Here is a 56,345-nt window from a genome sequence, read left to right as displayed (position 1 = left end):
CCGCCGGCAGCTACGCCGGCCGCTCCCGGGTGCTGCTGCTGCGTTCGGCCACCGCGTCCCGGCGCACCTGGCTGGCCTTCGTCTCCGGGTTCTTCGAACCGGTGTTCTACCTGATCGCGATGGGCCGGGGTCTCGGCTCGCTGGTGGGGCAGCTGCCCGGACCGGGTGGGGCGATGATCAGTTACGCGGCGTTCATCGCACCCGGGCTGCTCGCGGCGTCGGCGATGAACGGCGCGGTGTTCGACTCGACCTACAACGTGTTCTTCAAGCTCAAGTACGCCCGGCTCTACGACGCGATGCTGGCCACCCCGCTGGGGCCGGTGGACATCGCGCTCGGCGAGATCGGGTGGGCGTTGCTGCGCGGCGGTCTCTACGCCACCGGATTCCTGTCGGTGATGGCGGTGTTCGGGCTGCTCACCTCGCCGTGGGCGGTGCTCGCGCTGCCCGCGGCGCTGGTCGTGGCGTTCGCGTTCGCCGCGATCGGGATGGCCGCGACGTCGTTCATGCGCTCGTGGCAGGACTTCGACCTGGTGACGCTGGCGATCCTGCCGATGTTCCTGTTCGCCACCACGTTCTACCCGCTGTCGGTGTACCCGCGGTGGCTGCAGCTGGTGGTGGAGTGCCTGCCGCTGTTCCACGCCGTCGAGCTGATGCGGGGGCTCACCACCGGCGCGGTGCACCTCGGCCTGCTCGGGCACCTGGCCTACTTCGCGGTGATGATCGCGGCGGGGGTGACGGTCGCGGCCCGCCGGCTCGACGTGCTGCTGCTGAAATAGGTCATCGGCTGGCCGCGACGGGCGTGCAGCGCGAGGATGGGCGCATGACCGTCGTGGCGCCGCGCTCCACCGCCTTCGACCTCCTGCGCGCGGTTCTGGTCGCGGTGCTCGCGGTGGTGCAGATCGTCGTGTCCGGGCTGGCCGGGAGCGGCGCGGTGGGTGAGCCGATCGCAGTGGTGGCGAACTCTCACCGGACGCCGCTGCTGGCCGCGGGCTGGACATTCTCCGTCTGGACTCTGATCTACCTCGGCTTCGGAGCCTATGCGGTGTTCCAGCTGTTGCCCGCCCAGCGCGGCCGGGCCGTGCACCGGCGCACCGGCTGGTGGCTCGCGGCGACGGCCGTGTTCAACCCGCTGTGGATCCTCGCGTTCGGTTCCCGGCACCTCCTGCTGGCCGAACTGCTCATCGTGGCGCTACTGGTGAGCCTCGCGTGCGTGTTCGGCCGGCTCAGCCACGAGCCCGTTGCGAGCGTCGTCGAGCGCGCCGTGTTCCGGGTGCCGATCGCGATCTACACCGGGTGGGTATCGCTGGCCGTCGTCATCGGCACCGCCGCCACCGGGGCGTGGATCGGCCTGCCCGGCGGTGGCGCGCTGGCCGCCGCGGCGGCGGTGGCCGTGCTGCTCGCGGCGGCCGCGATCGTCAGCTCGGTGGTGGGTACCGGGACGAGCGTCGTCGGCTACGCGGCCGCGGCGGTGTGGGCGCTGGTGGGCATCGCGCTGAACGGGCCGCCGGCCGCCGTCGCGGTGGCCGCGTGGCTGGCCGTCGTGGTGGTCGTCGCGACGACCACCCGCCGTGTCGCCCGTTCGGTGCAGCCCGCCCGGCTCGCCTGGGGCTGAGTCGTCCCGCCCTGCCGTTGCCGGTCCGCCCGGCCGGGCGGGTACCGTGCCGGATCGGCGGACCCGCCTGCGGCGTGGAGGACGAACATCATGATCACCGGCAGTATCGTCGCCCTGGTCACCCCGATGCGGGTCGACGGCGCCGTCGACCACGAAGCGCTCGCGAAACTGGTCGACCGCACGATCGAGGCCGGGACGTCGGCCATCGTGTCGGTGGGCACGACGGGCGAGTCGGCGACGCTCACCGTCCCCGAGCACACCGAGGTCATCCGGCACACCATCGACGTGGCGGCCGGACGGGTGCCCGTGATCGCCGGCACCGGCGCGAACAGCACCACCGAGGCCATCCACCTCACGGAGTCGGCGAAGGCGGCCGGGGCGGACGCCGCCCTGCTCGTCACGCCGTACTACAACAAGCCCCCGCAGGAGGGCCTGTACCGGCACTTCCGTGCCGTCGCCGAGGCCGTGGACATCCCGCAGATCCTCTACAACGTCCCGGGCCGCACTGCCTGCGACATGCTGCCCTCGACCGTGGAGCGGCTGGCCGCGGTGCCGAACATCATCGGGCTCAAGGAGGCGAAGGGCGACCTCGACCGGGTCCGTGACCTGGTCGCGCTGGAGTTGGCGGACTTCGCGCTCTACTCCGGCGACGACGCCACCGCCCGGGCCAGCATGCTCGCCGGGTTCCACGGCGACATCTCCGTCACGGCCAACGTCGCGCCGGAGGCCATGGCCCGGATGTGCGCCGCGGCCATCGCGGGCGACGCCGAGACCGCCGCGACGATCGACGCCGACCTCGCCGGGCTGCACCGTGCGCTGTTCGCCGAACCGAACCCGATCCCGGTGAAGTGGGCGCTCGCGGAGATGGGCCTGATGGAACCCGGCATCCGGCTGCCCCTGGTGCCGCTGGACGAGATGCACCACGAGGACGTCCGCGCCGCACTCCGGATGGCCGGCCTGCTGCCCTGACGCCGGACCTCGCGTTGTGCAGCCATAACGCCGCCAGGTGCGTTCGCATCGCTGCGCTGTGTCTCCCCGACACGGGTGGAAGGCCGGGCGGGGGGTGCGGCTGCGGAGCGCGCGTCTACCCTGGGGCAGCGTGAGCGTCCAGTCCGTCTTCCCTGCCCTCGAATCGCTGCTGCCGCGGGTCTCGAAGCCGGTGCAGTACGTCGGCGGCGAGCTGAACGCGCAGCTCAAGGACTGGGAGTCCGCCGCCGTGCGGTGGGCCCTGATGTACCCCGACGCGTACGAGGTCGGGCTGCCCAACCAGGGCGTCATGATCCTCTACGAGGTGCTCAACGAGCGCGACGACGCCCTCGCCGAGCGCTGCTACGCCGTCTGGCCGGACCTCGAGAAGCTGATGCGCGAGAACGGCGTGCCGGCCTTCACCGTCGACGGGCACCGTCCGCTCGGCGCGTTCGACCTGATCGGCGTCAGCTTCTCCACCGAGCTGGGCTACACGAACCTGCTCACCGCGCTCGACCTGGCCGGGATCCCGTTGCACGCGTCCGGCCGCGACGAGACGCACCCGGTCGTCGTCGCCGGTGGGCACGCGGCGTTCAACCCCGAGCCCATCGCCGACTTCATCGACGTCGCCGCCATCGGCGACGGCGAAGAGGTCGTCGGCGAGATCACCGAGGTGGTGAAGGCGTGGAAGGCCGAGGGACGCCCGGGCGGACGCCGCGAGCTGCTGCTGCGCCTCGCCGAGACCGATGGTTGCTACGTCCCGTCCCTCTACGCCGTGGAGTACGGCGCCGACGGTGCGATCATCAGGGTCGCCCCGACCGTCGAGCGCGTCCCCGGCACCGTGCAGAAGCGCACCACCGGTGACCTGGACTCCTGGCCGTACCCGCGCAAGCCGCTGGTCCCGCTGGCCGAGACGGTGCACGAGCGGGCCAGCGTCGAGATCTTCCGCGGTTGCACCCGCGGCTGCCGGTTCTGTCAGGCCGGGATGATCACCCGCCCGGTGCGGGAGCGCTCGCTGGCCGGCATCGGGGAGATGGTCGACCGCGCGGTGCGCGCGAGCGGGTTCGACGAGGTCGGGCTGCTGTCGCTGAGCTCGGCCGACCACTCCGAGATCGCCGAGATCACCAAGGGCCTGGCCGACCGCTACGAGGGCACCAACACCTCACTCAGCCTGCCGTCCACCCGGGTCGACGCGTTCAACATCGACCTGGCGAACGAGATCTCCCGCAACGGCCGCCGCTCCGGGCTGACGTTCGCCCCCGAGGGCGGTTCCGAGCGGATCCGGCGCGTGATCAACAAGATGGTCTCCGAGGAGGACCTGATCCGCACGGTCTCGGAGGCGTTCGCCCAGGGCTGGCGGCAGGTCAAGCTCTACTTCATGTGCGGCCTGCCCACCGAGGAGGACGCCGACGTCCTGGAGATCGCCGGGATGGCGCACCGCGTCATCAAGGCGGGTCGCGAGGCGTCCGGGCGCAACGACATCCGCTGCACCATCTCCATCGGCGGATTCGTACCCAAGCCGCACACCCCGTTCCAGTGGGCCGCGCAGGCGCACCCCGACGTCGTCGACGAGCGGCTGCGCAAGCTGCGCGCCGCGATCAACAGCGACCGCCGGCTGGGGCGCAACATCGGCATGCGCTACCACGACGGGCAGCCCTCGCTGATCGAGGGCCTGCTGGCCCGCGGCGACCGGCGGGTCGGGCGGGTCATCGAGCGGGTGTGGCGTGAGGGCGGACGGTTCGACGGCTGGAGCGAGCACTTCTCCTACGAGCGCTGGACCGCCGCGGCCGCGGCCGAGCTGGAGCCGCTGGGTGTCTCGCTGGCCTGGTTCACCACCCGTGACCGTGGCCGGGAGGAGATCCTGCCCTGGGACCACCTCGACTCCGGTCTCGAGCGCGACTGGCTGTGGGACGACTGGCAGGACGCCCTCGACGGCCGTGAGCAGGACGACTGCCGGTGGACGCCGTGCTTCGACTGCGGTGTCTGCGCGTCCACCGGCACCGACATCGAGGTGGGTCCGAGCGGCACCACGCTGATTCCCCTGACGGTGGTGAACCCCGTCAGCGGGAACCGGTTCGCGGGTGGCTGAACCGGGCACCGGGGCGACCCCGGAGTTCACCATCCGGGTCGCCGACGAGCGCGACCTGGACACCCTGGCCGGGTTGCGCCGGGCCTGGCTCGAGGAGCGGTCCGGGCACCCGGTGGGCGACGAGGGGTTCGAGGCCGCGTTCGCGCAGTGGTGGCGGACCGAACTACCCCGCCGGACGTTCTGGCTGGCCGAGGTCGGCTCCGAGCGGGCCGGCTGGACGGCGATCGGCTCGATCAACGTCGTGGAGATCGTGCACATGCCCCGGCCCGGGGCCCGGGGCGGCCGGATCGGGCAGGTCGGCAACGCGTTCGTGCTGAGCGCGTTCGCCGACCGGGGTGTGCCGCGCGCGCTGCTGGCCGAGGCGGTGGAGCACGCCCGGCGGCGGCGCTACCGGCGGCTGGTGCTCGCGCCGACGCCGGGCAGCGCCGCGTTCTACCGCCGGGCGGGTTTCAGCCCCGCCGGCGATTCGATGCTCGTCCTCGACCCGGCCGCGCTCGGCGAGTAGGGCGCCCCGGCGGTCTTCCGGTACTCGGGAAGGTTCGCCAGAGGTGGATCGTTACAGTATGCGTGGGCGCCGAGCCAGGCGGGCTGCCCACTGCCGGCGGGCCCGTGTCGTCGATCGCACGGAGGTGTTGATGTCCGACGCGTCGGACAACCCCGCAAGCAGAACCCCCGGCCCCGTGGCGGACCCCGCCGCGGGGCGCCCGAGCTTCCACCACGAGCAAGAGGGCTACCAGAAGGGGCTCAACACCCGGCACCTGCGCATGATCGCGATCGGCGGGGCGATCGGCACCGGCCTGTTCATGGGTGCCGGTGGCCGGCTCAACACGGCCGGTCCGGCGCTCGCGCTGGTCTACGCGGTGTGCGGGTTCTTCGCGTTCCTCATTCTGCGGGCGCTCGGCGAGCTGGTGCTGCACCGTCCCTCGTCGGGGTCGTTCGTGTCCTACGCGCGGGAGTTCTTCGGGGAGAAGGCCGCGTTCGTCGCCGGCTGGATGTACTTCCTGAACTGGGCGATGACCGCGATCGTCGACGTCACGGCCATCGCGCTGTACGTGCACTACTGGGGCAGCTTCAGCGCGATCCCGCAATGGCTGATCGCGCTGGTCGCGTTGGTCGTGGTGCTCGCCGTCAACCTGGTCTCGGTCAAGGTGTTCGGCGAGCTGGAGTTCTGGTTCGCGCTGGTCAAGGTCGTCGCGCTGGTCACGTTCCTGGTGGTCGGCACGGTCTTCCTCGCCGGCCGGTTCCCGATCGAGGGCCGGCCGACGGGCCCGAGCGTCATCCTGGACAACGGCGGCCTGCTGCCCAACGGGCTGCTCCCGGCGATCGTCATCGCCCAGGGCGTCGTCTTCGCCTACGCGGCCATGGAGCTCGTCGGCACCGCGGCGGGGGAGACCGAGGACCCCGTCAGGGTCATGCCGCGGGCCATCAACTCGGTGGTGCTGCGGATCGCGGTCTTCTACGTCGGCTCGGTCCTCCTGCTCGCGCTCCTGCTGCCCTACACCGCCTACCACGCGGGTACGAGCCCGTTCGTGACGTTCTTCGGCGCGATCGGCGTTCCGGGTGCCGGATCGCTGATGAACCTCGTCGTGCTGACCGCGGCGTTGTCGAGCCTCAACGCCGGCCTGTACTCCACCGGCCGGATCCTGCGGTCGATGGCGCTGAACGGCTCGGCGCCACGGTTCACCGCGCGGATGTCCGAGGGCGGGGTTCCCTACGGCGGCATCGGGCTCACCGCGGTGATCGCGCTGGCCGGCATCGGGCTCAACGCCGTCGTGCCGCAGCAGGCCTTCGAGATCGTGCTGAACGTCGCCGCGCTGGGCATCCTGTCCAGCTGGGGGATGATCGTGGCCTGCCAGATCCGGTTCGTCCGCTGGTCGCGGGCGGGTCTGGTCCGGCGGCCGTCGTTCCGGCTGTTCGCCTCGCCCTACAGCGGCTACCTGACGCTGGTGTTCCTACTCGGGGTGCTGGTGCTGATGGCCTTCGACTACCCGGTGGGGACGTTCACCGTCGGCTCGCTGGTGGTCGTCGTCCCGGCGCTGGTCGCGGGCTGGTTCGCCGTCCGGGGCAGGGTCCGCTCCATTGCGGCGGAGCGGTTCGGCGGCACCGCGGGACCCGAGGCCGGCGGCGGCTCGTAGACTCGCGGCATGGCTCGAGTCCGGCCCGGAGAGGCGGCGAACCCCGCTCCGCCCACGGTGCAGCGGATCCGGCTGCGGTTCGCCAGGCGCGGCCGGCTGCGTTTCCTCTCCCACCGTGACGTCGCCCGCAGCTTCGAACGGGCGGTGCGCCGTGCGGGCGTGCCGGTGTCGCACTCGCACGGGTTCAGCCCGCACCCGCGGTTGTCCTGGATCGGCGCCGCGCCGACCGGGGCGGCGAGCGAGGCCGAGTACCTGGAGATCGGCCTGACCCGCCCGGTCGATCCCGCGCAGCTCGTCGCCGAGCTCGACGCCGCGCTGCCCGACGGGCTGGACGTGCTCGAGGCGGTGGTCGCGGAGGGAACCCCGCTGGCCGAGCGGATCGACGCCAGCCGGTGGTGCGTGGAGCTGCCCGGCGTCGAGCCGGAGACGCTGCGGGCGGCGCTGTCAGCGCTGCTCGCGGCCGATTCCGTGGTCGTCGAACGGGTGACGCCGTCGGGCCGCCGGGAGATCGACGTGCGGGCCGCGCTCGTGACGGCGGAGGTCTCCGAACCGGCTCGTCCGGTGGGTGTCACACCATCGACCATGACCGGTTCGGGCGCGGTCTGTGCGATAATGACAGCGGTCGTACGGCAGACGACACCCGCCGTTCGACCCGACGACGTGTTGGGCGCACTCGACGTTGTCGCAGGCCTCAGGCCGCCGGTGCCCGCGAAGGCGACCCGGATGGCCCAGGGCCGGCTCGACAACCGAGGCCGCCTCGCCGATCCGCTCGGCGCCGACCGGGTCACCACCCAGGTCTGATCGGGCGAGTTCGGTGCGTGGCCGGCGCCCGCCGGCCTCCGGTGCGCGCCGTCGTGCACCGCAGCTGAGGATTGCTCTCCGCGCACCGCGCGGGGAGAGAACGCAAGGCCCCTGCGCGGCCGCCTTCTCCGAAAGGCGCCCGGGGGCGAAGGAGCTGAATGTCGAAGAACGATGCGCCTGCCGGTAACACCGGCGGGCCGGTCACCGTACCCACACTGGCTGATCTGCCCGAGAAATTGCGGGTTCACGCGCTGGCCAAGCTGATCGGGCGCACCAGCCGGGAGGTACTCGCCACGCTGGGGGATCTCGGCGTGGAGGTGCGCAGTGCGCAGTCCAGCGTCGCGCGCTCGGTGGCCGAGCGGGTCGTCTCCGCGCTGCTGCCCGAATCCGGGCCGGACGGGGAGACGGCGGTCGCGGACGAGGCGGTCGACGCCCCTGCGGAGACGGTCGCGGAGCCGGCCCCCGCGCCCGGTGCGGACACCACCGCCGAGGCCGGCGACACCATGAGCGGGACCACCCCCGACACCACCGACACCACCGCAGCGGCCGCCGAGGACGCCTCCGAGGCCAACGGCAAGCCGCTGACCCCGGTGTTCGCCCCGCCGACGCCGCTGTTCCAGCCGCCGGAGAAGCCGGCCCGCACCCGTCGCCGGGCCGCCTCCGCCGCCCCGGCCGAGGCCCCGGGCGAGACCGCGAGCACGACCGGTCCGGCCGCACCGGCCACCGACACCGCAGCTGCGGCCGAGGCCACCGAGGACACCACCGGCGCCGACGACACGACCGATGACGGCGGCGACGACGAGGGCGGCACCCGTCGCCGGCGCCGCCGTGGCCGCCGCGGCCGTGGCCGCGGCCGGGGCTCCGACGGCGACGACGGCGACGACGAGAGCACCGACAGCGCCGAGCACGACGACGACTCCGAGAGCGACTCCGCCGACGCGACCGGGCACACCGACGACTCCGACGACGAGTCCGACGACTCCGACGACTCCGAGGCCGACGGCGAGGCCGGCGGCACCAGGCGCCGCCGGCGGCGCCGCCGCCGCCGCGGATCCGGTGACGAGGCCGAGGACAGCGTCGAGGGCACCGACCCGCCCAACACCGTCACCAAGATCCGCCAGCCACGTGAGCGCACCGAGGACTCCGACTCCGACGGCGTGCAGAGCGTCCGCGGGTCCACCCGGCTCGAGGCCAAGCGCCAGCGCCGCCGCGACGGCCGCGACGCCGGCCGGCGCCGCCAGCCGATCCTGTCCGAGGCCGAGTTCCTGGCCCGCCGCGAGTCCGTCGACCGGTCGATGGTGGTCCGCCAGCGGGGCGACCGCACCGAGATCGGCGTGCTCGAGGACGACGTCCTCGTCGAGCACTTCGTCACCGGAGGCCCCGGCAACGGCACCGGGCCGTCCATGGTCGGCAACATCTACCTGGGCCGTGTGCAGAACGTGCTGCCCAGCATGGAGGCCGCGTTCGTCGACATCGGCCGGGGCCGCAACGCGGTGCTCTACGCCGGCGAGGTCGACTGGGACGCGGCCGGCCTCAACGGCAAGGCCCGCCGCATCGAGCAGGCCCTGTCCAGTGGCGACAGCGTGCTCGTCCAGGTCACCAAGGACCCGATCGGGCACAAGGGCGCGCGGCTGACCACGCAGATCAGCCTGGCCGGCCGGTTCCTGGTCTACGTGCCCTCGGGCGGCGCCGCCGGGATCAGCCGCAAGCTGCCCGACACCGAGCGCAAGCGGCTCAAGGACATGCTCAAGGAGATCGTCCCGAACGAGGCCGGGGTGATCATCCGGACGGCCTCGGAGGGCGTGAGCCACGAGGCGCTGGAGCGCGACGTCCGCCGGCTGCAGGCGCAGTGGGAGGTCATCAAGACCAAGTCGGAGCAGACCGGGCCGAACAAGCCCAAGGCGCCGGCGCTGCTCTACGAAGAGCCCGACATGCTGATCAAGGTCGTGCGTGATCAGTTCAACGAGGACTTCTCCCGGTTGATCGTCTCCGGGGACGATGCATGGGACACCGTGTCGAACTACGTCGGTCACGTCGCGCCCGAGCTGTCCGACCGGCTGCACCGCCATGTCGGGCCGAACGACGTCTTCGCCGACTACCGGATCGACGAGCAACTGCTCAAGGCGCTGGACCGCAAGGTCTGGTTGCCCTCGGGCGGCACGCTGGTGATCGACCGGACCGAGGCGATGACCGTCATCGACGTCAACACCGGCAAGTTCACCGGCTCCGGCGGCAACCTCGAGGAGACGGTCACCCGCAACAACCTGGAGGCGGCCGAGGAGATCGTCCGTCAGCTCCGGCTGCGCGACATCGGCGGCATCATCGTCATCGACTTCATCGACATGGTCCTCGAGGCCAACCGTGACCTGGTGCTGCGCCGGCTCACCGAGTGCCTGGCCCGGGACCGCACCCGCCACCAGGTGGCCGAGGTGACGTCGCTGGGCCTGGTGCAGATGACCCGCAAGCGGGTCGGCGGCGGGCTGCTCGAGCACTTCTCCACGCAGTGCGAGCACTGCCGCGGCCGCGGCGTGATCGTCTCGACCGAGCCGGTCGCGGAGAAGTCCGGCGGCAACGGGGACAGCGGTGGGCGGCGCTCCCGCGGCGGTCGGGGCCGGCGCGGCGAGGACGGCGACCACCGCCACGACGGTGGGCGCCACAACGGCCACAACGGGCACGACGACAAGCCCGAGGCCCGCGATGAGCACCGTGGGGACGACCGGCCCGCGCCGGCTCTGCCCGCGCCCGCTCCGGTGGCGGAGCGCGCCCCGGTGGACGCGACCCCGGCCCACGTCCCGGCGGCCGCCGCGGCGCAGAGCGCTCCGTCCCTGGCGGACATCGCGGCGGGTATCGCGGCCGCCGAGGCCGTCGCCGCCGACGCAGTGCCAGCGCCGCCAGCGGTGGCTCCGGAGGCCCCGGCCGGGACCGCCCCGGCCCCGGTCGGCAAGCCGTCGGACGCCGCCGAGGCCACCCCGGCAGCGAGCCTGCCGACGACCGAGGCCCCGGCGACCGAGGCCCCGGCGACCGAGGCCGTCGACGGGCACGTGGCCGAGCACGCCACGGCCAACGGACAGGCGCCGGCCCGGCCGCGCCGCCGCGGCCGTGTCACGCGCACCGCGGGCGCCCCGGCGACCGCGGCCGAGCCGGCGGTGATCACGACGCCGCTGCCTGCGGCGAACACCGAGCCGGAGCCCGTCCCGGTGTCCGCTGTGGTGCCGGCCCAGCCCGAGCCGTCCACGGCCTCCCGGCCGCGGCGTGCGCGCCGCGCGGCGTCGCGCCCGGCCGGCCCGCCGACCGGCGGCGACGGCGATCAGGCGACCGGCCAGACGGCCGATCACGCGGCTGGTCATGAGGCCGGGGGAGACCCGGTTTGACCCTGCCAGAACCCGTTCCGTACCCTGGGACCTCGGAGCCGCGCCGGCGAGTATGTGCGGGCGTCGGCACGCGCGCTGTGACACGCGCGCATCTGTCCCCCGATTTTCAGGAGTCGTGCGTCAACGATGTACGCGATCGTCAAGACCGGCGGTAAGCAGTACAAGGTGGCCGTCGACGACGTGCTCACCGTCGAGAAGATCGACGGCGAGCCCGGCGCCGAGATCAGCCTGCCCGCCGTCCTGCTCGTTGACGGCGACGAGCTGACCACCGACGCGGAGGCGCTGGCCAGTGCCTCGGTGACCGCCACGGTCGTCGAGCACACCAAGGGCCCGAAGATCCGCATCCACAAGTTCAAGAACAAGACCGGGTACCACAAGCGGCAGGGGCACCGTCAGCCCCTGACCAAGGTCCAGGTCACCGGCATCGCGAAGTAGGGAGACGCAGCCATGGCACACAAGAAGGGTGCGTCCAGCTCGCGCAACGGACGCGACTCCAACGCTCAGCGGCTCGGCGTCAAGCGCTTCGGCGGCCAGACCGTCAGCGCGGGCGAGATCCTGATCCGCCAGCGTGGCACCAAGTTCCACCCGGGCACGGGCGTCGGCCGCGGCGGCGACGACACGCTGTTCGCGCTGGTCGAGGGCGCCGTGGAGTTCGGCACCAAGCGCGGTCGCAAGACCGTGAACGTGGTTCCGGCGCAGGTCTGAGGCCTGCCGGCACCACTCCAGCACCGAAACGGCGGGCCGCCCTACCGGGTGGTCCGCCGTTTTCTGTTTGAGTACCACCGCCGCCCACGCCGATGATCGATGTTCGGGAGCGGGCAGCACGCGATCACGGCCGGAACCCGGCTGTGATCGAGAACAAGAGGAGATGTCGTCCGATGTCGCGGTTCGTCGATCGGGTCGTGCTGCACGCCACCGCGGGTGCGGGCGGTAACGGCTGCGCCTCGGTGCACCGGGAGAAGTTCAAGCCGCTCGGCGGGCCGGACGGCGGCAACGGGGGCCGGGGTGGCTCCATCGTGCTGGTCGTCGACCCGGGGGTGCACACGCTGCTCGACTTCCACCACCGACCGCACGCCACCGCGCGCAACGGCAAGCAGGGCCAGGGCGGGTTCCGGGCCGGCGCCAACGCCGACGACCTGGAGCTCGCCGTCCCGGACGGCACCGTCGTGTTCGACCAGCGCGGCAACATCGTCGCCGACCTGGTCGGGGCGGGCACCCGCTTCGTCGCCGCCGAGGGGGGGCGCGGCGGGCTGGGCAACGCCGCACTCGCATCGGCCAGCCGCAAGGCCCCCGGGTTCGCGCTGCTCGGCGAGCCGGGGGAGAGTCGCGACCTGGTGCTCGAGCTGCGCTCGATGGCCGACGTCGGCCTGGTCGGCTTCCCGTCGGCGGGCAAGTCCTCGCTCGTCGCGGCGCTGTCCGCGGCCCGGCCCAAGATCGCCGACTACCCGTTCACCACGCTCGTCCCGCAGCTCGGCGTGGTCACCGCCGGCGAGGACGTGTTCACCGTCGCCGACGTCCCCGGTCTGATCCCCGGCGCGTCGGAGGGCCGCGGGCTCGGTCTGGACTTCCTGCGCCACATCGAGCGCTGCTCGGTGCTCGTGCACGTCGTCGACTGCGCGACGTTCGAGGCCGGCCGCGACCCGGTGGCCGACGTGCAGGCCCTGGAGGACGAACTGGCCCGCTACACCCCGGCGCTGGGCGGCGAGCTGGCCGACCGGCCGCGGCTGATCGCGCTGAACAAGATCGACGTGCCCGACGCGGCCGACATGGTCGACCTGGTCTCCGCGGAGCTCAGCGAGCGTTTCGGCTGGCCGATCCTCCCGATCTCGACGGCGAGCCGGGCCGGGCTGCGGGAGCTGACCTTCGCGATGGCCGAGCAGGTCCGCGCCTACCGGGCCACGCTGCCCGTCGCCGAGCCGACCCGGATCGTGCTGCGGCCGCAGGCCGTGGACGACGCCGGATTCACCATCGAGGCCGACAAGGAGCTGCCGGGCGGCTTCATCGTCCGCGGCGCCCGCCCGGAGCGCTGGATCCGGCAGACCTCCTTCGACAACGACGAGGCCGTCGGGTACCTGGCCGACCGGCTCGCCCGGCTCGGGGTCGAAGAGGCGCTGGCGGAGGCCGGTGCCGTCCCGGGCTGCCCGGTGACCATCGGCGAGGTCACCTTCGACTGGGAGCCGAGCACCCCGGCCGGCGTCGCGGTGATGATGACCGGCCGCGGCACCGACGCCCGGCTGGAACGCTCGACGCGGGTCGGCGCCGCAGCCCGCAAGGCGGCCAAGATCGAGCGTCGGCGGCACCTCACCGACGAGGAACTGGCTCAGGGCGCCGACGTGGACGCGGGTGCCACCGAATGGTCCGATGAGGACACCGACGCCTGGGACGAGGACGTCTGGGCGGCCGAGGACGCGGAGCCGGGCCCGGCGGACGGCGGGGAGCGCCCCGGCGCGGCCCGATGAGCGCCCGCGCCCAGCTCGCGGGCGCCCGGCGGCTGGTCGTCAAGGTCGGCTCGTCGTCGCTGACCAGTTTGGACGGCGGGCTCTGCTCCGACCGGCTCGACGCGGTCGTCGACGCGCTGGCCGCGCGGTGCGCGGGCGGGACCCAGGTCGTACTCGTGTCCTCGGGCGCCATCGCGGCCGGGCTCGCCCCGCTGGGGCTGACCCGCCGTCCCCGGGACCTGGCCACCCAGCAGGCCGCCGCGAGCGTCGGGCAGTTGCTGCTGGCGCACGCCTACTCGGCGTCGTTCGCCCGGTACGGCCAGCCGGTCGGTCAGGTGCTGCTCACCGCCGACGACATGATCCGCCGTGCGCACTACCGCAACGCCCAGCGCACGCTGGAGCGCCTGCTCGGGCTCGGCGTGCTGCCCGTGGTCAACGAGAACGACACCGTGGCCACCGACGAGATCCGGGTCGGTGACAACGACCGGCTCGCGGCGCTGGTCGCGCACCTGATCGGCGCCGAGGGGCTGGTGCTGCTCTCCGACGTCGACGGGCTCTACGACGGCGACCCCCGCAAGCCGGGATCGACGATGATCGCCGAGGTGGACGCGCCGGCCGATCTGGCCGCAGTCGAGATCGCCCGGCCCGGCGTCGGCTCGCTGGGCCGCGGCGGGATGGCCACCAAGATCACCGCAGCCGGGATGGCGTCCGCGTCCGGGATTGCGGTGCTGCTCGCGGCGGCCGAGGACGTCGCCGCGGCGCTAGAGGCGGGGGAGGCCGGGCCCAAGGTCGGCACCGCGTTCCGGCCGTCCGGGCGGCGGATGTCGGCCCGGCGGTTCTGGCTGCGCCACGCGGCCCACGTCCGCGGCCGGCTGGATCTCGACGACGGCGCGGTGGCCGCAGTGTTGCGGCGCCGCCGGTCGCTGCTCGCCGCCGGGATCCACGGCCTCTCCGGTGACTTCGTGGCCGGCGACGTGGTGGACCTGGTCGGCCCGTCCGGTGTGGTGGTGGCCCGCGGCGTGGTCGGCTACGACGCCACCGAGCTGCCCGCACTGATCGGCCGGCGCAGCGACGAACTGCCGCCCGAGCAGCGCCGCGAGGTCGTGCACGCCGACGACCTGGTGCCACTGATCGACTCCTGACCCGCGCCCGCTGATTGCGCGGGCGGGGTGTTCGTCGGAGACTCGAGTGGATGGTCTCCCCCGAGCGGGCCCGGTCACAGCTGGTCGCCGAACTGCGCCGAGGATCGCGGGTGCGCAGCCCAGCAGTGGCCGAGGCGTTCGCGGCGGTGCCCCGGCACCTCTTCCTGCCCGGCACCCCGATCGCCGAGGCCTACGCCGACGAGGCGGTGGCCACCAAGTTCGACGACGGTGTCGCGATCAGCTCGGCGTCCCAGCCGTCGATGATGGCGATCATGCTCGAGCAGCTGGACCTGCGGCCCGGCCACCAGGTGCTCGAGATCGGCGCCGGCACCGGCTACAACGCGGCGCTGATGGCGCGGCTGGTCGGCCCGACCGGTTCGGTCACCGCGATCGACATCGACCCGGAGTTGATCGCACAGGCCGAGCAGAACCTGCGTGCCGCAGGGGTGCGCGGGGTCGAGCTGCTGGTCGGTGACGGCGCTCTCGGTCATCCGGCCGGCGCCCCCTACGACCGGATCATCCTCACCGTCGGCAGCTGGGACGTGCGCCCGGAGTGGGTCGCGCAGCTCGTCCCGGGCGGGCGGCTGCTGCTCCCACTGGCCGTGCGTGGCAGCCAGCTGTCGGTCGGCCTCGACCTGGGCGCGGACGGCGTGCTGCGCAGCGACTCGGTGCGCAGCTGCGCCTTCATCCGGCTGCGCGGCCTCGGCGCCGGCCCCGACGCGACCACCCCGCTGACCGCCGACGGCCTGGCCGTTCAGGTCGCGGAGAACGCCCAGGCCGATCCGGATGCGCTGTGCGCCCTGCTGGACGATCCCGGGCCGACCCTTCCCGTGGACCTGTGGGTGGGGGCCGCCGACCTGTGGGACGGGCTCGGACTGTGGCTCGCGGTGTCCGAGCCCCGGGTGTGCCGGCTGCTCGCCACCGGTGACGCGGCCCGGAGCGACTTCGCCCGCCGACTGGTCGAGGTGGGTCCGGACCGCGGCACCGTCGCGCTGGGCGCCGGGTCCCGGCCGCTCGGCCGGTTCGGCCTCGCCGTGCTGGTCCGGGACCCGCCCGACGTCGAAACCGGTCCCGACGGGCTGCACCCGGCCGGGGTGCAGGCGTTCGGGCCTGCCGGCGCCGAGCTCGCCGCGCAACTGGCCGATCTGGTGGACGACTGGGCGGCGGTGGGCAGGCCGACCGCGGGCGAGCTGCGGCTCGTCGTGGTACCGACCGGCGTCGCCGCACCCGCCGCCGGGTGGCCGGGGCCGACCGTCGTCGACAAGCAGCACTGCCGGCTGCTGGTGAGCTGGTGGCCATCGGCCGCCTGACCCCCTGGTGGGCCGCTCCGCGAGGTCTGGCGGTCACCCCGCCTGCGCGAGCGCGAACGGCAGCACCGTGGGCGCCCCGGCGCGGCGCAGCGCGCGGGCGGCGACGGTCATGGTCCAGCCGCTGTCGATCAGGTCGTCGACGAGCAGCACCGGGCCGCCCACCTCGGACAGGTCGGGCAGCGCGGCGGTGTCGAAGCCGTTCCACACCGCGGCGAGGCGCTGCGCAGAGTTCTCGTGCGCCGCCGGGCGCTCCCCGGCCGGGGGCAGTGTGCCGAGCAGCGGCAGCCGGCCGATCTCGGCGATCCGCCGGGCCAGGTGGTCGAGCTGGTGCGGGCGGGTGCGCGAGCCGATCCCGACCACGCCGACCGGGCGCTGCGCCCAGCCCCACCCGGCCAGTACGCGCACGCACGCGTCGAGCAGGTCCTTCGGCACCGGCTGGTCGACTCCGGTGGAGTCGGTCAGCAGCTCGCGCAACCGGGTGCCCCAGCCGATGTCGGACAGCCGTCCCACCACCCGGCCCTCGGCGGCCAGCTCGCCCGCCGGGATCCGGCCCGCCGCGGACACGCCGAGCTCCTTCATCCCGGTGGGCCACTGCTTGCGCGGTGCGACCTCGACGCCCGGCCGGGTCAGCCGCTCCTGCGCGGCCGCCGCGGCACCGCCGTCGACGTCGGCCGACCACACCTGGCCGGTGCAGACGTCGCAGCGCCCGCACGGGGTCGCGGCGCCGTCCGCGCTGCCGACCCCGGGGTCGTCGAGCTGGCGACGCAGGAACACCAGCCGGCACTCGCCGGTGTCCAGGTAGTCGAGCATCGCCTGCTGCTCGGCCTTGCGGGCGGCCGCGATGCGGCGGTGCCGCTCGGCGTCGTAGACCCACGGCTCGCCGGTGCTGATCCAGCCGCCCTTGACCCGCTTCGCCGCGCCGTCGCTGTCGAGGACCTTGAGCAGCATCTCCAGCCGGGTGCGGGACAGGTCGATCCGGGTCTCCAGCGCCGCAGTCGACTGCGGGACGTCAGACAGGACATCGAGGGTCTGGCGGACCAGCGGCTCCGGTGGGAACGCCAGCGACGCGAAGTACGCCCAGATGTCGCGGTCCTCCCGGCCGGGCAGCAGCACCACCTCGGCCCGGTCGAGGGCGCGTCCGGCCCGGCCGATCTGCTGGTAGTAGGCCACCGGCGACGCGGGCGCCCCGAGGTGCACGACGAAGCCGAGATCGGGCTTGTCGAAGCCCATGCCCAGTGCACTCGTCGCGACCAGCGCCTTGACCCGGTTCGCGAGCAGGTCGGCCTCGGCGGCCAGTCGGGCCTCCGGGTCGGTCTTGCCGGTGTAGGACGCGACCGGGTGCCCGCGCTCGCGGAGGAACTCGGCGACCTCCTCGGCGGCGGCGATGGTGAGCGTGTAGACGATCCCGGCGCCCGGCAGCGCGTCGAGCGTCGAGGCCAGCCAGCCCAGCCGCTGCGCCGGCGTCGGCAGCCGCACGACCGACAGCCGCAGGCTGTCCCGGTCGAGCGAGCCGCGCAGCACGAGCGTCCCGGCGCCGTCCTCCGCGCCGAGCCCCAGCTGCTCGGTGACGTCGTGCACCACCCGGTCGTTCGCCGTGGCGGTGGTGGCCAGCACCGGGATCCCGGCCGGCAGCTCGGCGATCAGCGCGCGCAGCCGCCGGTAGTCGGGCCGGAAATCGTGCCCCCAGTCGGACACGCAGTGCGCCTCGTCGACCACGAGCATCCCGGCCGACACGGTGAGCCGGGGCAGCACCCGGTCGCGGAAGTCGGGGTTGTTCAGCCGCTCCGGGCTGACCAGCAGCACGTCGACCTCGCCCGCGTCGATGGCGGCGTAGGTGGCGTCCCAGTCGTCGATGTTGGCCGAGTTGACCGTGGCGGCGTGGATACCGGCCCGGTCGGCCGCCTCGATCTGGTTGCGCATCAGGGCCAGCAGCGGCGAGACGATGACCGTCGGACCGGCGCCGGCCGCCCGCAGCAGCGCGGTGGCCACGAAGTAGACCGCCGACTTGCCCCATCCGGTGCGCTGCACGACCAGCGCGCGCCGGCGCTGCGCGACGAGGGCGTGGATCGCGGTCCACTGGTCCTCGCGCAACCGGGCGCCCGGCCCGGCCAGCGTGGCCAGTACCTGCTCGGCGCGCTCGCGCAGCTCGGATTCGGTCTCGATCGGCCGGGTCGCTGTCACGCGCCCCATGGTGGCGGTCCACCCCGACAGTCCCGCGCCCGCCCCGGCCTGCCGGGGCGACCCGCGCGCCGTTTTCCGGCCCACCGGGCCCTGACCTCCCGGGCCGCCGCGCTGCGAGCGTGGGCGGCACCCCAGGTGAGATCCCCAGGAGGTGACCGATGCGCCCGAGCCCTGCGGGTGCCGCGCTGCGCACCGGCCTGGCCGCCGTCCTCGTCGCCGGCGTCGCCGGGGGCTGCGCGGGCGTGACGTCGTTCAGCAGCGGGCCGCACCCGCTACCGGCGGCGTCGCTGGGCGTCTCCGCCGTCACCGCGACCGACCCGGACGGCAAACCCATCGGCGCCCGCATCGTGTCGGTGGACCGGCTCGGCGCGGCGTACTCGGCGGGTGTCAAGCCGGGTGACGTCATCGTCCGCAATGAGCAGTTCCCGATCAGCACCGCCCAGGACCTGCAGGCGCGGGTGGCCGATCTCCATCCCGGCCAGGACATGCGGCTGACGCTGCTCTGGCGCCCGGGGGAGACCGTCACCGCGACGCTCGGCTGGGCCCACTGACGCCGGAGGAGGCACCGATGCTGGCTGTGGAGACCGTCCAGCGGATCACCGAGTTCACAGGCGACGGGCTGCCCGTGCTGACGCTCTACGTCCGGATCGACCCGGCGGACCGCGCGGCCTACATCTCCCAGGTCGACGCCATGCTGCACGAGGTGCGCGGAGTGGCCGGGAACAAGGACCTCCCCCACGAGGTCCGGAACTCGCTGCGCAAGGACATCGAGCGGATCAACGAGGTGCGCAGCGAACCCCAGCCGAGGACGCTGGCCGTCGCCTACTTCAGCTGCTCGGCGCGAGGCCTGTTCGAGCAGGTGGAGCTGCCGCGGCCGGTCCGGGACCGGGTCATGATCGACGAGACGCCGTGGGTCCGGCCCATGGTCGCGATCCTCGACGAGTACCACCGGCTCCGGATCGCGATCGTCGACCGCGGGTCCGCGCACTTCTGGGAGCTGTACCAGGACGAGCTGGCGGATCTGGGTACGCTGCGCGACCGGACCCTGCGCAAGCCCGACTTCGCCTACGGCGACCGGGAGTACGAGACCCACAACAAGGTCGAACTGCTGGCCCGCAAGCACTACCGCAAGGTCGTCGACCAGCTTGCCCCCGACGCCCGCAACGGGCTGTTCGACCTGCTCGCGGTGGGCGGCCACCCCGAGGAGCTGCCCGAGTTCACCGACTTCTTCCCCCGTGAGCTCGAGGAGCGCTTCGCCGGCACGTTCGCGGTCGACCCGCACACGGTGACCCGCGGGGTGATCAAGGAGGAGGCGGCGCCCATCCTCGAGAAATGGGAGCGCGACGAGGAGCGGCAACTCGTCTCCGACATCCTGGAACGGCGCGCCACGGGGCTGCCCACCGCGCTCGGGCTGACCGAGTGCCTGTGGGGCGGCACCACCGCCGCGATCGACCACCTGCTGGTGCAGGAGGCCGCCCAGGCCCCCGGGGTGGTGTGCGACGAGTCGCGCTACCTGGCCGAGGCCGGCGACACCTGCCCGATCTGCGGGCGTCCGACCCGCAAGACCCCGGACGTCATCGACGAGCTCGTGCAGACCGTGATGGACGAGGGCGGCCGGATCGAGCACGTCCTCGCCGAGACGCCACTGCAGGAACATCTGGTGATGGGCAGGTTGCGGTTCCCGCTGCCCCCGATGGAGTGAACGAACGGTGTGACGTGTGCCGCGTGCGGGGCCGGCGTTCCGCGGCACCCCTGGGCGGATCAGGGCGGCGCAAGGCAGGATGATCCAGGTGAGTGCCTCCCAGTCCCCGCTGTTCGGCTCGGTCGAGGACGTGGCCGAGCGGCTGGCCGGCGTCGGCTACCTGGCGTCCACGGCCGTCGCGACCACCGTCTACCTGGCCGACCGGCTGGGCAAGCCGCTGCTCGTCGAGGGCCCCGCCGGGGTCGGCAAGACCGAGCTGGCCAAGGCCGTGGCCGAGGCGACGAAGTCCGAGCTGGTCCGGCTCCAGTGCTACGAGGGCATCGACGAGGCCCGCGCGCTCTACGAGTGGAACCACGCCAAGCAGCTGCTGCGGATCACCGCGGGCCAGGGCACCGAGTCCTGGGACCAGACGCGCGACGACGTGTTCTCCGAGGAGTTCCTGCTGCCGCGCCCGCTGCTCACCGCGATCCGCCGGGCGGACCCGACCGTGCTGCTCGTCGACGAGATGGACAAGGCCGACGTCGAGGTCGAAGGCCTGCTGCTGGAGGTGCTGTCCGACTTCCAGGTCACGGTTCCGGAGATGGGCACGATCACCGCCACTCGCCGGCCGTTCGCGGTGCTGACCTCGAACTCCACCCGCGAGCTGTCCGAGGCGCTCAAGCGGCGCTGCCTGTTCCTGCACCTGGACTTCCCCGACGCCGACCTCGAGCGCCGGATCGTGCTCAGCCGGGTGCCCGAGCTCGCCGAGGCGCTGGTCGACGCGCTGGTCCGCACCGTCCGGGTGCTGCGCGGCCTGGAGCTGCGCAAGTCGCCGTCGGTGGCCGAGACCATCGACTGGGGCCGCACGCTGCTCGCCCTCGGCCTGGACACCCTGGACGACGAGGCCGTGCGCACCACCCTCGGCGTCGTCCTCAAACACCAGTCCGACCAGGTCAAGGCGGCCGCCGAGCTGCGGCTCAACTAGGGGGACCACGGATGTCGACCACTGCGCGCGGTTCGGAGCCGATCGCGGCCAGGCACGGCCTGCCCGGGCACCTGGTCGACTTCGTCGCCGCGCTGCGCCGCCACGGTGTCGCGGTCGGCCCCGGTGAGACCGTCGACGCCGCGCAGGTCCTGTCCGTGATCGAGCTTCTGCAGCGCGAGCAACTGCGTGAAGGACTGGCCGCGGCGCTGCTGCGCCGCTCCGGGCAGCGGCAGGCCTTCGACACCCTCTTCGACCTGTACTTCCCGGCCGCGATCGGGGCCGGGACCGGTGAGGTCGACGTGCCCCGGGAGGGCGACTCCGACGACGGCCCGGTCGACCTCGACGCGCTGCGCGACATCCTCGCCGACCTGCTCCGCGACGGGGACACCACGGCCCTGCAGGAGCTGGCCCGCGCCGTGGTCGACGCGCTGGGACGCTCCGGCGCCTCGGGCACCGGCGCGAGCTCGGCGGGAACCGCGCCCAGCTGGTCGGCCTACCAGGCGCTGCGGATGCTCTCCCCGGAGACTCTGCTGGCCCGGATCATGCGCGACCTGAAGGCCGGGACGGGCGGCGAGATCTCGGACTTCACCGACGAGATGCTGCGCCGTGAGATCCGCGACCGGATCGCCCGGTTCCGCAAGATGATCACCGACGAGGTGCGCAGGCGGACCGCGGAGACCCGGGGCAGGGAGCAGGTCGCGAAGACCGCGGTGCCCAAGCAGGCCGAGCAGGTCGAGTTCCTCTCCGCCTACGCCGACCAGCTCGCCCAGCTGCGCCGCACCGTGCACCCGCTGGCCCGGCGCCTGGCCAGCCGGCTCGCCGTGCGCCGCAAGCACGCCAAGCGCGGCAAGCTCGACATGCGCCGCACCCTGCGCCGCTCGATGTCCACCGGCGGGGTGCCGATGCGGCCTGCCTTCAGGACGCGCCGCCCCGGCCGTCCCGAGCTCGTCATCCTCTGCGACGTGTCCGGCTCGGTGGCCGGGTTCAGCCACTTCACGCTGCTGCTGGTGCAGGCCCTGCGCGAGCAGTTCAGCAAGGTGCGCGTGTTCGCGTTCGTCGAGCGCGCCGACGAGGTGACCCACCTGTTGGCCCCGAGAGCCGAGCTGTCCGGGGTGATGAGCCGGGTGCTGCGCGAGGCCGATCTGGTGGCCTTCGACGGGCACAGCGACTACGGCGGCTCGTTCGGCAGCTTCGCGGAGTACTGGGGCGACGCGGTCACCCCGCGCAGCTCGCTGCTGATCCTCGGCGACGGCCGTACCAACTACCGTGACCCGAACCTGGTCGTGCTGCGCCGGCTCGTCGGTCAGGCCCGGCACGCGCACTGGCTCAATCCCGAGCCGCGGCGGCAGTGGGGCAGCGGCGACTCCGCCGCGATGCGCTACGCCGACGTGCTGCCGATGCACGAGTGCCGCACCGCCGGTCAGCTCGCCGACGTCGTGGAAGCACTGCTTCCGGTATGAGCACGTCCGGTGCCGAGATCGTCGAGTTCTTCTTCGACCCCACCTGCCCGTTCGCCTGGGTCACCTCTCGCTGGGTCGTCGAGGTGGCCCGGCAGCGCCCCGTGACGGTGCGCTGGCGCCCGCTGTCGCTGAAGCTGCTCAACGAGCCGCTCGGCTACGACGGCCGCCCCGCCGACTATCCCGATGCCCACCAGCGCGGCTTGGAGATGCTGCGCGTGGTGCACGCGGCCCGCGAGCGCTACGGCGAGGGCGTCGTCGGGGACCTCTACACCGCCCTGGGCGAGGAGATCTGGCACGGCCCGGCCCCGGACGAGGCAACCTTCGAGGCGGTGCTGGCCGAGGAGGCACGGCCGCGGGACCTCGCCGCCGTGCTGCGCCACGCCGGGCTGGACCCCGACCTGGCCGCGGCCGCGCACGACACCGGCCGTGACGAGGCCCTGCGCGCGGAGACCCTCGAGGCGGTCAACCGGGCCGGCGGCGGGGTCGGCACCCCGGTCCTGACCTTCGACCCGCCCGACGGTCCGTCGTTCTTCGGTCCGGTGATCGAGGCGCCGCCGGCGGGGGAGGAGGCACTGCGGTTGTGGGACGCGGTGCGCACCCTGGCCGAGCACCGCGGGTTCGCCGAGCTCAAACGGGCCGTGCGCGCCTTCCCCCGCACCCCGATGAGCGCCCGGATCGCCGGCGAGGCGACCCGCGTCGGTTGATCGTCCGGGGTGCCCGCGGGCCCCCGTCGGCGACCTTTCCCCGGGTGTGATCTGCGAGTCACAGAGTTTGACCGGCTGGCCAGTCAAGAGGATGATCGAGTTGTCCGTCGGAGAGGGAAGGTGATCGCAATGACCCGTAGGTCATGGCGTCGGTGGCAGGACTGGGCAGCGCTGGTGATCGGCGTGCTGACGGCGTTGTCGCCGATCGTGGTGTCGACCGACGCCGGTGCGGCGTGGACACTCGTGGTGTTCGGTGTGCTGCTCGCCGCCACCGGGCTGTGGTCGCTGGCCACGCCGGACTCGGTGGCCAGTGAGTACGTGCACCTCGTGCTCGGGGTGCTGCTCTTCATCTCGCCGTGGGTGATGAGCTTCAGCACCTACGGGGGCGCGGCCTGGACGTCCTGGATCGCCGGGGTGCTCGCGGTTCTCGTCGGGCTCGCGGCGCTGCCGGCGGCCAACGCCGAGCACCGGGGGCTGGCCGGTCAGCACTGATCGAACAGCGGTGCCGGTTCCACGGCCGCGGCCCAGTTGGCCGCGGCCGTGCCGCGCGCCAGGATGGCCCCTGTGAGCGCGACATGAGTCAGCCGCCCGGACCCGCCCGCGACCGGATCCTCGGTGCCGCGGAGGAGTTGTTCGCCGAGGCCGGCTTCGACGCCACGCCGACCTCGAAGATCGCCGAACGGGCCGGGGTGCCCAAGGGCCTCGTGCACTACTACTTCAAGCGCAAGGCCGACCTGCTCGCCGCGCTGGTGGAGCGGCTCCCCGAGGAGCACGTCGACCCCGGCCGGATCGTCGTGCCCGGCGACGTCGCGGAGAGCCTGCACCGCCTCCTCGAGGCGCTGGACACGCTGCTGGACTCCTCGGCCGTCCTGTCCCACCTGCTGTGGCGCGAGTCCGACACCCACCCCGCCGTGCGCGACGCGCTGCACCAGCGGTTCGAACGGCTCGCGGGCCAGATCCGGGCCGTGATCGTCGCGGCCCTGCCGGCCGGCGGGCCGGACGCCGATGTCGACAGCGCGGCGCTGCTCCTCGCCTCGGCCGTCAGCTACCGCCACTCGATGGCGCGGCACGCGACGGACGGGCCTTCCGCGATGCGCCGCGAGTTGCGCTTCCTGGCCGACGCGCTGGCGGCCGGGGCCGGCGAACCGGCCCCGGCCGGGCGGGGCTGACCGCCCTCAGCCCTTCGGGAGCATCCCGTGCGGGTCGAGGACGAACTTCTTCGGCACGCCGCGGTCGAACTCCTCGTAACCTCGCGGCGCCTCGTCGAGCGGGATCACCGTCGCGTTCACGTTCTTCGCGATGGGCACCCGGCCGTTGAGGATCGCCTCCCGCAGCCCGCGGTTGTACTGCATCGTCGGGGTCTGGCCGGTGGCGAAGGTCAGCGACTTGGCCCAGCCGATCCCGAACCGCAGCGACACCGAACCGTGCCGGGCCGCCTCGTCCTTCGCGCCCGGGTCCTCGGTCACGTAGAGGCCGGGGATGCCGATCCCGCCGGCGGCGCGGGTGACCTCCATGGCCTGGTTGAGCACGGCCGCGGGCTGCTCGGTGCCGTCCTTGTGGCCCTTCGCCTCGAACCCGACGCAGTCCACCGCGGCGTCGACCTCGGGCACCCCGAGGATCTGCTCGATCTGCTCGGGCAGTGACCCTTCCAGGGGATCGACGGTCTCACAGCCGAAACTGCGGGCGTGCTCCCGCCGGGGCTCGTTCGGATCGCCGACGATCACGACCGAGGAGCCGAGGAAGAACGCCGCCGTCGCGGCGGCCAGTCCGACGGGGCCGCCACCGGCGATGTAGACGGTCGACCCCGTGCCGACCCGGGCCTCGACGCAGCCGTGGTAGCCGGTCGGGAAGATGTCGGTGATCATGGTCAGGTCGAGGATGTTCGCCATCGCCTGGTCTTTGTCGGTGTATTTCAGCGTGTTCCAGTCCGCGTAGGGCACCATCACGTACTCGGCCTGGCCGCCGCGCCAGCCGCCCATGTCGACGTAGCCGTAGGCCCCGCCGGGGTGGTCGTTGACGTTCAGGCACACGTCGGTGCGGCGCTCGATGCAGTTGCGGCACCGTCCGCACGCGACGTTGAACGGCACCGAGACCAGGTCGCCCATCTTGCGGTACTCGACGTCGCGGCCGACCTCCACGATCTCCCCGGTGATCTCGTGCCCGAGCACCAGGCCCGCCGGTGCGGTCGTGCGGCCACGGACCATGTGCTGGTCGCTGCCGCAGATGTTGGTCGCGACCACCTTGAGGATCACTCCGTGCGGGCACGGCCGGTTCTCGTTGATCGGCGGTACACCCGGTCCCGGTCTGAGGATCAGCTCCGGGAAATCGATCTCCTCCACCGCGACCTTGCCCGGACCCTTGTAGATCACACCCCTGTTGCCTGCCACGGTTCGCTCCTCCGGTTGTCTGACCCGGCCCGCCACGTTCGCAGTCGTCGCCGCGGTTCGCCTGCACCCGGCAGCGCAGGGTCCGCGCGGCCGATTGGGCTCCGCAGGCCGATACCCCGCACCCGCCGGAGCTCGAACATGCGTTCGAGAACCGCTACAGTCGGGCCGTGGCCCTCGATCTCGCCTGGCAGCCGTCGCTGCTCGACACCGCCGCGGCGGGTGCCGGCATCGAGCTGGCCGTGGACGGGCGCGGGCTGCGGCGCCACGAGCTGGCCGGCGGCGCCTGGGTCGACCACCAGCCGGGCTGGCTGCGCGGCGCCGACGAGCTGTTCACCCGGCTGCTCGAGCTCACCCCGTGGCGGCGGCGCGACATCCGGATGTACGAGCGCGTGCTGCCCGAACCCCGGCTGACCCACCGCTGGAGCCTCGACGACGGACCGGGCCCACCGGTTCCGGTGCTGCGTACGATGGCCGCGGCGCTGGGCGAGCGCTATCGCGTGGCGTTCACCCAGGTGGGAGTCAACCTCTACCGCCACGGCGCCGACAGCGTCGCCTGGCACGGCGACCGGGTCGCCCGCGAGCTGCCCTCGGCCGTGGTCGCGCTCGTCTCGCTCGGCGCGGTCCGGCCCTTCCGGCTGCGCCCCAGCGGCGGCGGCACGAGCGTGCGCTTCCTGCCCGGCCCCGGCGACCTGCTGGTGATGGGCGGCTCGTGCCAGCGGACCTGGCAGCACGCCGTGCCCAAGGTCAGGACGGCCGGACCGCGGATCAGCGTCCAGTTCCGGCACGCCTACCCGCGCTGAACCGGGTCGCCTCCCCCCGGAAGGACAGGTTCCCACCGACGGGCTGGCACCGGCGGGCCGAGGCGCCGCGCCCGGCGGGCCGGGCAGCATCGGCACTCCCGCCGGTGGAGAGGAGCCCGCCATGGAGGCCTTCGACGTCGTGATCATCGGGTCTGGCCCCGGGGCCCAGATGACCTGGAACTCGTTGCCCGGACGCAGCGTGGCCGTCGTGGAGCAGGGCCTGGTCGGTGGGAACTGCCCGTACCTGGCCTGCGTGCCGAGCAAGGCCATGCTGCAGACCGCGCACGTATGGGGGCTGGCGTCGAACCCGGAGTTCATGCCGGTCTTCCTCGGCCCGGAGCCGCCCGAGACCGCGTACACGATGACCGTGCGGCGGCGCGACAAGCTGGTGCACAACCGCGACGACTTCGAGGCCGCCGAGCAGCTGCGCCGGGCGGGCCACAAGCTGTTCCGCGGCCACGGCCGAATCGTGCGGCCGGGCGTGGTGGACGTCTCCGGGGTGCGCATCCGCTACCGCGACCTGGTGATCGACACCGGGTCGGTCCCCGAGATCCCGCCGGTGCCCGGCATCGAGAACATCGAACCGTGGACCAGCGAGGAGGCGATGAGCTCCGACGGGCTGCCCGAGTCGATCGTGGTGCTGGGCGGGGGCCCGGTCGGTTGCGAGCTGTCCCACCTGTTCGCGTTGTTCGGCTCCGTGACCACGGTGGTGGAGAAGGCCGACCGGCTGCTGCCGCGTGAGGAGCCGGAGGTCGCCGACACCCTGACCGAGGCGCTGCACACCGTGGACGGCCGGGTGCTGCCGGGCGCCACCGTGACCGAGATCTCCCCCCGCGGCACCGGGGTCCGGGTCGCGCTCGACACCGGGCGGCCGGTCGACGCCGACAAGCTGCTGCTGGCCGCGGGCCGGGTGCCGTACACGATCGACCTCGGACTCGAGGAGGTCGGCCTGCAGGTCCGGCCGGGTGCTCCGATGCCCGTCGACGATCACTGCCGCGTGGTCGGTGCCCCGCACGTGTGGGCGGTCGGCGACGTCACCGGCATCAGCCCGCACACCCACACCGCTGAGTACCAGGGCCGGATCGTCGCGGCCAATCTCATGGGACGCGAGGCCGTCGCGAACTACCGGGCGGTCCCGCGCGCGGTCTACACCGAGCCGGCCCTGGCCGCCGTCGGGCACACCGAATCCTCGGCCCGGGCCGCCGGCATCGAGCCGCTCGTCGCCAAGGCCGATCTCGGCGACACCGTCCGCGCGCAGATCGACGGCGTGTCGACGGGATGGGTCAAGCTGGTCGCCGACCCGTCCCGGCGCACCGTCATCGGGGCCACCGCGATGGGGGGGCATGCGGAGGAGTTCATCTCCGAGATGTCACTCGCGGTGCGCGGAGACATCCCGCTGTCGGTGCTCACCGACGTCGTGCACCCGTTCCCCACCTTCAGCGAGGTGCTGGAGGGTCCGCTCGTCGAGCTCGCGGAGCGCGTCGCCGTCCGGGAACCGGTGCCGGTCGGGCAGCACTGACCTGCCCCCGATGCCCGATCCCGCACGCGCCGGTGATCACGACACGGGTTGCGCCGTCTAGGCTGCGCCGGTGCGGCGGAGGATCGGTGTGATGGGTGGGACATTCGATCCCATCCACAACGGCCACCTGGTCGCGGCCAGCGAGGTCGCCGACCGGTTCAACCTCGACGAGGTCATCTTCGTGCCCACCGGGCAGCCGTGGCAGAAGACCGAACGCCAGGTCGGTCCCGCCGAGGACCGCTACCTGATGACGGTCATCGCCACCGCCTCGAACCCGCGGTTCTCGGTCAGTCGTGTCGACATCGACCGCGGCGGACCCACCTACACCGCCGACACCCTCGCCGACCTGCACGCCACGATGCCCGACGCCGAGCTGTTCTTCATCACCGGTGCCGACGCGCTGTCGCAGATCCTGTCCTGGCGCAAGCTCGACGAGCTGTTCACCTACGCGCACTTCGTCGGCGTCACCCGGCCCGGTTACGAGCTCGGCGACGAGCACCTGCCCGACGGCGCGGTCACCCTGATCGAGGTTCCGGCCATGGCGATCTCCTCGACCGACTGCCGCCGGCGCGTCGCCGAGGGCAGGCCCGTCTGGTACCTCGTGCCGGACGGGGTCGTGCAGTACATCTCCAAGCGCCACCTCTACCGCGACGCGGAGTCCTGACCAGCGAAAACGATCAGCCGGGGTGGTCCGGGTACAACCCGCGCCCAGGACCGCATGCAGGCCGAAGCCCGAAGGTGGCCCCGCGCGGCGGTCCGCCGTGAGCTCACCCAGGCAGGCGGGCTGCCCGGGATCACCGTGACCAGCGTCAACCCGGCCGGTGCAGCCCCGAACTCCAGCACCGCCACTCCGGCGGGTTGGGCGCCCACACGGCCGCCCGCTCTCCGGGCGCGAACCGCGCGGTCAACGCGCGGGCCACCCGCTCGGTCTCGTCGAGCACCTCACCGAAGGTCCAGCACCGTCGCGCCGCCGGGTCGGGCAAGCCCCCACCATCGCCGGCTCGTCCGCGGCCGATGCCGCGGCCTCCCGCAGAACACTACCGACAGTGGTCTCCAGCACCGGCCCCGGCGGATCCGCCGGCCGGTACGAGTTCGTCACCCCCATGGTCGCCCCCCTTCGTCCGGGTTGCGCACCCGCGATGCACGACGCGGTGAGCGCTCAGTGTGGGCCCCTGCCCCACCTTCGTCACGCCATCTCGGCTCGGCTGCACGTATCCGTCCACGGACTCGGTCGTTGCAGCTCACAACGGTATTCGCGAGGGGTGGGGCGAGTGGGACGTCGAGGTCCGCGCGCGTTGGCTGCGATCGTGGCGGCAGCGGCTGCCGCGCTGGTGGCGGTGTCGGTCGGGGTGTCGCCTGCCGTCGCGGACACGGGTCCGCGGCTGGACGTGGCACCGGCCGACCTGGCGGCGAGCCTGACCTGCAGCGCCGGCATCGACAACGCGACGCAGGACCCGGTGCTGCTCATCCCCGGCACCACGCTCACCGCGGACGTCAACTTCGACTGGAACTACGAGCGCGCGTTCGCCGCGGTGGGCAGGTCGTACTGCGCGGTGACCCTGCCGAACCACGGGATGTCCGACATCCAGGTCTCGGCCGAGTACGTCGTCTCCGCCCTGCGGACGATGGCTGACCGCGCCGGGCGCCACGTCGACGTCGTCGGTTTCAGCCAGGGCGGGATGATCACCCGGTGGGCGCTGAAGTTCTGGCCCGACACCCGCGGCGACGTCGACGACGTGATCGGCATCGATCCGTCGAACCACGGCACGCTCGACGCCTTCGCGATCTGTGCCACCGGGTGCGCGCCGTCGATCTGGCAGCAGCGCACCGGCTCGCGCTTCCTGGCCACGCTGAACGCGGGCCGGGAGACCTACTCCGGGATCAACTACACGCAGGTCTATTCGGTGCAGGACGAGGTCGTCGTGCCGAACCTGCCGCCCGACGCGAGCTCGTCGCTGTACACCGGGCCGGGGCGCATCAGCAACATCGCGGTGCAGCAGATCTGCCCAGCCCACGTGGCCGACCACCTCATGATGGGGACCATCGACCCGGTGGCCTACGCGGTGGTGATCGACGCGCTGGACCACGCGGGTCCCGCCGACGCCGCCCGGATCGACCGGGCCGTGTGCAGCGCCCCGCTGATGCCCGGCGTCGACCCGGTCGCGTTGCCCGCGAATGAGTTGCGCTTCAACAGCCAGGTCGCGACGAGCCTGGCGGGCGCGCCGCACGTCGCGGTGGAGCCGCCGCTGCAGCCCTACGCCCGTAGCTGAGTCCGGCCGATCATGACCGGCGCAGCCTCTTCTGCCACCGGCTGCCCGGTCGGGGTCGGTCGGATGACGTCCGGCCGGCTGCCGGGCCGAAGGGGCGCGCCGACGGGCATGGCGTCGCGGTGAACCCTCCTGAGTCAGGCGTCCCCAGGCATGCTGGGACAATCGAGTCGGGTGGCGGCCCGGACCGGGCCGCACGGGAAGGGGATCGACGGTAGTGACGGCAACCGATCAGGCGCTCGAGCTGGCCCGGGTGGCCGTGGCGGCCGCCGCGGACAAGAAGGCCCACGACATCGTCGTGCTGGACGTCTCGGAGCAGCTGGTCATCACCGACTGCTTCGTCATCGCCTCGGCGCCCAACGAGCGGCAGGTCCAGGCGATCGTCGACGAGGTCGAGGAGAAACTGCGCGAGCACGGCGTCAAGCCGACTCGGCGGGAGGGCACGCGCGAAGGACGGTGGGTGCTGCTGGACTTCACCGACGTCGTGGTGCACGTGCAGCACAGCGACGAGCGCGGCTTCTACGGCCTCGATCGGCTCTGGAAGGACTGCCCGCAGATCGAGTTCCCCGAGCTGGACACCGCGGAGCAGGCCAACGGCGCAGGCTCCACCCCGCCTCCTGGCGCGGCCGGGTGAGCCTGCGCAGGCTGATCCTGCTGCGGCACGGACAGACCGACTACAACGTCGCGGGCCGGATGCAGGGGCATATCGACTCGCAGCTGACCGACGAGGGCCGTACGCAGGTGGCCCGGGCGGCCCGGGAGCTGGCCCGGTTCGGAGCCGACCGGCTGATCAGTTCGGACCTGAGCCGGGCGGTCGACACCGCGGACCAGGTCGCCGCGGTCACCGGGCTGCCCGTGAAACTGGACTCGCGGCTGCGTGAGACACACCTGGGGGAGTGGCAGGGCCGCACGATCGACGAGATCGAAGCCGACTGGCCGGGCGCGATCGCGACCTGGCGCTCCGACCCGACCTGGGCCCCGCCCGGCGGTGAGTCCCGGGTGGAGGTCGTGGCCCGGTCGCTGCCGGTGGTACGTGAACTCGACGCCGAGCTGGCCGCCGGCGTCGACGGCGACGGCGACGTCGACGGCGACGGCCGGACGGGCTTGCTGGTGGCCCACGGCGGGCTGATCGCGGGCCTGGCGTCGGGGTTGCTGAGGCTGCCCGAGGAGACCTGGCCGTCGATCGGCGGGGTGGGCAACGCCCGCTGGGTGACACTGGCCCGCCGCCCGGGCCACCCGCGCTGGCGGCTGACCGGGTACAACGTTGGCGCGGGCGAGTGAGATGCGGGGACCGCTGCTGCTGGTCCTCGGCGACTCCCTCGCCTTCCACGGCCCGGAGCGCGGTGAGCCGGCCGACGAGCCGCGGCTGTGGCCCAACGTCGCCGCGGCCGGGCTCGGCGGGCGCGCCGTACTCGTCGCCGGCATCGGCTGGACCGCGCGACACGCCTGGCATGCCCTGACCCGCGACCCGCGGGTGTGGGCGGTCATGCCGAAGGTGGACGCGCTGGTCCTCGGCGTCGGCGGCATGGACACGCTACCGTCGCCGCTGCCCACCGCGCTGCGCGAGCTCATCCCGGTGCTGCGGCCCGACCGGCTCCGCCGGGCGGTTCGCGCCGGGTACCAGCGTGCCCAGCCGGGCCTGTCCCGCGCGTTCGCCGTGCTGCCCGGGGGTGGGCCGGTGGCGCTGCCGCCCCGGCTCACCGTCGGCTACCTGGAGCAGTGCCGGCAGGCGGTGCACGCGATCCGGCCGGGGGTCCCGGTGGTCGCGGCGCTGCCGTCGGTGCATCGGGCCTCGGTCTATGCGGGGGTGCACGCGGGCCGGGCGGCTGCAGAGCGGGCGACCCGGGAGTGGGCGGCGGGCGCGGGGGTCGCGTTGCTGGACCTGCCGGCGCTGGTGGGGGATCACGTGCTGTCCGGGCAGGGCAATCCCGACGGCATGCACTGGGGCTGGCCGGCGCACGCCGCGGTCGGCGCGGCGCTGGCGGAGTTGCTGGAGCCGGAGCTCGGGGAATGAGCATCGTCGACGGCCCGTCCAGGTCCGATTCGTCCGGGTCTTCTGTCCCGCGCCGCGACATGCCTTAAGGTGCGTCGACGTGCCCGTCGCCGTGGTGACCGACTCGACCACCTACCTACCCCCGGGCGTTGCCGAGCAGCGCGGTATCCGGATCGTCCCCCTCGAGGTGCGGCTGGGCGACCGCGTCGGGCGCGACGGGCAGGACATCGGCCCGACCCAACTCGTCGCGGCTCTCGCCGACCGGCATCTGGATGTGCAGACCTCCCGGCCCACGCCGGCCGCGTTCGCCGCCTGCTTCCGGGAGGCGCTGGCGCAGGGAGCGGACGGGGTCGTCTCGGTGCACCTGTCCCGTGAGCTGTCCGGGACGTGGGACGCCGCGCGATTGGCCGCGGAGGAGGTCGGCCCCGACCGGGTGCGGGTGGTCGACTCGCGGGCGATGGCGATGGGCCTGGGCTACGCGGTGCTGGCCGCGGCGGATGCCGCCGACGCGGGGGCCGGCGGCGCGGTGGTCGAGGACGCGGCGGCCGACGTCGCGGCCCGCTGCCGGGTGTTCTTCTCGGTCGACAACCTGGACCGGCTGCGCCGCGGCGGACGCATCGGGGCGGCCGCGGCGCTGCTCGGGACGGCGCTGGCGGTGAAGCCGTTGCTGCACCTGTCCGAGGGCCGGATCATGCCGCTGGAGAAGGTGCGGACCACCGAGCGGGCGTCGCAGCGGCTGGTCGATCTCGCGGTGCAGGCGGCGGGCTGCGGGCCGGTCGACCTGGCGGTGCATCACCTGGGCGCGGCCCGGCGGGCCGACGACCTGGCCGAACGGCTGCGGGCCCGGCTGCCGCACGCCGATCGGCTGCTGGTGTCCGAAGTGGGCGCGGTGATCGGTGCGCACGCCGGGACCGGCTTGCTCGGCGTGGTCGTGGTGCCGAAGGCCTGAGGCGGGCGCGCCGGGCCGGCGCGCGGCGCGCCGCGGGTCCCCGCCCAGGATGCCCGACCGCACCGACGAGACCGCCACTGTGGACCGCTGGCGTGGTCGGTTGTCCCCATCGGGGATCCGCCATCCACAGCGGGCGACGAGGTTGCGCGAACGGGTTCCTGCTCGTCCTAGCGTCGATGGCGTGGCCCGCCGAGACCCCCACCCCGACGCCGGGCGACGGCTGGCGACCGTGCTCGCCATCCCCGTCGGGCGGCCCTACGGCGCAGCCGCGGTGGTGCCGTCGCGGCGGTCCGGTGCCGCTGCACGGGGATCGGCGGGCGGGCAGCCGGCGTCCGCCCGGCCCGGCCCGGCCCGTGGTGCTGACGCCGACGACCCGCCCACGCTGCCATTGCCCCGGGTGGCCACCCGGTCTCCCCGGGGCGGTCCCGCAGCCGGCCCGGCAGCGGCGGCGAGTGATCCCGCGGAACCGCACGGGGCCGGGCCCGACGAGCAGGCGGGGACGCCGGATCGCCCCGGACGGCCGGCCCACGCCGCGATCACCGGGCGGGCCCGGGCCGCCGTGCGTCGCTGGGTCCCGGAGGGCTGGCGCGGTGCCCGGCTCGACCCGGGCCGGCCGGGGGCGACCGCGCTCGCGCTGGTGGCCGCCGTGGCCGCGGTGCTGGCGGCCGTCGGGGTCTGGTCCGGGCGGCCACAGGCGGAACCGGTCACCGCGTTGCCCAGGGTCGGCCTGAGCGCCGACCCCGCCGCCGGCGCTCAGGCCGACGCCGCGCCCGATCCGGCGGCCGGCACACCCGGGCCGATCGTCGTGAGCGTCGCGGGCAAGGTGGCGAGGCCGGGCCTGGTTCGGGTCCCCGACGGCTCGCGGGTGGCCGACGTGATCGAGGCCGCCGGGGGTCCGCTGGCCGGCACCGATCTGAGCGCCGTCAACCTCGCCCGCCGGGTCGGCGACGGTGAGCAGGTCGCGGTCGGTGTGCCGGCCGCCCCGGACGCCGCCGCGACGGCGCCGGGTCCCGGCGCCGATGCCGGTGGAACGGCCGGCCCGGCGGCCCCCGGCGGCAGGATCGACCTCAACCGGGCCACCGCGGAGCAACTCGACGGCCTGCCCGGGGTGGGACCGGTCACCGCCCAGCGCATCCTCGAGTGGCGGGCCCGCAACGGTCGGTTCACCCGCGTCGACCAGCTCCGCGAGATCGAGGGCATCGGCGAGCGGCGCTTCGGTCAGCTGCGCGAACTGGTGACGGTCTGATGGGTCGGCCGGCGGGGACGCGCGCCGCGATCGGGGCCCGGGCCGCTGTCGACGACGAGCGGCGGACCCGCCCCGACCTGCGGTTGGTCCCGGGCGCCCTGGCGGCCTGGACCGTCGTGCTGGCCGGGCTGCTCGCGGGCCCGCTCGCCGCGACACTGCTCACCGCGCTGGCCGCCGGCGGGCTCGTCGTGGCGGTGTTGCCGCGGCACCGCCGGCGCTCCTGGGCGAGCGGGGTGCTCGCGGCCGCCGGGTGCGCGGCCGCGGCCGGGGTCCTCGTCAGCACCCACGTACTGCAGGTGCGTGGGCATCCGCTGGCCGGCGCCGCCGAACGGGGAGCCGCGGCGACGCTGCGCGTGGAGCTCGCCGACGATCCCCGGCCGATCCGCGGCGCCGGCTACGGCGCCCGGCCCGGGGGAGCCACCCAGGTCCTGGTGCCCGCCGTGCTGCGCCACGCCGCGGTCGACGACGGTTCGTGGGCCACCGGTGGCCGGGTGCTCCTGCTCGCCGCGCCGGAGGGCTGGACGGGGCTGCTGCCCGGGCAGTCCGTCACCGTCGAGGGGCTGCTGGCGCCCGCCCAGCGCCGGGACCTGACGGTCGCGGTGCTGCGGGTGCGCGGCCCGCCCGGCCAGGTCGGGCCGCCGTCGTGGTGGCAGGCGGCCGCCGGGTCGCTGCGGGACGGTCTGCGGGAGGCCGCCGCGGTGCTGCCCACCGCCTCGGCCGGGTTGCTTCCCGGCCTGGCGGTGGGGGACACCCGCAACCAGACGGCGGAGGTCGAGGAGGACTTCCGGGCCGCGGGGCTGACTCACCTGACGGCCGTGTCCGGGGCGAATCTGGCGATCGTGGGTGGCGCGGTCCTGGGCCTGCTGCGGCTGTTCCGGGCCGATCCGCGGCTCGCCGCCGCGCTGAGCGGGGTGGCGCTGGCCGGGTTCGTGATCCTCGCCCGGCCGTCGCCGAGCGTGCTGCGAGCGGCGGTCATGGGCGGGGTGGTGCTGCTCGCGCTGGCCCTCGGACGGCGCCGGTCGGCGGTGCCCGCGCTGGCCGCCGCCGTGCTGATGCTGCTGCTGATCGACCCGCGGCTCGCCGTCGACCCAGGGTTCGCGCTGTCCGTGCTGGCCACGGCTGCGCTGGTGCTGGTCGCACCCGGCTGGGCCGCCGCGCTGCGTCGCCGCGGCGTGCCGCCCGGGCTCGCGGAGGCGCTGGTCGTCCCGGCGGCGGCGGGCGTCGCGACCGCACCGGTGATCGCCGGGCTCAGCGGGCAGGTCAGCCTGGTCTCGATCCTGGCGAACCTGCTGGTCGTCCCCGCGGTGGCGCCCGCGACGGTGCTCGGTGTGCTGGCCGCGGTCGTCTCCCCGCTGGGCGGACCCTGCGCCGCGGCCTGCGCGTGGCTGGCCGGCCCCGCGGTGGCCTGGCTGGTCGCGGTGGCCGACCACGCGGCGGCGGTCCCGGGCGGCGTCCTGGACTGGCCGGACGGGGTGCCGGGCGCGCTGCTGCTGACCGGAACGGTCGTGCTGCTGGCGGTGCTGGGGCGGTCGCCGCGGCTGCGGGCGCTGCTGCTGGCCGCGTTGCTCGGGCTGATGCTGGTCCTGGTGCCGACCCGGCTGGTGCCGCCGGGGTGGCCGCCGCCGGGCTGGGCGGTGGTGGCCTGCGACGTCGGCCAGGGCGACGCCCTGGTGCTGGCCACCGGCCGTCCGGGCCGGGTGGTGCTCGTCGACGCCGGCCCCGACGACGGCCTGGTGGACGCCTGCCTGGACCGCCTCGGGGTCACCGGGATCGCGCTGGTGGTGCTCAGCCACCTGCACGCCGATCACGCCGGTGGCCTGGCGGGGGCGCTGCGCGGGCGCGCGGTCGGCGGAGTCGCGGTCGGCCCGGTCCGGGAACCGCGGTGGTCGCTGGAGCAGGTCGCGCGGCAGGCGGCCGGTGCCGGCGCCCCGCTGGTGGCGCTGTCCGCCGGGCAGCGGCTGACGTGGCCGGCGCTGACCCTGGACGTGATCGGGCCGGTGCACCCCGCGTCGTGGATCGACCCGGAGGACGGCACCGCCGTCAACGACGGCTCACTCGTGGTGCGGGCGGCCACCCCGGCCGGGTCCGTGCTGCTGACCGGCGACGTGGAGCTCGCCGCCCAGGCCGATCTGGTGGCGTCCGGGGCCCCGTTGCGGGCCGACGTGCTCAAGATGCCGCATCACGGCTCGCGCTACAGCTCGGCGACCTTCCTCAACGCGGTCGCGCCGCGCGTCGCGCTGGTCAGCGTCGGAGCGGGCAACACCTACCGGCATCCCAACCCCGGTCTGATGGACGCGCTCACCCGGGCCGGTGTGACGGTGCGCCGCACCGACCTCGCCGGCGACGTCGCCGTCACCGCACCCGCGGGGGCCGGCGACCACGATCCCGGCGCCGCCCTGGAGCTGGTGAGTCGCGGTGATCCGCTGCCGGCCCGGCGCCGCCGTGGCCGACGGCTCAGCCCCGGCCGGCCAGCGCCTCGCGGACGGCCTTGCTGGTGGCCGGTACGGTCGCGGTCGGCCCGACCTGCCCCGACACGGCGTCGAGGGTCTTGAGCCCGTCGCCGGTGATCAGCAGCACGGTCTCCGCGTCGGGGTCGATCTGGCCGGCCTCGATCAGCTTCTTCGCGGTCGCGACGGTCACGCCGCCGGCGGTCTCGGCGAACACGCCCTCGGTGCGGGCGAGCAGCCGGATGCCCTCGACGACCTCGTCGTCGGTCACGTGCCCGATGGCGCCGCCGGTGCGGCGGACGGCGTCGAGCACGTAGGGCCCGTCGGCCGGGTTGCCGATGGCCAGCGAGCGGGCGATCGTGTCCGGCCGCACCGGCTGGACCACGTCGTGCCCGTCCTCGAAGGCCTTGGCGACCGGCGAGCAGCCGGTGGCCTGGGCACCGAACACCCGATACGGGGTCGGCTCGACCAGCCCGAGCGTGCCCAGCTCGGTGAAGCCCTTGTCCACCTTGGTCAGCTGCGAGCCGGAGGCCACCGGAACGACGATCTGCTCGGGCAGCCGCCAGCCGAGCTGCTCGGCGACCTCGTAGCCGAGGGTCTTGGAGCCCTCGGCGTAGTAGGGCCGGACGTTGACGTTCACGAACGCCCAGTCCTCGTGCTCTGCGGCGAGCTCGGTGGCCAGCCGGTTCACGTCGTCGTAGTTGCCGTCCACCGCGAGCAGCGTGCCGCCGTAGACGGCGGTGGTCAGCACCTTGGCCTGCTCCAGCGAGGACGGGATGAGCACGACCGAGTCCCAGCCGGCCCGGGCGGCCGCGGCGGCGACCGCGTTCGCGAGGTTGCCGGTGGACGGGCAGCACAGGACGGAGAAGCCGAGCTCGCGGGCGGCGGCCAGCGCGACGGCGACGACGCGGTCCTTGAACGAGTGCGTCGGGTTGCCGGTGTCGTCCTTGATCCACAGCTTGCGGACGCCGAGCTCGGCGGCGAGCCGGTCGGCCTGGATGAGCCGCGTCAGGCCCGGCTCGGTGTTGAGGTGGGACTGCACGTCCGACGGCACCGGGAGCAGGTGGCGGTAGCGCCAGATCGACTTCGGGCCCGCCTCGATCGACTCGCGGGTCACGCCGGAGAACTCGTAGGCCACCTCGAGCGGCCCGAAACACCGCGGGCAGGCGAACTCCGCGGCGAGGGGGATCTGGTGGCCGCACTCGCGACAGGACAGGGCGCGAGCGGGCCCGAGGTCGTAGGTGGTGGTCGCCGGGACGTCGGCAGTCATCGTCATCGTGAGATCTCCTCATCTGCCCCGCACTGCGCGGGTCGGAATTGGCACCGTGATCGTCGACGGATCTCTGCGCGTGCGCGCTGGTCGTCGGTTGACGCCGGTTGCCGGGGCTTCGCCGGGCCGTTCCCTCTGCCCCTCTGGATGAGCCATATTCGGTTGTCCCCCGGCGCGGTGCCGCGGAGTTGGGCCCCACGCTACGACATGGCGGTTCGTTCTGCCCAGCCGTGGCCCGCCATCTGGGAGCCGGGTCACGATCTGTCCGGGCCGTGCGCCACCATGGCGGCGTGACTCCGCCGGTGGCTCCGCCGTCCGCTCCCGCGCCGTTGCAGCTCATTATCGGCGAGGAGGAACTGCTGGTGGAGCGGGCCGTGCAGGGGGTGCTGGCTGCCGTCCGCGTCGTCGATCCGACCGCCGATGTGCGCCGGTTCCGCGGCTCCGAACTGACCCCGGGCCAATTGGCCGAGCACCTCAGCCCGTCGTTGTTCTCCGAGGGCCGGGTGGTCGTGGTGGCCGGAGGGCACGAGGTCGGCAAGGAGATGGCCGCGGCGATCACCGCCTATGCCGCCGCGCCGGCCGACGGGATCGTGCTGGTGGTGCTGCACGCCGGCGGGGCGCGCGGCAAGGCGCTGGCCGACGACCTGCGCAAGGCCGGGGCCGCGCTCACGAAGTGCGAGAAGGTCACCCGCTACGAGGAACGCGCCGACTTCGTCCGCAGCGAGGTGCGCCGGCTCGGCGGCAAGATCGCCGGCGACGCGGTCCCGGTGCTGCTCGAGGCCGTGGGCTCGGACCTGCGCGAGCTGGCCTCCGCGACCGGACAGCTGGTGGCCGACACCGGCGGCACGATCGATGAGCACGCCGTGCGTCGCTACCACCGCGGCAAGGCGGAGGTGTCGGGCTTCGCGGTCGCCGACAAGGCGGTGGCCGGGGACCGGGCGGGGGCGCTCGAGGCGCTGCGCTGGGCGCTGGTCCTGGGGGTGGCGCCGGTGCTCGTCGCCGACGCGCTGGCCGACGCGGTCCGCACCCTGGCCAAGGTTGGAGCGGCCGGGCGGGGCGATCCCAACCGGCTGGCCGGCAGCCTCGGCATGCCGCCGTGGAAGATCCGCAAGGCGCAATCGCAGGTTCGGGCCTGGCGGCCGGAAGCGCTGGCCGCGGCGTTCGCGGCGACAGCCCAGGTGAACGCCGACGTCAAGGGCGCCGCCGCGGATCCGGCCTACGCGCTGGAGCGGGCGGTGCAGCGGATCATCGACGCCCGCGAATCACGCTGACCGGGTCATCCCCAGCCGGGCGTGGCCGGAAGGCCCGGCAAGCCCCCGGACAGCCCGACGGCGCTGCCCCGCGGGAGTGGGCAGCGCCGTCAGTGGTGCGGGCTCGGTCGAACCGGCCCCGCGAAGGAGTCGGTATCGGACCGGCGATTCGTTACAGGCTGTTGATCCGGTGGGCCATCGCCGACTTGCGGTTGGCGGCCTGGTTCTTGTGGATGACGCCCTTGCTGGCGGCCTTGTCGAGGGCCTTCGCGGCGGTGCGCTGCAGCTCGGTGGCCTTCTCGGCGTCGCCGAGCTCCACAGCCTCACGGAAGTGGCGGATCGCCGTACGAACGGACGACTTGACCGACTTGTTGCGCATGCGGCGCTTCTCGTTGGTCTTGACCCGCTTGATCTGGGACTTGATGTTGGCCACGCGTTTGCCTCGAGTTCTTCCTGCCTGGACTGCACGCCTACTGATCTGGGGCTCCGGCGCCCGGATCATGGGGTCGACCCAGATCAGGCAAGCACGCCGAGCATTCGGCTGACCATGCTAACAGCGCTACCGGGACCGGTGAAATTCGCCCCGGTTCAGAGGGAGCAGGGCCAGGAACGCCCCGACCCCGCACAGCATCGCCCCGGCGACGGACCACCGGTAGCCCCCGGTGGTGTCGATCACCAGTCCGGCCAGGGGCGGGCCGAGCAGCGCCCCGATCCCGCCCGCGGTGTAGATCAGGCCGACCAGCCCGCCGAGCCCCCGCAGCCCGAACAACTCCGCGACGACGGTCGGCTGCAGCGCGATCCATCCGCCGTAGCCGATCCCGAGCACGATCGCGAACACCAGGAGCAACGGCAGCGTCCACGCCCTTCCCACCGACGCTGCGGCCAGCCACGCCAGGAAGCTGACGGCCAGGGTCGCGTAGCTGACCTGGTAGGTGCGGATCCGGCCGATCCGGTCGGCCAGGGCGCCGATCGCGAGCCTGCCGACCACGCTGGCCACTCCGATCACGCCGACGATGGTCGCGGCCGGCACCGGGTCCACTCCGGCCTCGACCGCGAACGCCGGCAGGAACACGAACGGCACGAACAGCGCCAGCGAGGCCAGCAGCGTCGAGGCGTAGAGCGAGCGGAACGCCGGGGTCCGCACCAGCGCGCGCACGGGCAACGGCGAGTCGCCCTGCGGCTCCGGCGGCCGGCGCGCCACCACGGCGCACGCGACGAGCAGCAGCGTCCCGCCGATCGCGAAGATCACATTGGTGCGCCGCCAGCCGTAGGCGTCGATCAGGGCCGCGGCCACCGGGGCGCCGGCCAGCGTGCCGACCCCGATCCCGGCGACCGCGACGGCGAGCGCGACGCCGCGGCGCCGGTCGAACCAGCCGCCGACCACGGCGACCATCGGCACGTATCCGCAGGCCACCGCGATCCCGACGCCCAGCCCGTAGGTCAGGTAGCCCACCCACAGGTGCGCGACCCACGAGGTCGTCACCAGCCCGGCGGCGAGCGCCGCCGCACCGACCAGCAGCACCGGGCGCGGGCCGAACCGGTCCACCGCGCGTCCGCTCACCGAGCCCAGCGCGAACCAGCAGAACGCGGTGAACGAGAAGACGATCGAGGTGGCGCCGCTGCCGGTGCCGAACTCCGCGGCCATCGGGGCGAAGAAGGCGCCGAAGCTGTAGGCCACGCCGAAGACGACGGCCATCGACACGAACGCGGCCGCGACGGTGAGCCAGCCGCGGGCAGAGTCAACCTCGGTCGCCAGCGGCCGCGTCGCCATGCTCTGGAGAGTAGGTCGGGGACGGCGCCGCTGGAGAGTGTGAGGTGGGACACGCCGTGCCGGCCGTCCTGATCGGCGGGCTCGCCGCGGTCGCGTCCGATCAGCGATGGCCCATCCCTCCCGGCTGGGTGAAGATGACCGGTGTGAGCCGAGCAGCCGAGCGGAACAGTCCGCCCCGGCGATCGGCGAGGGCCGGGCAGACAGGGTCCCTGCTGTTCGACGGCTATCTCGAGCCGGACCGGCCGCATCCCGGGGTGTTCGACGAGATGTTCTCCCCCGACGGCGCCGTCCGCGCGCCGTACCGGGCGGTGCGGGACGTCCTCGCGCCCGCGGTGGCCGAGCCGGACGCCCGGCCGGAGGCGCTGGACCGCGCGTCCATCGGCCAGGACACCCTCGCGGTACGGGGCCGGCGTCCGATCCCGCTGGACGTCGTGCCCCGGGTGATCTCGGCGGGGGAGTGGTCGCAGCTGCAACGCGGCATCGTGCAGCGGGTGCGCGCGCTCGAGGCGTTCCTCGCCGACGTCCACGGCGACGCGCAGATCGTCCGCGACGGCGTGCTCCCCCGCCGGCTGATCACCCGCTGCGCGCGGTTCCACCGCGTGGCGGCGAACCTCGACCCGCCGGGCGGCGTGCGCATCCACGTCGCCGGCCTCGACCTGGTCCGCGACCAGGCGGGCGCCTTCCGGCTTCTGGGGCACAACCTGCGCAACCCGTCGGGGGTCGGTTCCGTGCTGGAGAACCGGCGCACGATGGCGCGGGTCGTCCCCGACCTGCTCAGCGAACAGCGGGTGCGCCACGTCGGTGACTACTGCGCCCACCTGCTCCGGGCGCTGCTGGCCACCGCGCCGAACGTGGCCGACCCGGTGGTCGTCGTGCTCACCCCCGGCGCCGACGACCACGCGTACCCCGAGCACACGCTGCTGGCCCGGCGGATGGGCGTCGAGCTCGTCGAGGGCCGGGACCTGTTCTGCCGCGACCACTCCGCCTACCTGCGCACCGCCCGAGGCGAGCGGCAGGTCGACGTGATCTACCGCCGGATCGAGGACGAATTCCTGGACCCGCTGCAGTTCGATCCGGACTCGGTGCTCGGCGTCGCCGGGGTGCTCAACGCCGCGCGGGCCGGCAACGTCGCCATCGCGAACGCTCCCGGCAACGGTGTCGGCGACGACCGGCTCGTCTCCACCTACGTGCCCGAGATGATCTCCTACTACCTGGGGGAGAAGCAGCTGCTCCCCGACGTCGCGACCCATCGCTGCTGGCTCGACGACGAGCGGGCCCACGTCCTGGCGCACCTCGACGAACTGGTGCTGACGCCGGCCCGGGGCTCCGGCGGCTACGGGATCCTCTTCGGGCCGAGCGCCACCGCCAGGCAGCTCGCCGCAGCGCGCAAGCAGATCAGGAAGGACCCCTGGGGCTGGATCGCCCGACCCGTGGTCCAGCTGTCCACAGTGCCCACGAACGCGGGCGGCCGGCTGGTCCCGCGGCACGTCGGCCTGCGTCTGTTCGCGGTCAACGGCGGCGGCGACGGCGTGTTCGTGCTGCCCGGCGGATGGACCCGGGTCGCGCTGCCCGAGGGCAGCCTCGTCATCGACTCGGACGGAGGCAGCAAGGACACCTGGGTGCTCGCCGAGGGGCGTGCGCTGGAGGCCGGGTGACGGGTCGGCGGATCCGCGTCGTGCACGAGACCGTCTACCGGTACTGCGCGCCGATCACCGAGTCCTACAACGAGGCCCGGCTGACCCCGAGCAGCGACACCCGGCAGAACGTGATCGTCAGCCGGATCCGGACGGCACCGGCGACCCGGCCCTACCGCTACCGCGACTACTGGGGCACCATCGTCACCGCGTTCGACCTGCACGTCCCGCACACCGAGCTGCGGGTCACCGGCACGTCGGTGGTGGAGACCGCCGACGCCGTCGCGCCCGCCCGATCGGTGACCTGGAAGAAGCTCGGCTCCGAGCCGATCCGGGACCGGTTCACCGAGATGCTGGAGTTCACCGACTTCGTCTGCGCCGACCGGGAGCTGGCCAGGGTCGCGATGTCGTTGCGGCGCGGCCGCAAGCCCGCGGACGCGGTGGTGGCCGCGGGCCGCTGGGTGCGCGAGCACCTGACCTACCAGGCGGGCACGACGGGTGCGCACACCTCGGCGATCGAGGCATGGCAGGCGCGGAAGGGGGTCTGCCAGGACTTCGCGCACGTGACGTTGCTGCTGCTGCGCGCGATGGGCGTTCCGGGGCGTTACGTGTCCGGCTACCTGCTTCCCCGCGCCGACGCCGGGACCGACGAGATCGTGAGCGGGGAGAGTCACGCCTGGATCGAGGCGTGGACCGGCGGCTGGTGGGGCTACGACCCGACCAACGACATCGAGATCGCGCACCGGCACGTCCGGGTCGCCGGCGGCCGGGACTACTCCGACGTCCCGCCGCTCAAGGGCATCTACTCCGGGGGTCCGGCGAAGGCTCCCGACGTGACGGTGGAGATGACGCGGCTCGCCTGCCCTACCAGACCCGGTAGGGCAGGAACTTCCCGTTCATCGTCATCTTGACGCGATCGCCCTTGGGGTCGGTGACGCGTTCGAGCTTCAGCTCGAAATCGATCGCGCTGACGATGCCGTCGCCGAACTCCTCGCGGACCAACTCGCGGATCGCCCCGCCGTAGACCTGAACCATCTCGGTGAGCCGGTAGACCAGCGGGTCGGTGGTGTCGACGGCGTCTGCACCGCGCAGCGGCGGCAGCGTCAGCGCGTCGACGACGCTCTGGTCCAGGTCGAGCGCGGAGCCGACGGCGGCCGCCTGCTCATCGGTCAGCTGCTGCTGGCCGAGCAGGGCCGAGGTGGACCACTCGGTCGAGCGGCCGAGGATCTCGGCCAGGTTCTCCCAGCGCAGCCCGAGCCGCTTCTTGGCGGCGAGAACGGCTGCGGCGGCCTGCTTCCGGTCCAGCGGGGGGATCGGCGTGACGCTCATCGGGTGACCTTTCGGGTCTCGTGCACCCCGGCACGTTGCATCGGGGTGGCTTTGCTGATGTCCAATGCCAGCAGAGCCACCCTCATGGCGCTACGGGGGGGTGGTTGGGTTGTGATTGCCGCGTGGATGGCGATGACGCCGCGCGCGGGCTCGGCCGGGCCTTCGAGCCCGACGCCCGGCCGGCGAACTGGCGCCGGCACCGTGCGCCGCTCGCGGAATGGGACGGCCGGCCTCCGGACTTCCCCGCCGGGTAGCCGCTGCTGGTCGACGACCGCCGCCCGATCGACCTTGCGGTGGTGACCGTCGCCCAGCGCGCCGCCGTGACGAGGCCGGCCGGGCCGATCTCGGCGCCGTCACGGTCGTGCGCGGCACCCGCCGGCCCCTTTTTCCGTATCGTTGCTGGCAGTGGTCTCGGCGCAGTTCCTGCAGGCCCCGTGCCCGCCGGGGGCAGGCGTCACACCTGCAACTCCACTCCGTCACCCACGCGCCACCCGGGCGAGTGGTGCGGCCGCGGAACGACGCAGGCGCGGGGCCACCTCGCGCACATGGGACGATGGAAGCAACCCGCATCTGAATGGATCTGTGAGTGACGACGTACGCCGACCGCACGTTCACCCCGCCGGAGCGCATCCGGAACTTCTGCATCATCGCTCACATCGACCACGGCAAGTCGACGTTGGCGGACCGCATGCTGCAGCTCACCGGGGTCGTCGAGGAGCGCGCCATGCGCGCGCAGTACCTCGACCGGATGGACATCGAACGTGAGCGCGGCATCACCATCAAGGCGCAGAACGTCCGGCTGCCGTGGAAGGTCGACGGTGAGGACCACGTCCTGCACCTCATCGACACCCCCGGCCACGTGGACTTCACCTACGAGGTGTCCCGCGCGCTCGAGGCCTGTGAGGGCGCGATCCTGCTGGTCGACGCCGCGCAGGGCATCGAAGCGCAGACGCTGGCCAACCTGTACCTGGCGCTGGAGAAGGATCTGACGATCATCCCGGTGCTCAACAAGATCGACCTGCCCGCCGCGGACCCGGACCGCTACGCCGCCGAGATCGCGCACATCATCGGCTGCGAGCCCGAGGACGTGCTGCGGGTCAGTGCCAAGACCGGGGCCGGGGTGAAGGAACTCCTCGACGAGGTCGTCCGCCAGGTCCCGGCGCCGGTCGGCGACTCCGACGCGCCTGCCCGGGCGATGATCTTCGACTCGGTCTACGACACCTATCGCGGCGTGGTCACCTACATCCGTGTCGTCGACGGCCGGATCACCCCGCGCGAGCGGATCAGGATGATGTCCACCGGGGCCACCCACGAGCTGCTCGAGGTCGGCATCGTCTCCCCGGAGCCGAAGCCGACCGAGGGCCTCGGCGTCGGCGAGGTGGGCTACCTGATCACCGGGGTGAAGGACGTCCGGCAGTCCAAGGTCGGCGACACCGTCACGAGTCAGCGCAAGGGCGCGACCGAGCCGCTGACCGGGTACCGCGAGCCGCGGCCGATGGTCTACTCCGGGCTCTACCCGGTCGACGGGTCGCAGTACCCGGAGCTGCGCGAGGCGCTGGACAAGCTGCAGCTCAACGACGCCGCGCTGACCTACGAGCCGGAGACCTCGGCGGCGCTGGGCTTCGGTTTCCGCTGCGGGTTCCTCGGCCTGCTGCACCTGGAGATCACCCGCGACCGCCTCGAGCGGGAGGCCGGGCTGGACCTGATCTCCACCGCGCCGAACGTCGTCTACCGGGTCGTGCGCGACGACGACACCGAGATGACCGTGACCAACCCGTCGGACTGGCCGACGGGCAAGGTCGCGAAGGTCTTCGAGCCGATCGTCAAGGTGACGATCCTGGCGCCGTCGGAGTTCATCGGCGCGATCATGGAGCTGTGCCAGAGCCGGCGCGGCCAGCTCGGCGGTATGGACTACCTGTCCGAGACCCGCGTCGAGCTGCGCTACACGATGCCGCTCGCGGAGATCATCTTCGATTTCTTCGACGCCCTGAAGTCGCGCACCCGCGGTTACGCGAGCCTCGACTACGAGGAGGCCGGCGAGCAGGAGGCCGACCTGGTGAAGGTCGACATCATGCTGCAGGGCGAGGCGGTCGACGCGTTCTCGGCGATCCGGCACAAGGACGACGCCTACGCCTACGGCACGTCGATGGCCACCAAGCTGCGCGAGCTGATCCCGCGCCAGCAGTTCGAGGTGCCGATCCAGGCCGCGATCGGGTCGCGCATCATCGCCCGGGAGAACATCCGCGCGATCCGCAAGGACGTGCTCGCCAAGTGCTACGGCGGTGACATCACCCGTAAGCGCAAGCTGCTGGAGAAGCAGAAGGAGGGCAAGAAGCGGATGAAGACCATCGGGCGGGTCGAGGTCCCGCAGGAGGCCTTCGTCGCTGCACTGTCCACCGAGTCCACCGCGGACAAGGCGAAGAAGTAACCGCAGGGATCAGCGCCGCCGGGGCGTCGCAATCACGTCGCGCCGGACGGGTGCAGGGGAGCAGCATGTCCGCCATGAGCACCTTGCTGGCCGACCTGACCACGCCCGTCGTCGCGGCGCCGATGGCGGGTGGCGGCACCACGCCGGAACTGGTGGCCGCAGTGGGTGCGGCCGGCGGGTTCGGCTTCCTCGCCGGTGGTTACCTCGACGCCGATGCGCTGGCCGCGCGGATCGCTGCGCTGCGGGCGTTGTCGGACCGGCCGTTCGGGGTGAACCTGTTCCTGCCCGGCCCGCGCCGCGACTCCGGTGCCGCGGAGTACGGGGAGCGGCTCGTCGCGGCAGGCCTGGAGCCCGGGGAGCCGCGCTACGACGACGACGGCTACCCCGGCAAGCTCGCGTTGCTGCTGGCCGAGCCGGTCCCGCTGGTGTCGTTCACGTTCGGCTGCCCGGATGCGGCGACCGTGCGCGACCTGCACGCGGTGGGCAGCGAGGTCGTGGTGACGGTGACCGGTCCGGCCGAGGCCCGGCAGGCCGCCGCGGCCGGCGCCGACGCGCTGGTCGTGCAGGGCATGGAGGCCGGCGCGCACCGCGGGTTGTTCAGCGACGACCCGGCGGACCCGGCCGGCGGTGACGCGCTCGGGCTGCTCGCGGCGCTGCGCCTGGTCGCTGCGGCCGTGGAGCTGCCGCTGGTCGCGGCCGGCGGCATCGCCGACGGCGCCGGGGTGGCGGCGGTGCTCGCCGCCGGGGCCGTCGCCGCGCAGCTCGGCACCGCGTTTCTCGTCTGTCCCGAGGCCGGGACGAAGCCTGCACACCGGGCCGCGCTCTCCACTCCGGACGGGCCGCGCACCGGGTTCACCCGGGCGTTCACCGGTCGCACCGCGCGGGGCATCCGCAACGCGTTCCTGGACGCGCACGGTGCCGCAGCACCGGCGGCCTACCCGCAGGTGCACCACATCACCGCCCCGATCCGGGCTCACGGCGAGCCCGACCGGATGGCGCTGTGGGCCGGGCAGGCCTATCCACTGGTACGGCCGCTGCCGGCCGCCGAGCTGGTGGCGCTGCTGCGTGACGAGGCGGCCGCGGCGGCCCGGCGGCTCACCGACCGGCTCGGGGCCGGGGTGTGAGCGGCGCGGGTGCACCGGGCGGGCGGGTGACCTCGGTCAACCTGGCCGCGACCGGCCCGGGAGGCCTGCTGAGCCGGCATGGCCGCAGCGGCATCGACAAGCGACCGGTGACGGGCCCGGTGTTCCTCGACGTCGGCGGTGTCGCCGGTGACAGGATCGGCGACCTGCGTCATCACGGTGGCGCGGAGCAGGCGGTGTACGCCTACGCGGCCGAGGATCTCGCGTTCTGGGCCGCCGAGCTCGACCGTCCGATGGGGCCGGGACGGGTGGGTGAGAACCTCACGTTGTCCGGGGTCGACTGCTCCGGCTCCGTGATCGGCGAGCGGTGGCAGGTGGGCGCGGCGGTACTGCGGGTGACGGCCCCGCGCATCCCCTGCTCGACGTTCGCGGGCTTCGTCCAGGTGCCGGACCTCGTCGGGCGGTTCCTGGCGGCCGGACGGCCGGGGTGTTACCTGGCCGTCGAGCGTCCGGCGGACGTTCAGGGCGGCGATCCGGTCCACGTGGTGGACCGACCGGCGCACGGGGTCACCGTGGCCGAGGTGATGGCCGCTGTGGGCGGGCGCCGCGAGCTGCTGCAACGGGTGGCGTCGGCACGCGGCGACTTCGGCCCGCGGGGGCGGAAATGGCTCGATCGGACACTGGCTGCGATCGAGAGGACGCCGGCGCGGGAGTGACGACAGTCCGGCGGGGATTCGGGGAGGTCAGCCGAGATCGGGGCGGCGCGCCGCCAGGATCTCGAGCAGCTCGGCGAGCTGGGCACGCTCCGGTGTGTGTGCAGACCCGAGCGCGGCACCGACCTTCCGCTCGACCCGGCCGCAGACCCGCTCCACGACCGCCCGCCCGTCCTGGGCGAGGTGCACCAGTACTCTCCGGCGATCGACCGGATCATTCCTGCGGTAAGCCAACTGGCTCGCGACCAACCGGTCGACCACACGCGTCGCGGTGGGCGCGGGCAGAGCGGTATGAGTGGCGATCTCACCCATGCTCCGCCCGCCACCCCGTGCGAGCATCAGAAGTACTCGCCAGCCGTCGCGGCTGACGCCTTCCGCCGAGGTGACCGGAGACAGTGCGGCGGCGACCGCACGGTCCACCCGGTCGAGCAACTCGACCAGACCTGGTACACGCGGCGCCGGGACGGTGACCACGACCCCCGGCGCCGTTCGACTGGATGGCTCAGACACGGTGACTGACTGTACTTGCTGAAGCGACTAATTGCCCGCGTCCGCTGGGAAAACAGTGCAGCCTTGAAAGATCCGGTGTCAGCGAGTAAAGACGATCTTGCCCGCGGTGTCGCCCTCGAGCATCGCGCGGAAGCCTTCCTCGGCCCGCTCCATCGGCAGCTCCAGTCCGATCTCCGGGGAGATGCCGGCGTTCGCGACGAACGTCAGAAGGTCCGCAAGCTCCTGGCGCGTCCCCATGGTCGACCCCTCGACCCGCAGCTGCAGGAAGAAGAGTCGCTGCAGGTCGGCGCCGGGGTTCGGGCCGCTGGTGGAGCCGGAGACGACGATCGTCCCGCCCGGACGCAGCGCCCGCATGGAGTGCGACCAGGTGGCCTCACCGACGGTCTCGAACACCGCGTCCACCTTGCCCGGGAGCCGCTCGCCGGACGGGAACGTCGCGTGCGCCCCGAGCTTCTCGGCCAGTGCGCGCTTCTCCTCGGTGCGCCCGGTCACCCAGACCCGCATGCCGGCGGCCCGGCCCAGCTGAACGAGCGCAGTGGACACCCCGCCCGACGCGCCCTGCACGAGCATGGTCTGCCCCGGCTTGAGCCCGGACTTGGTGAAGAGCATCCGGTAGGCGGTCAGCCACGCGGTACCCATGACCGAGGCCTGGACCGCGGTCAGCCCCTCGGGCTTCGGGACGGCGTTGCGGGCCGGCACCACGACGGTGTCGGCGAAGGTGCCCTGGTACTTCTCGGTGAGCAGCGTGCGCTTCGGGTCCAGGGTCTCGTCGCCGCTCCAGTTCGGGTCGCCGATGATCGAGTGCAGCACCACCTCGGTGCCGTCCTCCAGCATCCCGGCCCCGTCGCAGCCGAGGATCATGGGGAACTGGTCGGGTTTGATGCCGACCCCACGCAGGGTCCAGATGTCGTGCATGTTCAGGCTGGCGGCGGTGACCTTCACCGCCACCCAGCCGTCGGGGACCTCGGGGTCGGGGCGCTCGCCCACGGTCAGGGAGTCGAGCGGAGCGTCGGCGTTGGGCTCTGCGGCGTAGACGGCGAACATGTCAGGGAATCTAGTCATGTCGCGGCCCGGCTACTGTGTGAGGCGTGCGCGCGCTGGCTGATTGGTGGGACGCGATAGAGCTGTGGGTCACCCAGCTCGCGTTCCCGTTCCAGGTCGTGCTCGCGATCCTTGTGCTGCTGCCGCTGTGCTGGGCGGCTGCGGGGCTGCTCGATCGTGGTGTCGACGCCGCCGTGGCCCGCTGGCCGTGGCGCTCCCGCTCCCCTCGAGACCGTTCCTGAATCGGTGCGCCGAAAGGCGAGGTTCGCCGCGGCCGCGGGTCTTGCCGTGGTGGTGCCGCTCGGGTCCTCGTGGCTACTACCACGAATACACCGTGCCGACCCGGGCGAACGCGACCGCGGCGCCCGCCGCCTCATCACGGGGAGCAAGCGCGAGCTGTACTACACCGCCGATCACTACGCGAGCTTCGTCGTCGTCGACGCGGCCGCCACCGGCTGATGACCGGCGGCGTGGAGCGGACCGGCCGTCGGGCAGGCGTTGCGTTTCCCGGAGTACTTCGGGCACAACCTCGACGCGCTGCACGACAGCCTGACCGACCTGTCCTGGCTGCGACCGGTGAGGTGGTGCTGGTGGGACGGGTCGAACGTGCTGCGCCGGACGGACCCGTCGGGATACCGGCGGTACTCGAGGTGCTCGGGTCGGCGATCGAGTCCGTGAGGGGAGGGCCGAGGCCGTTGTGAGTGGTGTCTGCGGAGCCGGAGATGACGAACGGGGAGCAGCCGGCGCGGCGAGAAGACCGGGCGGGCCTCCTCGTCGCTCGACCGGACCTCAGACCGCGGCCGACCCCGCCGCCGCAGCGGCCAGGACCGGCAGCACCTCGGAGCAACCGCCGTCGACCCGCACGGTGGTGAACTCGTCGCCGCGTGTCCGGCCGCGGTTGACGATCACCACCGGGATGCCGTGCTTGAACGCGTGCCGGACGAAACGCAGCCCGGACATCACCGCAAGCGAAGAGCCCGCGACCAGCAGCACCCCGCCCGGATCTCCGGACGGGTCCGGCGCCAGTGCGTCGACCAGCGCGTACGCCTGTGCAACCCGGTCCCGTGGCACGTTCTCACCGAAGAACACGACGTCCGGCTTGAGCACACCGCCGCACGCCGTGCAGGGGGCGATCCGGAATCCCTCGACCGACTCGAGCACCGCGTCCCCGTCCGGGGCCGTCTCCACCGCCGGCCCGGCCGTCGCGGCGAAACCCGGGTTGAGCTCGGCCAGCCGCGCCTGCAGGTGGTCGCGCGGGGTGACCTGGTGGCAGTCCAGGCAGATGACGTCGGCGATGCGGCCGTGCAGGTCGATGACCGAGCGACTGCCTGCGGCGCGGTGCAGCCCGTCGACGTTCTGCGTGATCAGCCCGCGCAGCACGCCGGTGCGCTCCAGGTCCGCGAACGCCCGGTGGCCGTCGTTCGGCTCGGCGCGCCGCATCCGTGCCCAGCCGACGTGGCTGCGCGCCCAGTAGCGGCGCTGCGCCGGCTCGCCGGATCGGAACTCGTCGAAGGTCATCGGGGTGCGGGCGGGCGAGCCGGGGCCGCGGTAGTCGGGGATCCCGGAGTCGGTGCTCAGTCCCGCACCGGTCAGCGCGACCACCCGCCGACCGGCCAGCACGTCCAGGGCGCGCTCGACGGACGACGCGACGGTTGAGCTCTGCACGGCCCCCAGGGTAGGTGGATACCGAACGCCGGGCGCGGGGCCGCGTTCCTACAAGACCCCGGTGGCGGCCCGCGGGAGGGTCGGGGCATGGATCACGCAGACCATTTCGCGCAGAGCGTCGACATCGCCACGACGGCGATCCGGGGCGCGCGCCCCGACCGGTTCGCCGATCCCAGCCCGTGCAGCGACGACACCGTGGCCAAGGCGACCAACCATCGCGCGTTCGGCTTCCTGCTCGCCGAGCGGTCGGGCACCCGGATGGGATGGGACCCCGCGTGGGCGGGATTCGATCTCGTGCCGTTCCTCGTCCTCGTGCCGTTCCTCGTCGACGTCCCGGAGGAGCGGTGGGCCGAGGCAGCCGGCCGGCAGGCGGAGGCGGCCGCCCGGGTCTGGGCCGACCCGCAGGCCCGGGAGGGTGACACCGACCTCGGCGGCTCGACGATGCCCGCCGCGATGGTCGGCTCCATCATGACCAGCGAGTTCGTGAGCCACGCCTGGGACGTCGCCGCGGCCACCGGTCAGAGCCTCGTCTGCCCGCCCGGGCTGGGCGAGGCGGTGGTGGAGGCCGCCTCCGGCATGGCGCAGACGGGACGCGACGGTGGCTGGTTCGGCCCGGAGGTGCCGGTCGCCCCGTCCGCGCCCGCCTTCGAACGCGCTCTGGGCGTCACCGGCCGCAACCCCCACCGGCGCCCCTGAGCCTGCTCGGCGAATCAGGCGTCCACCCATGACGGGGGGCGCTTCTCGGCGAAGGCGCGGATGCCTTCCTGGCCCTCGTCGCCGGCGAAGTAGCGGGCGGAGAGGTCCTGCATCTGCGCGAAGTCCTCACGCATCGACGACGGCCGCTCGCGGCGCAGCATCTCCTTGGTCCCGGCGAGCGCGCCGGGCGCCCCGAGACGCAGCGCCTGGACGTAGCGGTCGACCTCGGCGTCGAGTTCGTCCGCTGGCACCGCGCTGTTGATCAGCCCGATCGCGGCGGCGCGGCGGGCGTCGAACGTCTCGCCGGTGAGGAACAGCTCGTGCGCGGCGCGGCGCAGCAACCGGGGGAGCACGGTCACCGAGATGACCGCGGGGACGACCCCGATCCGGACCTCGCTGAACGCGAACGTCGCCTCCTCCGCGGCGACGGCCAGGTCGCACGCCGCGACCAGGCCGACCCCGCCCGCACGGGCCGGGCCGGCCAGCCGCGCGACCACCGGCTTCGGCGAGCTCCAGATGCGCTCCAGGATCGCCGGGACCTCGTTGACCCCCTGGCCCTGCGCGCCTGCGCCGCGTGACTCCTTGAGGTCCATGCCGGCGCAGAACACCCGCCCGGTGTGGGTCAGCACGACGACCCGGACCGCGTCGTCGGCGATCGCCGCGTCGAGGTGCGCGAGCAGTTCGCGGCGCAGCTGGGCGGACAGCGCGTTGCGGTTGGCGGGGGAGTCCAGCGTGATCGTCGCGACGCCGCTGTCGACGTCGAGGTGGACGAGTTCCGGGGCGGCGTTGTCACCGGTGGCGGGGGCGGTCATGAGACGCGACCGTAGTCGGTGCCGGCGGTAGGACCCCGCAGCGTTCGGTGCACGGCCGGCGGCCTGCTGCACGGCGGCGCGCTGATGGGGCTCGCCGGCGCGGCGGGCGGTTGGAGCGCGTTCCTCGACCTGCCCGACGGGTCGACGGGCACCGCGACCGTCGACTCCACGACGCACTTCCTGCGCGGCGTGAGCGCGGGTCACGTCGAGGCGGCGGCCCGCCCGCTGCACGCCGGGCGGAGCGTGATCGTCATCGGCACGGAGGTGCGCGACGCGGACGGCAGGCCGGTCGGGCGGGTGACCCGGACCCGGGCGGTGCTGCGGTAGCGGGCGGCGAGGATCGGGTCACAGCCGCCGGTAACCCGGCGCCGCACCGTGGCACCGTGGAGAGGTCCGCTCCCCGGCACGAAGGCAGTGTGTGTTGATCGAGACTCCGATGGCGACGTTCGAGGACTGGCTGCTCACCCAGATCGGTGCCGACCGGCCGCGCAGCACGATCGCGCAATTGATGCTCGACCGCAGGTTCCACGAGGTGGACCTCGGCTCCAGCACGGTCCGCGCGGAGTTCCGCCGGATGCTGGTGGACTTCGAGTCCGACACCCGGGGTGTCCCGGTGCGCAGCAGGCCGCTGCCGACCCGGTCCCGGCGCCCCGGACGGCGTCCCGCGCTCGACCTGCCCGACGGTGGGCTCCGCTCGGCCTAGGAGCCGACCGAGGCGAAGCCCGCCATTGCGCCCGTGGGCCGGGTGGCGTGCTGCTCCCGCTCGCCGGGGCGCATCATCCGGACCGCGGCGTGGGGTCCCGATACCGAAGCTGATCCGGTGGCCCGCCAGCCGGGTTCTGCGGCGCTCGCCGCGGCCCGTGCCGGTCGCCCCGCAGCCCGATCATCGGGGGCACCGGCAGCAGCCCCGGGTGGGGAACCGGCCGCGGACCCGGTGTGGGCGGGCCGACGTGGCGGGGACCGGGTCCGCCCGGGGCCGCCGGGACTCTCGGTGCCCGGGGCTGCGGCCGGGGCGGCCAGGGCCGCCCGTCGCGGCCGGGGGGAACGGCCCGCGGGTGGTGGACGGGTGCCTGCGGTCCGGCGGACGGGTGGTGCAGCCGGTACAGCCGGGCGTAACCGGGCACGGTACGCAGCAGCTCGTCGTGCGTGCCGGCACCCTCGATCCGGCCGCCGTCGAGGAACAGGATGAGGTCGGCGTCGGCGATCGTCAGCAGGTTGTGCGAGATGATGATCGTCGTCCGGCCGGCCATCAGCCGGCGTAACGGCGCGATGACCCGCTGGGTCGACTCGGCGTCCAGGCCGGTCGTGGGTTCGTCGAGCAGCAGGACCGGCGAGTCGCGGATCACGGCGCGGGCGATGGCGAGACGCTGGCGCTGCCCGCCGGAGAGCAGCCGTCCGCGCTGCCCGATGCGGGTGTCGTAGCCGTCGGCCAAGCGGGTGATGAAGTCGTGCGCGTCGGCGGCGACGGCGGCGCGGGTGATCTCCTCGCCGGTCGCGTCCGGTTTCCCCCAGCGGATGTTGTCGGCCACGGTGCCGTCGAAGACGAGCGTCTCCTGCAGGACGGCGGTGATGTTGCGCCGCAGGTCGCTCAGCGACAGCTCGCGCAGGTCGTGCCCGTCCAGGGTGATCCGGCCGGTGTCGGGGTCGGCGAAGCGCAGCAGCAGCTTGGTCAGGGTGGTCTTGCCCGCGCCGCTGGCACCGACGATGGCGACCTTCTGCCCGGGGGCGGCCCGGAACCCGATCCCGGACAGGGCGGCCCGGTCGGTGCCTGGATAGCGGAAGCTCAGCTGCTCGACCGCGAGCATCCCCGTCGCGCGCCGCAGCGGGCGGGGGGCGTCGGGCTCGCGGACCCCCGGCTCCTCGGCGAGCAGCTCGATGATCCGCTCGGCTCCGGCACCCGCGGCGAAGACGGAGTTCCACAGGCTCCCGGTGCCGGTGATGGGGCCGTAGAGCTGGGTGAGGTAGGCGATGAACACCAGCAGGCCGCCGAGGGTGATCCGGGCCTGGGTCAGCTCCCACACCGCGAGGCCCATGACCATCAGCACCCCGATGGTCTCGAGCAGGCTGCTGAGCGGGCCGAACAGCGCCTCCAGCCGGACCGCGAGCATCTGGGCGGCGAAGCCGCCGAGGTTCTCCTCGTGGAAACGGGCCACCTCGTCGGCCTGCCGGTCGTAGGCCTGGACGAGCGCCACGTTGCCGAGGCTCTCCTCGGCGACGGCGCTGATCGAGCCGGAGCGCCGCCGCTGTTCCCGGGAGGCGTCCCGGATCCGCCGCGACAGCACGCGGGCCACCAGCAGGAAGCCGGGGGCGGCGATGAGCGAGGCCAGGGCCAGCTGCCAGTTCAGGTAGAACAGCGCCCCGGTGAACAGGGCGATCTGGGCCAGGTAGGTCAGGCCTTGGTTCACCCCGGTGAGCACGAGTTGCTCGACGGCGCCGACGTCGCCGGTGAGGCGGGACATGATGTCGCCGAGCTGGCGGTTCTCGAAGTAGCCCGGCGAGAGCCGGTGCAGGTGCGCGAACAGCCGGGTGCGCAGGTCGAGGACGAATCGCTCGCCGACCCAGGCCGAGAGGTACTCGTCGGCGAAGGTGGCGAGGCCCTCGAGCAGGGTGATGGTCAGGTAGCCGGCGGCGACCTCCGGGAAGAGGCGGAAGTCGTGGGGCGTCAGGACGTCGTCGACGAGGATCTTGAATAGCCAGATCGAGGCGGTGCTCAGTGCGGGGCCGATCCCGGCGAGCAGCAGGCTCAGCGCCAGCCGGCCGCGGAACGGCCGGGTGTACGGCCAGAACCGGTCGAACACGGCCCGCAGCCGAACCCGGGGCGCCTGGTCCACCAGCGCGGTGGCAGCGGTTGTGGTCACGACGACTCCAGACGGACGGCGGCCCCGCCCGTGCGGACACGGGCGGGGCCGCTCGGGATGGTCCTGCTCAGCAGCCCGGCTTGTGAGCCTTGTGGTGGTGCTTCTTGTGCTTCAGCTCACGGCGGTGCTCGTCACAGGCCGGCTTCGGGGGAGCGGGGTGGTTGCACTCCTTCTTGTGGACGACCGGGACACACTTGGACCAAGACATTCCGTTACCCTTTCTTTTGATTCCACGACCCCCGGCGGGGTTCGCATCGGGAGTATCTCCGCCGGGCATCGCTCCGTTTCACTATTCATCGTGGATCACTCGAATAGTCGAACGACGCGACCGTATTTCGAAATCCGTGTCCGTCTGGGGCTCCCATCCGGCTCGTTTCCGGCAACTGCTTTGTCGTGTGTGTGGAAGCTCTGTCTGTAGACTATGGAAGGAGTAAGAGTGCAGGTCAAGGTGAGCACAAAAGCGTAATGAGAGATGTGCGGGACCGGTTCGCGCAACCGCGTCGAGGGTTGCTAGGATGAATCCTGAGAATCAGATGTGAATGGCCAACCGGATGCGGATCCGCGCGCCGGGGCTCTTTCGTGGTGCGTGCCGGCGCGGCGTCCGCGGTTCTGTTCGGGCGCCGATTGCAGATCGGTGGCGGTGTCACCGGGCGATTCTCCCCGGACCGGACTATCGTCGTGCAGGAAGCCGATCACCGACCCTGGGGACGAGCGAATGAAGATCGGACTGCACATCGCGGACTTCACCTACCCGAGCGGCCCGCCCGGGCTCGCGGGTGACCTGACGCGGATCGTGACGGCCG

Annotated in this window: 55 protein-coding genes, 1 pseudogene and 1 riboswitch (2 of these 57 running past the window's edge); of the genes and pseudogenes, 44 read left to right on the top strand and 12 right to left on the bottom strand. The window is 73.3% G+C overall.

Features of this window, described 5'->3' with window-relative positions:
* From HF526_RS05380 to fxlM, 13 genes are all read left to right on the top strand, one after another.
* Nucleotides 1-776, top strand: partial view of an ABC transporter permease gene (locus HF526_RS05380; protein ID WP_338051308.1) — the 3' portion only. Its footprint begins 58 nt before the window's first position; 776 of the gene's 834 nt are visible here — the last part of the coding sequence; its start codon lies beyond the left edge, outside the window; the stop codon is at nt 774-776.
* A 44-nt stretch (nt 777-820) separates the two neighbouring features.
* Nucleotides 821-1,612 carry a tryptophan-rich sensory protein gene (locus HF526_RS05375; protein WP_169380127.1) on the top strand — a complete coding sequence of 264 codons (792 nt, stop codon included), beginning with the start codon at nt 821-823 and terminating at the stop codon, nt 1,610-1,612.
* 90 nt (nt 1,613-1,702) lie between these two features.
* The gene (gene dapA, locus HF526_RS05370) at nt 1,703-2,581 is read left to right on the top strand and encodes a 4-hydroxy-tetrahydrodipicolinate synthase (RefSeq protein WP_169380126.1); all 879 of its coding nucleotides are present in this window, start codon (nt 1,703-1,705) and stop codon (nt 2,579-2,581) included.
* Nucleotides 2,582-2,711: 130 nt separating this feature from the next.
* A complete protein-coding gene (locus tag HF526_RS05365; RefSeq protein ID WP_169380125.1) occupies nt 2,712-4,667 on the top strand; it encodes a TIGR03960 family B12-binding radical SAM protein in 1,956 nt (651 codons plus the stop codon).
* Nucleotides 4,660-5,172 (top strand): GNAT family N-acetyltransferase, encoded by a 513-nt coding sequence (locus HF526_RS05360; RefSeq protein ID WP_169380124.1) that lies wholly within the window; start codon nt 4,660-4,662, stop codon nt 5,170-5,172. The genes HF526_RS05365 and HF526_RS05360 overlap by 8 nt, the downstream gene beginning before the upstream one ends.
* 130 nt (nt 5,173-5,302) lie before the next feature.
* Nucleotides 5,303-6,802: an amino acid permease gene (locus HF526_RS05355; RefSeq protein WP_169380123.1), complete on the top strand. Its 1,500-nt coding sequence runs from the start codon at nt 5,303-5,305 to the stop codon at nt 6,800-6,802.
* Nucleotides 6,803-6,811: 9 nt separating this feature from the next.
* Complete coding sequence (locus HF526_RS05350; RefSeq protein WP_211176789.1) at nt 6,812-7,603, top strand: TIGR03936 family radical SAM-associated protein; 792 nt, start codon at nt 6,812-6,814, stop codon at nt 7,601-7,603.
* 158 nt (nt 7,604-7,761) lie between these two features.
* Entirely contained in the window at nt 7,762-10,974 is a 3,213-nt protein-coding gene (locus HF526_RS05345; RefSeq protein ID WP_169380122.1) for a translation initiation factor IF-2 N-terminal domain-containing protein, read from the top strand.
* Between the two features lie 126 nt (nt 10,975-11,100).
* Nucleotides 11,101-11,409, top strand: coding sequence for a 50S ribosomal protein L21 (gene rplU / locus HF526_RS05340; RefSeq protein ID WP_169380121.1), 309 nt, complete (start codon nt 11,101-11,103; stop codon nt 11,407-11,409).
* A 12-nt stretch (nt 11,410-11,421) separates the two neighbouring features.
* Nucleotides 11,422-11,679, top strand: coding sequence for a 50S ribosomal protein L27 (gene rpmA / locus HF526_RS05335; protein WP_169380120.1), 258 nt, complete (start codon nt 11,422-11,424; stop codon nt 11,677-11,679).
* Nucleotides 11,680-11,852: 173 nt separating this feature from the next.
* A complete protein-coding gene (gene obgE / locus HF526_RS05330; protein WP_169380119.1) occupies nt 11,853-13,433 on the top strand; it encodes a GTPase ObgE in 1,581 nt (526 codons plus the stop codon).
* Nucleotides 13,430-14,554 carry a glutamate 5-kinase gene (gene proB / locus HF526_RS05325; RefSeq protein WP_169380118.1) on the top strand — a complete coding sequence of 375 codons (1,125 nt, stop codon included), beginning with the start codon at nt 13,430-13,432 and terminating at the stop codon, nt 14,552-14,554. Before obgE ends, proB begins: the two co-directional genes overlap by 4 nt.
* Nucleotides 14,555-14,604: 50 nt before the next feature.
* The gene (gene fxlM, locus HF526_RS05320) at nt 14,605-15,864 is read left to right on the top strand and encodes a methyltransferase, FxLD system (protein ID WP_169380117.1); all 1,260 of its coding nucleotides are present in this window, start codon (nt 14,605-14,607) and stop codon (nt 15,862-15,864) included.
* Nucleotides 15,865-15,897: 33 nt separating this feature from the next.
* On the opposite strand, the gene HF526_RS05315 is transcribed toward fxlM, so the two are convergent.
* Nucleotides 15,898-18,045 (bottom strand): RecQ family ATP-dependent DNA helicase, encoded by a 2,148-nt coding sequence (locus tag HF526_RS05315; RefSeq protein WP_420821587.1) that lies wholly within the window; start codon nt 18,043-18,045, stop codon nt 15,898-15,900.
* A 158-nt stretch (nt 18,046-18,203) separates the two neighbouring features.
* Here HF526_RS05315 and HF526_RS05310 point away from each other — a divergent pair, with 158 nt between their 5' ends.
* The 7 genes from HF526_RS05310 to HF526_RS05280 all read left to right on the top strand — a co-directional run bounded on the left by HF526_RS05310 (nt 18,204) and on the right by HF526_RS05280 (nt 24,044).
* Nucleotides 18,204-18,596, top strand: a complete 393-nt coding sequence (locus HF526_RS05310) for a PDZ domain-containing protein (protein ID WP_169380115.1) — start codon at nt 18,204-18,206, stop codon at nt 18,594-18,596.
* Between the two features lie 17 nt (nt 18,597-18,613).
* On the top strand, nt 18,614-19,747 hold the full coding sequence (locus HF526_RS05305) for a baeRF10 domain-containing protein (protein ID WP_169380114.1): 1,134 nt from the start codon (nt 18,614-18,616) through the stop codon (nt 19,745-19,747).
* A 79-nt stretch (nt 19,748-19,826) separates the two neighbouring features.
* A complete protein-coding gene (locus HF526_RS05300; protein ID WP_169380113.1) occupies nt 19,827-20,711 on the top strand; it encodes an AAA family ATPase in 885 nt (294 codons plus the stop codon).
* Between the two features lie 11 nt (nt 20,712-20,722).
* A complete protein-coding gene (locus HF526_RS05295; RefSeq protein ID WP_169380112.1) occupies nt 20,723-22,171 on the top strand; it encodes a vWA domain-containing protein in 1,449 nt (482 codons plus the stop codon).
* Nucleotides 22,168-22,875 carry a mycothiol-dependent nitroreductase Rv2466c family protein gene (locus HF526_RS05290; protein WP_169380111.1) on the top strand — a complete coding sequence of 236 codons (708 nt, stop codon included), beginning with the start codon at nt 22,168-22,170 and terminating at the stop codon, nt 22,873-22,875. The genes HF526_RS05295 and HF526_RS05290 overlap by 4 nt, the downstream gene beginning before the upstream one ends.
* A 129-nt stretch (nt 22,876-23,004) precedes the next feature.
* Nucleotides 23,005-23,367, top strand: coding sequence for an SPW repeat protein (locus HF526_RS05285; RefSeq protein WP_211176788.1), 363 nt, complete (start codon nt 23,005-23,007; stop codon nt 23,365-23,367).
* Between the two features lie 83 nt (nt 23,368-23,450).
* A complete protein-coding gene (locus HF526_RS05280) occupies nt 23,451-24,044 on the top strand; it encodes a TetR/AcrR family transcriptional regulator (protein ID WP_169380109.1) in 594 nt (197 codons plus the stop codon).
* Between the two features lie 6 nt (nt 24,045-24,050).
* On the opposite strand, the gene fdhA is transcribed toward HF526_RS05280, so the two are convergent.
* Nucleotides 24,051-25,262, bottom strand: coding sequence for a formaldehyde dehydrogenase, glutathione-independent (fdhA, locus tag HF526_RS05275; RefSeq protein ID WP_169380108.1), 1,212 nt, complete (start codon nt 25,260-25,262; stop codon nt 24,051-24,053).
* Between the two features lie 167 nt (nt 25,263-25,429).
* Here fdhA and HF526_RS05270 point away from each other — a divergent pair, with 167 nt between their 5' ends.
* The 3 genes from HF526_RS05270 (at nt 25,430) to nadD (ending at nt 28,245) form a co-directional block, all read left to right on the top strand.
* Entirely contained in the window at nt 25,430-26,062 is a 633-nt protein-coding gene (locus tag HF526_RS05270) for an alpha-ketoglutarate-dependent dioxygenase AlkB (RefSeq protein ID WP_169380107.1), read from the top strand.
* 121 nt (nt 26,063-26,183) lie between these two features.
* Nucleotides 26,184-27,581, top strand: a complete 1,398-nt coding sequence (locus tag HF526_RS05265; protein WP_169380106.1) for a dihydrolipoyl dehydrogenase family protein — start codon at nt 26,184-26,186, stop codon at nt 27,579-27,581.
* A gap of 70 nt (nt 27,582-27,651) precedes the next feature.
* Complete coding sequence (gene nadD, locus HF526_RS05260) at nt 27,652-28,245, top strand: nicotinate-nucleotide adenylyltransferase (RefSeq protein ID WP_169380105.1); 594 nt, start codon at nt 27,652-27,654, stop codon at nt 28,243-28,245.
* 145 nt (nt 28,246-28,390) lie between these two features.
* Here nadD and HF526_RS05255 read toward each other — a convergent pair whose 3' ends face one another.
* Nucleotides 28,391-28,564, bottom strand: coding sequence for a hypothetical protein (locus tag HF526_RS05255; RefSeq protein ID WP_169380104.1), 174 nt, complete (start codon nt 28,562-28,564; stop codon nt 28,391-28,393).
* Between the two features lie 312 nt (nt 28,565-28,876).
* Here HF526_RS05255 and HF526_RS05250 point away from each other — a divergent pair, with 312 nt between their 5' ends.
* The 7 genes from HF526_RS05250 to HF526_RS05220 all read left to right on the top strand — a co-directional run bounded on the left by HF526_RS05250 (nt 28,877) and on the right by HF526_RS05220 (nt 36,588).
* Nucleotides 28,877-29,851 carry an esterase/lipase family protein gene (locus HF526_RS05250; protein ID WP_239028314.1) on the top strand — a complete coding sequence of 325 codons (975 nt, stop codon included), beginning with the start codon at nt 28,877-28,879 and terminating at the stop codon, nt 29,849-29,851.
* A gap of 214 nt (nt 29,852-30,065) precedes the next feature.
* Nucleotides 30,066-30,482, top strand: coding sequence for a ribosome silencing factor (gene rsfS, locus HF526_RS05245; protein ID WP_169380103.1), 417 nt, complete (start codon nt 30,066-30,068; stop codon nt 30,480-30,482).
* A complete protein-coding gene (locus HF526_RS05240; protein WP_169380102.1) occupies nt 30,479-31,129 on the top strand; it encodes a histidine phosphatase family protein in 651 nt (216 codons plus the stop codon). Before rsfS ends, HF526_RS05240 begins: the two co-directional genes overlap by 4 nt.
* A gap of 1 nt (nt 31,130) precedes the next feature.
* Nucleotides 31,131-31,862: a diglucosylglycerate octanoyltransferase gene (gene octT, locus HF526_RS05235; RefSeq protein WP_169380101.1), complete on the top strand. Its 732-nt coding sequence runs from the start codon at nt 31,131-31,133 to the stop codon at nt 31,860-31,862.
* A 79-nt stretch (nt 31,863-31,941) separates the two neighbouring features.
* On the top strand, nt 31,942-32,790 hold the full coding sequence (locus HF526_RS05230; protein WP_169380100.1) for a DegV family protein: 849 nt from the start codon (nt 31,942-31,944) through the stop codon (nt 32,788-32,790).
* Between the two features lie 181 nt (nt 32,791-32,971).
* A complete protein-coding gene (locus tag HF526_RS34490) occupies nt 32,972-34,036 on the top strand; it encodes a ComEA family DNA-binding protein (protein WP_338051307.1) in 1,065 nt (354 codons plus the stop codon).
* Nucleotides 34,036-36,588 carry a ComEC/Rec2 family competence protein gene (locus HF526_RS05220; protein WP_169380099.1) on the top strand — a complete coding sequence of 851 codons (2,553 nt, stop codon included), beginning with the start codon at nt 34,036-34,038 and terminating at the stop codon, nt 36,586-36,588. Before HF526_RS34490 ends, HF526_RS05220 begins: the two co-directional genes overlap by 1 nt.
* Here the strand turns inward: HF526_RS05220 and thrC are convergent.
* Nucleotides 36,491-37,759, bottom strand: coding sequence for a threonine synthase (gene thrC / locus HF526_RS05215; protein WP_169380098.1), 1,269 nt, complete (start codon nt 37,757-37,759; stop codon nt 36,491-36,493). The two genes, HF526_RS05220 and thrC, sit on opposite strands and share 98 nt — an antisense overlap.
* A 9-nt stretch (nt 37,760-37,768) precedes the next feature.
* Nucleotides 37,769-37,907, bottom strand: a riboswitch (SAM riboswitch).
* Between the two features lie 136 nt (nt 37,908-38,043).
* On the opposite strand from thrC, the gene holA reads away from it, so the two are divergent.
* Nucleotides 38,044-39,024, top strand: coding sequence for a DNA polymerase III subunit delta (gene holA, locus HF526_RS05210; RefSeq protein WP_338051306.1), 981 nt, complete (start codon nt 38,044-38,046; stop codon nt 39,022-39,024).
* 151 nt (nt 39,025-39,175) lie between these two features.
* Here holA and rpsT read toward each other — a convergent pair whose 3' ends face one another.
* A complete protein-coding gene (gene rpsT, locus HF526_RS35135) occupies nt 39,176-39,436 on the bottom strand; it encodes a 30S ribosomal protein S20 (RefSeq protein ID WP_169380097.1) in 261 nt (86 codons plus the stop codon).
* Nucleotides 39,437-39,562: 126 nt separating this feature from the next.
* Nucleotides 39,563-40,774, bottom strand: a complete 1,212-nt coding sequence (locus HF526_RS05200; RefSeq protein WP_169380096.1) for an MFS transporter — start codon at nt 40,772-40,774, stop codon at nt 39,563-39,565.
* Nucleotides 40,775-40,908: 134 nt separating this feature from the next.
* Here HF526_RS05200 and HF526_RS05195 point away from each other — a divergent pair, with 134 nt between their 5' ends.
* The gene (locus HF526_RS05195; protein WP_169380180.1) at nt 40,909-42,429 is read left to right on the top strand and encodes a circularly permuted type 2 ATP-grasp protein; all 1,521 of its coding nucleotides are present in this window, start codon (nt 40,909-40,911) and stop codon (nt 42,427-42,429) included.
* On the top strand, nt 42,426-43,319 hold the full coding sequence (locus tag HF526_RS05190; protein WP_338051305.1) for a transglutaminase family protein: 894 nt from the start codon (nt 42,426-42,428) through the stop codon (nt 43,317-43,319). Before HF526_RS05195 ends, HF526_RS05190 begins: the two co-directional genes overlap by 4 nt.
* On the opposite strand, the gene cynS is transcribed toward HF526_RS05190, so the two are convergent.
* Nucleotides 43,273-43,737 carry a cyanase gene (gene cynS, locus HF526_RS05185; RefSeq protein ID WP_169380094.1) on the bottom strand — a complete coding sequence of 155 codons (465 nt, stop codon included), beginning with the start codon at nt 43,735-43,737 and terminating at the stop codon, nt 43,273-43,275. The two genes, HF526_RS05190 and cynS, sit on opposite strands and share 47 nt — an antisense overlap.
* A 122-nt stretch (nt 43,738-43,859) precedes the next feature.
* Between cynS and HF526_RS36175 the strand changes: the two genes are divergently transcribed.
* From HF526_RS36175 to HF526_RS05170, 4 genes are all read left to right on the top strand, one after another.
* The gene (locus tag HF526_RS36175) at nt 43,860-43,991 is read left to right on the top strand and encodes a hypothetical protein (RefSeq protein WP_275403887.1); all 132 of its coding nucleotides are present in this window, start codon (nt 43,860-43,862) and stop codon (nt 43,989-43,991) included.
* A gap of 332 nt (nt 43,992-44,323) precedes the next feature.
* A complete protein-coding gene (gene lepA, locus HF526_RS05180; protein ID WP_169380093.1) occupies nt 44,324-46,165 on the top strand; it encodes a translation elongation factor 4 in 1,842 nt (613 codons plus the stop codon).
* 83 nt (nt 46,166-46,248) lie between these two features.
* Nucleotides 46,249-47,289, top strand: coding sequence for a nitronate monooxygenase (locus HF526_RS05175; RefSeq protein ID WP_420821589.1), 1,041 nt, complete (start codon nt 46,249-46,251; stop codon nt 47,287-47,289).
* Between the two features lie 26 nt (nt 47,290-47,315).
* Complete coding sequence (locus HF526_RS05170; protein ID WP_169380091.1) at nt 47,316-47,963, top strand: MOSC domain-containing protein; 648 nt, start codon at nt 47,316-47,318, stop codon at nt 47,961-47,963.
* 27 nt (nt 47,964-47,990) lie between these two features.
* On the opposite strand, the gene HF526_RS35130 is transcribed toward HF526_RS05170, so the two are convergent.
* Entirely contained in the window at nt 47,991-48,470 is a 480-nt protein-coding gene (locus tag HF526_RS35130) for a MarR family transcriptional regulator (protein ID WP_169380090.1), read from the bottom strand.
* 78 nt (nt 48,471-48,548) lie between these two features.
* Entirely contained in the window at nt 48,549-49,514 is a 966-nt protein-coding gene (locus HF526_RS05160; RefSeq protein WP_169380089.1) for a zinc-binding dehydrogenase, read from the bottom strand.
* 44 nt (nt 49,515-49,558) lie between these two features.
* Here HF526_RS05160 and HF526_RS05155 point away from each other — a divergent pair, with 44 nt between their 5' ends.
* The 3 genes and pseudogenes from HF526_RS05155 (at nt 49,559) to HF526_RS05145 (ending at nt 50,189) form a co-directional block, all read left to right on the top strand.
* On the top strand, nt 49,559-49,753 hold the full coding sequence (locus HF526_RS05155) for a hypothetical protein (RefSeq protein WP_169380088.1): 195 nt from the start codon (nt 49,559-49,561) through the stop codon (nt 49,751-49,753).
* A gap of 71 nt (nt 49,754-49,824) precedes the next feature.
* A pseudogene (locus HF526_RS05150) lies at nt 49,825-49,970 on the top strand (ribonuclease domain-containing protein); the annotation flags it as partial.
* A gap of 39 nt (nt 49,971-50,009) precedes the next feature.
* The gene (locus HF526_RS05145) at nt 50,010-50,189 is read left to right on the top strand and encodes a barstar family protein (protein ID WP_169380087.1); all 180 of its coding nucleotides are present in this window, start codon (nt 50,010-50,012) and stop codon (nt 50,187-50,189) included.
* 111 nt (nt 50,190-50,300) lie between these two features.
* Here HF526_RS05145 and HF526_RS05140 read toward each other — a convergent pair whose 3' ends face one another.
* Nucleotides 50,301-51,176, bottom strand: coding sequence for an NAD-dependent protein deacetylase (locus HF526_RS05140; protein ID WP_338051304.1), 876 nt, complete (start codon nt 51,174-51,176; stop codon nt 50,301-50,303).
* Between the two features lie 87 nt (nt 51,177-51,263).
* Between HF526_RS05140 and HF526_RS05135 the strand changes: the two genes are divergently transcribed.
* Entirely contained in the window at nt 51,264-51,872 is a 609-nt protein-coding gene (locus HF526_RS05135; protein WP_169380086.1) for a TIGR03086 family metal-binding protein, read from the top strand.
* Nucleotides 51,873-51,886: 14 nt separating this feature from the next.
* Here the strand turns inward: HF526_RS05135 and HF526_RS05130 are convergent, their stop codons facing one another.
* On the bottom strand, nt 51,887-52,684 hold the full coding sequence (locus HF526_RS05130) for an enoyl-CoA hydratase family protein (protein ID WP_169380085.1): 798 nt from the start codon (nt 52,682-52,684) through the stop codon (nt 51,887-51,889).
* An 18-nt stretch (nt 52,685-52,702) separates the two neighbouring features.
* Between HF526_RS05130 and HF526_RS05125 the strand changes: the two genes are divergently transcribed.
* Both HF526_RS05125 and HF526_RS05120 read left to right on the top strand, forming a co-directional pair.
* The gene (locus tag HF526_RS05125; protein ID WP_338051303.1) at nt 52,703-53,011 is read left to right on the top strand and encodes a PaaI family thioesterase; all 309 of its coding nucleotides are present in this window, start codon (nt 52,703-52,705) and stop codon (nt 53,009-53,011) included.
* A gap of 109 nt (nt 53,012-53,120) precedes the next feature.
* Nucleotides 53,121-53,387, top strand: a complete 267-nt coding sequence (locus HF526_RS05120) for a hypothetical protein (protein WP_169380084.1) — start codon at nt 53,121-53,123, stop codon at nt 53,385-53,387.
* A 73-nt stretch (nt 53,388-53,460) separates the two neighbouring features.
* Here HF526_RS05120 and HF526_RS05115 read toward each other — a convergent pair whose 3' ends face one another.
* The gene (locus HF526_RS05115; RefSeq protein WP_338051302.1) at nt 53,461-55,542 is read right to left on the bottom strand and encodes an ABC transporter ATP-binding protein; all 2,082 of its coding nucleotides are present in this window, start codon (nt 55,540-55,542) and stop codon (nt 53,461-53,463) included.
* A gap of 715 nt (nt 55,543-56,257) precedes the next feature.
* On the opposite strand from HF526_RS05115, the gene HF526_RS05110 reads away from it, so the two are divergent.
* On the top strand, nt 56,258-56,345 hold the beginning of the coding sequence (locus HF526_RS05110; protein WP_169380083.1) for an LLM class F420-dependent oxidoreductase. It continues 785 nt past the right edge of the window; the window shows 88 of its 873 coding nt (coding positions 1-88); the start codon lies at nt 56,258-56,260; its stop codon lies beyond the right edge, outside the window.

Origin of the sequence: Pseudonocardia acidicola, from assembly GCF_012911935.1 — a bacterium.
Classification (GTDB): Bacteria; Actinomycetota; Actinomycetes; order Mycobacteriales; family Pseudonocardiaceae; genus Pseudonocardia; species Pseudonocardia acidicola.
Note: the sequence above shows the minus strand (reverse complement) of the source record. Positions and strands in the feature narration are given on the sequence as shown.

Bases quoted from the DNA above. Each gene is read 5' to 3' on its own strand.
- HF526_RS05310 (WP_169380115.1), top strand. From the start codon at position 18,204: ATGCGCCCGAGCCCTGCGGGTGCCGCGCTGCGCACCGGCCTGGCCGCC.
- HF526_RS05280 (WP_169380109.1), top strand. From the start codon at position 23,451: ATGAGTCAGCCGCCCGGACCCGCCCGCGACCGGATCCTCGGTGCCGCG.
- HF526_RS05200 (WP_169380096.1), bottom strand. From the start codon at position 40,774: ATGGCGACGCGGCCGCTGGCGACCGAGGTTGACTCTGCCCGCGGCTGG.
- HF526_RS05345 (WP_169380122.1), top strand. From the start codon at position 7,762: ATGTCGAAGAACGATGCGCCTGCCGGTAACACCGGCGGGCCGGTCACC.
- rpmA (WP_169380120.1), top strand. From the start codon at position 11,422: ATGGCACACAAGAAGGGTGCGTCCAGCTCGCGCAACGGACGCGACTCC.
- HF526_RS05195 (WP_169380180.1), top strand. From the start codon at position 40,909: ATGACCGGTGTGAGCCGAGCAGCCGAGCGGAACAGTCCGCCCCGGCGA.
- HF526_RS05300 (WP_169380113.1), top strand. From the start codon at position 19,827: ATGATCCAGGTGAGTGCCTCCCAGTCCCCGCTGTTCGGCTCGGTCGAG.
- rplU (WP_169380121.1), top strand. From the start codon at position 11,101: ATGTACGCGATCGTCAAGACCGGCGGTAAGCAGTACAAGGTGGCCGTC.
- HF526_RS05350 (WP_211176789.1), top strand. From the start codon at position 6,812: ATGGCTCGAGTCCGGCCCGGAGAGGCGGCGAACCCCGCTCCGCCCACG.
- HF526_RS05120 (WP_169380084.1), top strand. From the start codon at position 53,121: ATGGCGACGTTCGAGGACTGGCTGCTCACCCAGATCGGTGCCGACCGG.
- cynS (WP_169380094.1), bottom strand. From the start codon at position 43,737: ATGAGCGTCACGCCGATCCCCCCGCTGGACCGGAAGCAGGCCGCCGCA.
- HF526_RS05265 (WP_169380106.1), top strand. From the start codon at position 26,184: ATGGAGGCCTTCGACGTCGTGATCATCGGGTCTGGCCCCGGGGCCCAG.
- HF526_RS05355 (WP_169380123.1), top strand. From the start codon at position 5,303: ATGTCCGACGCGTCGGACAACCCCGCAAGCAGAACCCCCGGCCCCGTG.
- fxlM (WP_169380117.1), top strand. From the start codon at position 14,605: ATGGTCTCCCCCGAGCGGGCCCGGTCACAGCTGGTCGCCGAACTGCGC.
- HF526_RS05160 (WP_169380089.1), bottom strand. From the start codon at position 49,514: ATGTTCGCCGTCTACGCCGCAGAGCCCAACGCCGACGCTCCGCTCGAC.
- HF526_RS05305 (WP_169380114.1), top strand. From the start codon at position 18,614: ATGCTGGCTGTGGAGACCGTCCAGCGGATCACCGAGTTCACAGGCGAC.
- HF526_RS05130 (WP_169380085.1), bottom strand. From the start codon at position 52,684: ATGACCGCCCCCGCCACCGGTGACAACGCCGCCCCGGAACTCGTCCAC.
- dapA (WP_169380126.1), top strand. From the start codon at position 1,703: ATGATCACCGGCAGTATCGTCGCCCTGGTCACCCCGATGCGGGTCGAC.
- octT (WP_169380101.1), top strand. From the start codon at position 31,131: ATGCGGGGACCGCTGCTGCTGGTCCTCGGCGACTCCCTCGCCTTCCAC.
- thrC (WP_169380098.1), bottom strand. From the start codon at position 37,759: ATGACGATGACTGCCGACGTCCCGGCGACCACCACCTACGACCTCGGG.
- obgE (WP_169380119.1), top strand. From the start codon at position 11,853: ATGTCGCGGTTCGTCGATCGGGTCGTGCTGCACGCCACCGCGGGTGCG.
- HF526_RS05285 (WP_211176788.1), top strand. From the start codon at position 23,005: ATGACCCGTAGGTCATGGCGTCGGTGGCAGGACTGGGCAGCGCTGGTG.
- HF526_RS05135 (WP_169380086.1), top strand. From the start codon at position 51,264: ATGGATCACGCAGACCATTTCGCGCAGAGCGTCGACATCGCCACGACG.
- HF526_RS05220 (WP_169380099.1), top strand. From the start codon at position 34,036: ATGGGTCGGCCGGCGGGGACGCGCGCCGCGATCGGGGCCCGGGCCGCT.
- HF526_RS05290 (WP_169380111.1), top strand. From the start codon at position 22,168: ATGAGCACGTCCGGTGCCGAGATCGTCGAGTTCTTCTTCGACCCCACC.
- proB (WP_169380118.1), top strand. From the start codon at position 13,430: ATGAGCGCCCGCGCCCAGCTCGCGGGCGCCCGGCGGCTGGTCGTCAAG.
- HF526_RS05295 (WP_169380112.1), top strand. From the start codon at position 20,723: ATGTCGACCACTGCGCGCGGTTCGGAGCCGATCGCGGCCAGGCACGGC.
- HF526_RS05375 (WP_169380127.1), top strand. From the start codon at position 821: ATGACCGTCGTGGCGCCGCGCTCCACCGCCTTCGACCTCCTGCGCGCG.